Raw genomic sequence first — 56,679 nt, 5'->3', positions numbered from 1 at the left:
GTGATCCGATGTCGAGTGATTTCGTTTTCCAGAACGTGGCCTCAGCGGATTGCACTTTCGGGAAGCAGTCTTCCCGTTAAGGCGCGAAATGCGCGGCGGGTGACCTCATAGGTCATCGCCATAGGGCCGCGCCACGGACGGAAACACGGAAGGCCGCCGGCTTCGAAAGAAGCGGCGGCCTTTTCCGTTTGCGGACTAGACTACTGGGTCAATGCGACCTTTTCGGTGTTGCGGATGATTTCCTGAAAGGCGTCGTCCAATTCGGCTCCGGTGGACACGTCGAAGAAATGCCTCTTGGCGGCGGAGGCGTCCTTCGATGAACAGTCCTTCAGCACCGCCTTTGCCTGGTCCCGCTCGGTTGCCGACATGTCCTGGTTGTTCAGATCGAAGCCGATGGTGAAAATCTCGATGCCGTCATTTTTCATGTTGCCGCACAGCGTTCCGGCGTTGCCGCGCGCAAGGTTGCCCTGGCTGTTGTAGCTGTCCCCAGCACCGGCGAAGGCGGTATTGAATTGGCCATCGGTCATCAGGATCGCGACCTTGGCGATCTTCTTCGGATCGGCGTCCGAGGCGCCTTTGCCGAGACCGGCATTTCTGATCGCAGTGCGCCATTGCGGCGACAGCATATAGTAGGTCCACTGAATGGCGATCGCGCCGGCCGTGTAGCCATCGGCCTGGAAGTCCTCGATCGATTCAAGCAATGCATCGGAATCGGCGGTCAGCGGGATCACTTCCGCATCAGGGCACCTGTTCATGTCCCCGCCGAGATGATCGTCCCGATTGACCAGGGCATAATATTTCTTGCCTTCCTTGTCGGTGCGAACCGTGTCTGGGCCGTCGGCGCTCATATCCGCGTTGCCGTTCTTGTCCTTGCGCTCCGTGGCGCAGTTGTCGGGATGTGGCATCGCCGCGCCGACGATGGAGATGTACTCGCTGAAGGAGGGCAGCAGATTTTTGCCCGTCTTGGCGACGAGAAGCGGACTGCCGGCGACGGGTGGCAGTTCAGAGCTCCCTTGCTTCTCGGCATAGATGTTTTCCGCCAGCTTGCCGGCGTTCACACCTGATGCGTAAGGCACAATCGCGACGCGGATGCGGGGGTTCTTCGGATCCTGGTTCTGCAGCATCGTCCGGACGGCGTTTTTTGCAGCAGCTTTCAGATCGCCGATTTTGTCGACCTTGCCGCGCTTCCTCATCGACCCGGTCACATCGAGCATCATCGCCACTTCGATGGTCTTGTCCGAATAGAGCGCCGTCGTGGAGGCGGCGACGCGTTTCATGTCGCCCGTGCCAAAAATCGGGAAATACAGCCCGACATCGACATGGGCGTCGGCCTGGACCGTCTTGGCAGTCCTGTTGACGATCAGCTTGTCGAGTACGATCTGGTCGGCCTGCAGAATGCCTGCCTGGCTGTTGGCGTCGAGAAAGGCCTGCACCGATTTGTTGGCATCGGCTTCCTTGATGACACCGGTCGTCAGGTCGCGTGCCGTCGACGTGACCGCGGCGTCGACCACGCCCTGAAGGCTCGTTTTCGCATTGTAGAGCTGCGATACGTTGACCGAAAAGCCCACGGCCAGCGCCAAGACCGAGGCGCTAAGGCCGAACAGGACTGCGAAATTTCCACCGCGATCCCTGGCGAACCCGCCAACCGCGTGAACAAGACCCCCGTAATTTCGCATCCTACAGCCTCCACTCGCCTCGGCCTCGTCGCCGCGGAAAGGGCAATGCAGGATTCCCGCCGGATGACGCCCTAGCTGGGCGGAGAGCTGGCTTTCCAGTAGCAAGTCGCTGTTTTTGTTAAACTTTGGAACCAACAAAGGTGAACGGCTGGTAAACGGGAACGCACCATGGCGCTGGCGTTTACCAGCCGCTTACCATGATCTGGCCCGAGGCACCGCGACGCCGTCGACGGCGTCCTGTTGCGGCACAAGCTCACTGTGCCGAAGCGGACCATGTGTCCCGAAAGTTGCGGCCCGGAGAAAACCTCCTGACCACCCTGGAGCAGTTGCAACGGTAGGCCTCGCGACTACGCCAGCATCTGTGCGCAGACGGTCCTGTCGATGCCGTGGTAGGGCGGGTTGAACAGATTGCCTTCCTGTTCGTAGGTCCACACCTTGAACAGGCTGAGCCGGTGGGGGCCGAAACTGTGCAGCAGCGGCACGTCGGTGGCGTCGCGGCCGCGGGCGATGACGATACGGCCGATTCTCGGCGTGTTGTGGCGAGGATCGAACGTGTACCATTTGCCGTCGAGGAACACTTCCAGCCACGCCGAGAAGTCCATCGGCGCCGGATCGGCTGGCACGCCGATATCGCCGAGATAGCCGTTCACGTAGCGTGCCGGAATATTCATGCAGCGGCAAAGCGTGATCGCCAGATGGGCGAAGTCACGGCAAACCCCGACGCGCTCCTCATGCGCCTGCGCCGCGGTGCGGGTCGAGCGCGCATAGCCATAGCCGAACGACAGCCGGTTGTGGACATAATCGACGATCGCCTGCACGCGCGCCCAGCCGGACGGGATGTCGCCGAAGAGCTCCCAGGCCAGGCTGCTCAGATGATCCGTCTCGCAATAGCGGCTGCCCAGGAGATAACCGAGAACTTCGTCGGGCAGGTCCGCCACCGGCACTTCCCTGGCCAGCGTGTTGACCTCGTCCGTCTCGCCGCTGTCCTCGACGACCGCGTCATACAGGATGCGAAAACCACCGGCGGGTGCTGTGAAGCGCCGGCAGGCATTGCCATGCAGGTCATGGTACAGCCTTGTCGGCACCGCGGGCGAGGTCAGCACCCGCGTCTGCCGCTTGATGTCGGCCTGCCTGTCCCGATGGATCTCGAGCACTGAAATCACCGGCGTGGCGGCTACGCATTCGATGGCGATTTCGTAGCCGAGCCGGATCAGCATCGTTGGTCCCCCTTCGATCGTTGTTGTGAGAAGCAGTCCTTCCCAAACGCCCGGAGGATACCGCGGTTCCCTGGGCCGATCGAAAAGCCCACCCCGTGTCTTCCCCTGCCGCGGTCGAGGGGTTAGGTTCGGCAACCCCACCAGCGCTCCCCGAACTCAAGGAAAATCATGTATTCAGGCAGAAACTTCGCGGCCTTCCTCTTCGACATGGACGGCACGCTCATCAATTCCATCGCCTCGGCGGAACGGGTGTGGAGCGATTGGGCACGCCGCCAGGGCCTCGACGTCGCCGCCTTCCTGCCGACGATCCATGGCGTGCGCGCGATCGAGACCATCACCGGCCTGGCGCTGCCGGGCGTCGATCCGGCACACGAGGCTGATCTGCTGCTGAAGGCCGAGGCGGCCGATCTCGATGGCATTCTCCAGATCGCCGGCGCCGTGGCATTTCTCGATTCGCTGCCGCCCGAACGCTGGGCGATCGTAACCTCCGCCCCACGTGAGCTGGCGCTGTTGCGCATGAAGGCCGCCGGCATCCCCGTGCCGGGCGTCATCGTCGCGGCGGAAGATGTCTCCCGCGGCAAGCCGGCGCCCGATTGCTTCCGGCTTGGCGCGGAACGACTCGGCGTCGACGCGCGCGATTGCCTCGTCTTCGAGGATGCTCCAGCTGGCATCGCGGCAGCCGAAGCGGCGGGCGCGGCGGTCATGGTCATCAGCGCCACGCACAAGCACCCCTTGCCAACGCAACATGCCGCGATCGCAGGCTACGACATGGTCGGCATCACGGTCGACGAGCGTGGCTGGATCGCGCTCGAGCCGCAGCGCAACGCTGCGTAGGGAGGCATCTAGAAGTCGCTGGTCAGGCCCTTTACTTCCCAGTCGCCGTAGCGCCCTGGCTCCTTGCCGCCGCGGCCGCCGATCTCCTTCGGCAGCGCGACCTCCTTTTCGCGGTAGTCTTCCCGCCGCGCTGCGGCCTCGGCCAACGCACGGCGTGCGGCCGGCGCTAGCTCTCTTTGCGATGCCGCTTCGGCAGGAGCGGCGCCTGTTTTACTGATTTCGTCGGTCATGCGATAATCTCGGTAGATTGAGTCCAGTCAGCAGATTGAGTCCAGTCAATTGAAACAGGAACTGGCGTTTCCCATCATATAGCCATGAACCCACGACGATCGACCCCTTTTCGCTATCCCCCGGACAGGAGCAGACGATGAACACCATCCGCACCGCCATGCTTCTTGCCGCGATGACCGCGCTGTTCATGGGCGTCGGCTTTTTGATCGGCGGAACCGGCGGCATGATGATCGCGCTGCTGATCGCCGCCGGCACCAACCTGTTCAGCTACTGGAATGCCGACAAGATGGTGCTGTCGATGAACCGTGCCGTCGAGGTCGATGAAAGGAACGCGCCCGAATATTACGCCATCGTCCAGGCAATGGCCAAACAGGCCGGCCTGCCGATGCCGAAGACCTATCTGATCGACAACCCGCAGCCGAACGCCTTTGCCACCGGCCGCAATCCGCAGAATGCGGCGGTGGCTGCCTCCACCGGCCTGTTGCAGGCGCTGACGCCTGAAGAGGTCGCGGCGGTCATGGCGCACGAGCTCGCCCATGTGCAGCATCGCGACACGCTCACCATGACGATCGTCGCCACCTTTGCCGGCGCCATTTCAATGCTCGGCAATTTTGCCTTCTTTTTCAGCGGCAACCGCGACAACAACCCGTTCGGCTTTGTCGGCGTGCTGGTTGCGATGATCGTGGCTCCGTTTGCAGCGATGGTCGTGCAGATGGCGGTCAGCCGGACCCGCGAATACGAGGCCGACCGGCGTGGCGCCGAAATCTGTGGACACCCGCTCTGGCTGGCATCGGCGCTTGACAAGATCGCCCGCGGCGCCGAACGCATCCGCAACCCCGATGCCGAGCGAAATCCCGCGACCGCGCATCTCTTCATCATCAATCCTCTTCACGGCGAGCGCATGGACAGCCTGTTCTCCACCCACCCCGCCACTGAGAACCGCATCGCAGCCTTGCAAGCGATGGCGCGCGACATGGCCGGCAGCCAAACCCAGGCCGCCCAGCGCCAGGCCCCAACGCCACGCCAGGCGGACGAACTACGGCCATCCGGCCCATGGGATCAGGCAGCGCGGCCCGAGCAGTCGGCGGAGCCCGCCCAGCCGAAGTCCAACCCGTGGGGTCGCAATCCGACCGGGCCCAAGGGCCGGTGGTCGTGAGCGTGGCGGACAGAGGACCACGACGCACTGTTTCAAGTGATCAGGAACACAGGGACGGCGGCGACTTCGTTGCCGGCCTCGCCGCCCGCAAGGCGGCGGCGCGCCTGCTTGCCGCCGTCATCGACGCCAGGACGCCGCTTGATGGGCTGACCGATCACGAGAACGGCCACCCGCAATACAAGGCGCTCGACTTGCGCGATCGCGGCCTGGTCCGCGCCATCCTGGTCACCGCGCTACGCTATCGCATGACCATATCAGGGCTGCTGGCGAGGCGCCTGGAAAAACCGCTGCCGCCCAATGCCACCGCTTTGTCGCACATATTGCATGTGGCCGCAGCACAGATCCTGTTCCTCGATATTCCCGACAGCGCCGCCGTCGACATTGCGGTGACCCATGCCAAGTCCGATCCGCGCACGGTGCGCTTCTCCGGCCTCGTCAATGGCGTTCTGCGCACGTTGGCACGGGCCAAGGAAACGGAACTGCCTGCCGCCCTTGCCGCCACCGACGAAGCGCCCAAATGGTTTTCCGACCGGCTGAAGACCACCTACGGCAACGAGAAGGCCAGACAGATCCTCGAAGCGCATCGCGTTGAGGCGCCGGTCGACTTCTCGGTCAAGGCCGATCCCGGACTCTGGGCTGAAAAACTCGGCGGCATCGTCCTGCAGACAGGCACGGTGCGGGTCGAGAATCTTGTCGGTCCTGTCACTGAATTGCCCGGCTTTGCCGAGGGCGCCTGGTGGGTCCAGGACGCCGCGGCCAGCCTGCCCGCCCGGCTGTTCGGCGATGTCACGGGATTGCGGGTTGCCGATCTCTGCGCCGCGCCCGGCGGCAAGACCGCGCAGCTGATCGTTGCCGGCGCGAAGGTCACCGCTGTCGACACGTCAAAAAACCGGCTCGTGCGGCTGACGCAGAATCTCGACCGTCTCGGCCTGTCTGCCGAAATCGTCCAGGCCGACCTGCTCAAATATGAGCCGGAAGAACTCTTCGACGCGATCCTCCTCGACGCGCCCTGCTCGTCGACCGGCACGGTGCGGCGGCACCCCGACGTGCCATGGACCAAGACTTCGGCCGATGTCGAAAAACTGGCCGACCTGCAACGCAGGCTGCTCGCCCGCGCCGTCACGCTGGTGAAGCCCGGCGGCACGATCGTCTTTTCCAACTGTTCGCTCGATCCGCTCGAAGGCGAGGATCTCTATCGCGTCTTTCTGGCCGGCACGCCTGAAATCACCAACGATCCGTTGCAGCAAGGCGAGATCGCCGGCATCGATCCATTCCTGACGCCGCAAGGCACGCTGCGCACCACGCCCGCCGACCTGGAGCTCGGCGCGCCAGAACGCTCGGGCCTCGATGGTTTCTTCGCCGCTCGCATGCGGCGAGCCGGCTAGGGATTGAACTGCCCGGATTACTGACTTTTTTGGGTAGGATCGGGGGCAAAACCAGGTGAACCGGCGTGGGCTCGTGGAATTCGCCTTCGCACGAATCGTGCAATCATGTAGACTCGGCGCCGGGGTAGAGGACGATCAGGAGGGGTTTTGGCACTTGCTGCCAGCAGCACGACGCGTCTATGGACGCTTGTCGCGAAGGAGTTCTGGCGCAAAACGCGCCGGCGCCTGCGCGCCGGGCCTGTCTATCGCTGGCGCTATTCCGGCCGCACGCCGGAACGTGTGCTGATCGCACCGCCGGACCTGCGCCTCGCCGACCCGCAGATCGCACTCGAGATCTATTACGGCCGCTATCCCCTGTCGGGGCACGTGGTCGAGACCGGCGGCAAGTCGCCTTTCCAGATCCACGTGCCCAATCACGGCTGGCAGAAGACGCTGCACGGCTTTCGCTGGCTGCGCCATATGCGCGCCGCCGGCACCGAGCTTGCCGCCGCCAATGCCCGCGCCCTGGTCTCCGACTGGATCACCATGCATGGCAGCCATATCTCCGGCATCGCCTGGGAGCCGGGCACGACGGCCAAGCGCATCATCGCCTGGTTGCAGCACTCCTCGGTCGTATTGCAGGGCGCCGAGTTCCCTTTCTACCGCGCCTTCCTGAAATCGGTTGCCATCCAGATCCGCTACCTCAGGTCGATGGCGCGCGAAATGCCCGACGGCAAGGACAGGCTGCGGGCCCGCATCGCGCTCGCCTTCGCTGCCTTGTCCCTGCCGGCACCGGCATCGGCCCTGCGGGGCGCGACCCGCAATCTTGCCGAGGAACTCGACCGCCAGATCCTCGCCGATGGCGGGCACATTTCGCGCAATCCGATGGTCGTCCTGGAAATCCTCGCCGACCTTCTGCCGCTGCGCCAGACTTATGCCAACCAGGCGGAAACGCCGCCGCAGGCGCTGATCGGCGCCATCGACCGCATGCTGCCGGCGCTGCGCTTCTTTCGCCATCAGGATGGCAGCCTCGCCCGCTTCAACGGCATGGGCGCCACCATCCACGACCGCATCGCCACCATTCTGCGCCACGACGACACCGCTGGCGCGCCGCTGCTGCATGCGCCGCATTCCGGCTATGAGCGCCTGTCGATGGGCGGCACCACGGTCATCGCCGACACCGGCCCGCCGCCGGCGATCGATGTGTCCAACGCCGCACACGCCAGCTGCCTCGCCTTCGAACTGTCGTCCGGCCGCCAGCACTACATCGTCAATGCCGGCATTGACACCTATGGCGCGGCTGAATTCCGGCCGCTGGCGCGCGCCACCGCCGCGCACTCGACCGCCACCATCAACGACACCTCGTCGGCGCGCTTCAGCCATTCGTTGCGCGTCAACGACCTGCTCGGTTCGCCGCTGATCGGCGGCCCGCAGCATGTGCAGTGCAAGCGCACCGACCAGAAGGGCGTTCAGGGCTTCATCGCCCGCCATGACGGCTATGTCCCGCGCTTCGGCTTCCTGCATGAGCGCGAGCTGAAACTGTCGTCGAACGGCAATGTGCTGGCTGGCCGCGACCGCTTCCAGCGCCCCGGCAATACGGCGATCCGCAACAATGGGCGCGACTTCGTCACCGTCCGCTTCCACGTTCATCCCGACGTCAACCTTTTGCAGGACGAGCATGACCGCCTGGTGCTGGCCGCCGATCAGGCCGACACCTGGGTGTTCACAGCAGCCGAAGTGGTGCCGGAGGTCGAGGAATCGATCTATTTCGCCGGCCTTGGCGGCCCGCGCCGCAGCCGCCAGATCGTGCTTGCCTTCAAGGCTTCGGAAATCGCCGAAGTCCACTGGCAGCTGACCCGCACCAGCATCGCCGGCTACCCGGAAAACAACTGATCCTCCTGACAGGGCTTCAAACTCAGGTTAACAAAAGGCCTGACGACAACCAGCTCGGGGCATCGGCAGCTTTTGTGCCGGCAGCTTTCCCACGATAGGAATTTTTTCTTGACTCCGTGCCCTCAGCTATGGTACATTTTTGCCTATGGTGCCGGTTTGCGCCAGTGGCCCGCCGCATAGGCGGGTTTTTTCGTTGGTGCTCCGTCAGCCAACGCGCCTGCGAAGTCTCCGAAGAAACCCGTTAACACGGATTCGTTGCCTTGCCCCACCTGACCGCCGGTTTGATTTCCGGGCGGCATGTGCTACGGGCGCGGGCATCCACCACACCAGTCGTGAAAGGCCGCCAGCCCATGGCCGTCGCCGCCAAGAACATTCCCGCACCAGACCTTGTTCCCGTGCGTCGCGCCCTGCTCTCCGTTTTCGACAAGACGGGCCTCATCGATTTCGCCAAAGCGCTGGCAGCGGCCGGTGTCGAACTGGTCTCGACCGGCGGCACGGCAAAGGCGATCACCGAGGCGGGCCTAGCGGTGCGCGACGTCTCCGAGCTCACCGGTTTCCCCGAGATCATGGACGGCCGCGTCAAGACCTTGCATCCCGGCGTGCATGGCGCGCTGCTTGGCGTGCGCGACGATCCGGAACATTCCGCGGCAATGCGCAAATACGGCATCGAGCCGATCGATCTCGTCGTCTCCAATCTCTATCCGTTCGAGGAGGTCCGCCGCTCCGGCGCCGACTACGCTTCGATCGTCGAAAACATCGACATTGGCGGACCGGCGATGATCCGCGCCTCGGCCAAGAACCACGCCTATGTCGCCATCGTCACCGATCCCGGCGATTACGCTTCGGTGCTGAATGCGCTGGAGATGAACATCGGCTCGCTGTCGCTGGATTTCCGCAAGAAGCTGGCGGCCAAGGCCTTTGCCCGCACCGCCAGCTATGACGCGGCGATCTCCGGCTGGTTCGCCGAGGCGCTCGAGATCGAACATCCGACATGGCGCGCCTTTGGCGGCAGGCTGGTCGAGGTGGTGCGCTATGGCGAGAACCCGCATCAGAGCGCCGGCTTCTACGTCAACGGCGACAAGCGCCCGGGCGTCGCCACGGCGCGCCAGCTGCAGGGCAAGCAGCTATCCTACAACAACATCAACGACACCGACGCCGCTTTCGAATTGGTCGGCGAGTTCGACCCCGACCTTTCCGCCGCCGTCGCCATCATCAAGCACGCCAATCCGTGCGGCGTTGCCGAAGGCGCCTCGCTGAAAGCCGCCTACGCCAAGGCGCTGGCCTGCGACCCGGTCTCGGCCTTCGGCGGCATCATCGCCGTCAACCGCACCCTCGACGCCGAGGCGGCGGAAGAGATCGTCAAGACCTTCACCGAAGTGATCATCGCACCCGGCGCGACCGGCGAGGCCGCGGCAATCGTTGCGGCAAAGAAGAACCTGCGCCTGCTGGTCACCGGCGGCCTGCCGGATCCGCGCACGCCTGGCACAACGGTCAAATCCGTCGCCGGGGGCTTGCTCATCCAGGGCCGGGACAATGCCGTGGTCGACGACCTCGAGCTGAAGGTGGTGACGAAGCGCGCGCCGACAGCGGCCGAAATGGCCGACCTCAAATTCGCTTTCCGCATCGCCAAGCATGTCAAGTCGAACGCCATCGTCTACGTCAAGGACGGCGCTACCGTCGGCATCGGCGCCGGCCAGATGAGCCGGGTCGATTCCTCACGCATCGCCGCCCGCAAGGCGCTCGACGCGGCCGAGGCCGCCGGCCTTGCCGAACCGCTGACCAAGGGCTCGGTCGTCGCCTCCGACGCCTTTTTCCCCTTCGCCGATGGGTTGCTGTCGGCGATTGCCGCAGGCGCCACCGCCGTCATCCAGCCGGGCGGCTCGATGAACGACAAGGACGTCATCGCCGCCGCCGACGAGCACCGCATCGCCATGGTGTTTACGGGCGTGCGGCATTTCAGGCATTGAGCGTTCTTCCTTCTCCCCTTGCAGGAGAAGACCCACGACACGGGGCGTTAACCCCGTCTAGGCGACACTTGAAACACGTTGTGATTCGCCTACCTGACTTAATTAGGCCAGAGTGTTCACGTTCCGTTCTCTGTGACTCAGAAAGCACTCTGACGGAGAATGTGACGAAAACGTGTCGAGACCATATCCGAATCAATGGTGATTCGATCTTGTGGAAAAGAACTAAAGCAGCACTGGAGGGTTATTGATGAAACTAAAGATCAAGCAGATTGGCGAAGGAAACCATCCGGGTGAGGTAGTTGTGTCGCTCGACACAACCACAGGAACTGAACGTTTGGTGGTGCATCATCGTTCGTTAAGTGGCGATAGTTTAGACATTGGCTGGCCGGTTGATCGGGAGGACTCAAACCTCCTAGTTGAATTGCCGCGTGAAACTATCAATGGTTCATGGCGGGTGTGGGTTCCGCAGGGGTTAGTCGTAGAATAACCTAACAAAAATGGGGGGGGGGGCGGGCAATGATACTTACCGACAGAGAGATTCAAATCGCAATCAGCACAGAGGCGATACGAATAGAGCCCGTCCCCGATCTATCATATTACAGCTCAACCAGTCTTGACCTTACGCTCGGTGACCTACTTACCGTTTTTAAAGACCCAAAGATAGGCTTAGGTATTTGCATCGACCCTTCGGAGAAGGGCTATAATCACGAAGAGGTGATGGTCGAAACAACCAGCCCGATCAAGATTGATCCCGAAGCTGGCTACGAATTTAAACCTGGCCAGATGGTCCTAGCTTGGACTCGTGAGGTTGTTGAGCTGAAAATTCATTCTCGGATTGCAGCGAGAGTGGAAGGAAAGAGTTCGCTGGCCAGATTGGGGATCGGCATCCACCTGACAGCCCCGACCATACATGCTGGCTTCGCCGGTCAGATTAGACTTGAGATGGTGAATCACAACAAGCTTCCGGTGCGGTTGCGCATTGGAATGAAGATTTGCCAGTTGATTTTTGAGCAGACGCTTGGCACCCCCACAAAGGGCTACGAAGGCCGGTTTGCCGGCCAAAAGGCTGACGCGAAAAAAGGATAACCCAAGGTACTTTCGAAAACTTGGAAGCGGTCATACCTTGCGCACGGAGGGACCGGGGATGGTAATCAAATGTCGCCGCAATGGCGCTTATTCTGGAGTCGGCTCCGGGTCTGTTGACGGCGTTGTAAGGGGCTATCAGGGCGGCACGGTTGATATCGCCTTTTCGACAGGCGGCCTCTATCGAGGTACGACGTGGCGTGTGGAAATTTCCCAAATGTCATTTGAAGACGTAGCTAAGGCTATGGTCCTCGCAAATCCAGCTTATGCGATACGAGCCTTCGGTGCCGCGCTCGCATCATTCGACAGCGCTACCCAGCCGTAGGGGAATGGCCAATCAAACCTTATCCCACATGGCGGCGATGAACTGACAAGCGTTCTCCATGTTGCCGATCATCGCCTTGGTGTTCTTCGGCGCCTTGTGAATTTCCCCGGTCTGCACGTCTACCGACCAACAAAGATCGAATAAGGGCTGCCGATTGCCCGCAATGGTTCGCACCAACTTGCATCAGTACAAGGGTGGCAACAAAGCGTCCCATCTGGTCCCGCTTCGATTTTGCCTTATCTGTTTCGTCCTCGTCCGGCTTCGTGAGACGAAAAAGCGCAGCGCCAATGCACTCAACGCCTTTCACTGGACAGTGAATGAGAACATCGCAATTTACCGAAACGCCCACACCACCAATAGCCAGCATTGGTTGTTTCGGCGGAGACGGAACGAAATCGAATCCCTTTAGCAAATTCACCATTTTGCCGAAGGATTCCATAACGTCCAACGACTTGGATGCGTCCTCCCGACTCCATGCAGACAATGAGGCATCGGAGGCCTTCTGTTCAAAAGAGCCGAAGGCCGCAGCCAAAATCTGCTTCCCCTTGATAGGGTCACACATAGAAGCGGCAATAGCCGCTCTCACGTCAGAGTATCGAAGGGCTACCGCGCCTCTCTTCTCTTTCGCGCGCTTAATAATTCCCATTCGGCCCGTGTCGCCACTCACCATAAATCGCGCTAATTCATTTGCTGAGATGCGAGGCTCGGCATGATATTTTATATGGGAGCTTGCCATGGACGATGACTTCTTCGTTGCGACTCGAATCGATGAACATAGGAGTCTGTGCATCTCATCTATATCAAAGAAGACGTACCTAGAAGTCGGCGCCGAGTTTTTCCCCAGCGACCGTGGATACTTCATTTGCGAACACGACGATCGACAACCATCTGCTGGATTGTCTGTGCTTGCCAAAGTCGCGTCATTGGAAGCCGCCTACCGACTTGTGGACCTTTGGCAATCGATTACTCAACCTGCTCGTGAGACAGTGACCGGTCACTAAGATTTCTTTGGCTTGTCTTCTTTCGTCGGCGTGGCCTTCACCACCTTCTTCAAGACGCGGTCAAAGGCTTCCTCGAAGGCGGCGGCTTCATCGTGGAAGTAGGGACGGGGCGGACATGACTTATTCTCGGAACGGGGCTCTAACGTTCCCAAAAAATACCCCTGCGGAATAGGTCTGTTAAATATATAATCGCCCGGGAGATGGAAGAACGCTGCAGCTATTCGCTTGGCCGGTCCGCCGGATAGGGCGTCTTGACCAGGATCGCCATGCCGATGCCCAGGAACAGCACGATCACCGCCATGCCGAGCCGCGCCGAGCCGCTGGCCAGGGTGACCGACGCGACCATGAACGGCGCCAGGAAACCGGTCGCCCGCCCGGCCAGCGCATAAATGCCGAAATAGCGGCCGGATTCTGCCGCCGTGACGCTGCGCGCCATATAGGATCGCGACGACGCCTGCACCGGCCCGAAAGCCACGCCGATCAACAGGCCGAAGAAGATGTAGGCCTTTTCCGCTGCCGTGCCGAACAGGCCGCCGCTGTCCGGTCCAGGCATCATCCAGAGGCCGAACAACGTATAGCCCGGCCCAGTCGAGACGATGCCGATCGTGGCGATGCTGAGCAGGACCAGCGAGATCATGACGATGGTTTTTGAGCCAAGCGCCGTGTCGAGACGGGCTGCGACCAGGCAGCCGAAGATGGCGACGACGTTGAGAATGATGCCGAAAATACCGATCTCGGTGATCGACCAGTGGAACATCGCAGCGGCGAAAGTGCCGCCCAACGCCAGCAACGCGTTGACGCCGTCCTGATAGATCATGCGGGCGACCAGGAAGCGGAAGATACCGCTGCGCTTACGCACCTCGCCCAATGTCACTTTCAGCTCCGCCAACCCCTCTCGGACAGCCGGACCGATCGGCAGGCCCTTGATGGCGTCGGGGGTGAAAAAGAACATCGGCAGGATGAACAGGAAGTACCAGCCGGCTGACAAAGGCCCGGTTGCGCGCGCGTCCTCGCCGAGCTTCGGGTCGAGCCCGAACAGCGGGTCGATGCCGATGATCGTCTTGCCGGTCTCCGGCGAACCGGCCAGGCAGGCGACGACGAAGATCAGCGCGATCATGCCGCCGAGATAGCCAAGGCCCCAGGCCATGTTGGAGATCCTGCCGATCTCGCTCTTCGGCACCAGGCGCGGCATCATCGAGTCGTTGAACACCGTCGAAAACTCCGCCGCGACCGACGCCAGGGAGAAGAAGAACACGACCAGGAAAAGGTTCGAACCGGGGGCCGCGAACCAAAGCAGGCAAAGGCAGGTGATCTTGACCGCGGCAAAGAATGCGATCCAAGGCTTGCGCGGTCCGGTCTGGTCGGCGATCGAGCCGAGGATGGGCGACAGCACTGCAATGACAAGGCCGGCCGCGGCAATGCCGTAGCCCCAGGCCGCTTGCCCGGTTTCCGGATCGCTCGCCATCCGCGACACGAAATAAGGCCCGAAGATGAAGGTGGTGACGACGGTGAAGAACGGCTGCGCCGCCCAGTCGAACAACATCCATCCCCAGATGCCGCGCCCGGACGCACGCTGCACTGTCTCTACCGTCATGATGATCCCCCGGCACCGGTTCCGTGTCGGGCGCCATGTCTGCATGTTTCATGCGCTCATGCAATGAACGAAGCTTGGTGCCGTCCCTTGCCCCTGCCCGGGGTTCATTGTTGGAAAACCCAGCAATTGGCTTTCGTCCGCGGCGCGGGCCAAGCCCTTATTTTTTCTCGTGAGGGAAGTCGGACCGAAGGTCCGGCACCGTCCTCCACCCCCTGCTTCGCAGCGATTGCCGCCGTCGCGAATTTCTTGATTATTAAGTTGACTCTTTTTATCCGGTTTGACTAATTGCGCTCGCGTAGGGCCGGAAAGTCACCGGTCGAACGGCTCGATATTGGTCTGACAGGAATAAGAGATGACGATTGGTCGACAGGCATTGTTGCGCACTCAGGCAAGGCGATTGATTGCGAGCAGTGCCTTGATAGCGGCATCTTTTGGAGCGATGGGGGCCGGCCGGGCCCAGGAGGTTTCGCCGGACGATGCAACTCAACTGGAAACGATCGTCGTTACCGGCAAGTCGGACCGCGTTGTCGGGCCCGATCAAACGATCGTCGCCGAGGATACGGCGACCGGCACCAAGACCGATACGCCCATCGTCGACGTTCCCGCCTCGGTTTCAGTTGTAACCCAGAAGGAACTGGAGGCACGCCATGTCGAAAGCCTCCAGCAGGCCGTGGCCTACACATCCAGCGTCCTCACCGACGAGTTCGGCAACGATGACCGATACGACTATATTCGTATCCGCGGTTTCGACCAGACATCGCTCGGTACTTATCGCGATGGCCTCACGGCGCGCATCCCCGCTTGGTTCACGGCCAGCCGTCTCGAGCCTTACGGACTTCAGCGCGTGGAGGTCCTGAAGGGATCGACATCGACGCTTTTTGGTCTCAACGGCCCTGGCGGACTGGTCAATGCCATCACCAAGCGGCCGCTGGACCAGAAGCAGGGGGAGATTTACACGTCCTATGGCGACGGTACCAAGGAGGTTGGCGTTGATTTTGGCGGACCGATCGACCCCGATGGCGTGTGGACCTATCGGCTCACCGGGCTGGCCAAGGATGGCGATCAAGGATGGGACTATTCCAACGACGATCGGCTTTACATCGCGCCCGCGTTGACCATCAAGCCCGAGGAAGGAACGTCGCTCACCATCCTGACTGACTATTACAAGCGAGACGGGACAGGAGCACGCGGCACCCCGGCTGGCGGCAATATCGACGTCGGCACATTCCTGGGCGAGCCGGATTTCAACCGCTTCAACACGGAGCAGGTCGATATCGGCTACCAGTTCGAGCACGAGTTCAACGAGAACCTCACCTTCCGCTCCAATGCCCGCTACACGCATTTGAGCCTCGACTACGCCGAGGTCTACGGCGCGTCGCTTGACCCCACGGCGGATCGCACGGCATTTTCCGTCGATGGCGTGTCCAACCGCTATGCCTTCGACAATCAGTTGCAATACGATACGGGCTGGCACGGGATCGACAGCAAGACGCTTGTCGGCGTCGACTACGCCAATGACAACACCCGCGAAAACATCCTCTTCGGTACCGCCGGTCCCATCGACATCAACAATCCGACCTATTGCGGTCTGTCCTGCATCAATCTCGGCCCCTACGTGAACTGGCGGGTCAAGCAACAGGCGGTCGGTGTCTATGCCCAGGAGCAATTGACGTTTGACGACCGCTGGATCGTCACCCTGGGCGGGCGCTGGGACCGCGTGCATACGACGGCGGACTATCTCGACTCGGGAACGCAGGACGACGACACGGCATCCGCCTTCACCAAGCGCGCCGGCCTGACCTACAAATTCACCCCGAACCTCGCGGTCTACGCCAACTATTCGGAAAGCTTCCAGCCGCTCGTGGCGCCAAGCGCCAACGGATATGCGGTCTCGGGTTCGCTGAAGCCTCAAGAGGGCAAGCAGTATGAGGCAGGCATCAAGTACAAGCCCGACGGCTTCGACGGCCTGTTCACGGCCGCGGTCTTCGACCTTACCCAAACCAATGTTCCAACCTATGTCACGCCTGTTGTCCAGCAGCAGATCGGCAAGGTCGGCGTCCGCGGCATCGAACTCGAGGGCAAGGCTGCCATCGCGGAAAACCTGAACCTGACGCTTGCCTATTCCTACTGGGATGCCGAGATCCTGGAAGACGGCATTGGCGGTAATGCCGGCAATCGGCCGCAGCGTGTTCCTCGCCACCTGGCGTCGGCCTGGGTTGATTATACGCTTCCCGAGGAAGGACGGCGTGGCGACCTGACCATCGGCGGTGGCGTGCGCTATATCGGGCAAACCTACGGGGATGACGCGAACACGACTTCGATTGGCGGCTACGCACTGGTGGATGCGGCGATCAGCTACAAGATGACCAAGGACGTGACGTTGGCCCTGAACGCAACGAACCTGTTCGACCGGAAGTATTTGACAACCAGCTATTACGGAACCGAATTTTACGGCGACCGGCTGAAAATCGTCGGCACGCTCAAACATTCCTGGTGAGCTTTTTGAACGCAGGTTTCGAAGCGGATGGCATTCGAAAAGAGCCACACGCATCCGGTGATGCGTGTGGTGATCGTCGGCGGTTCACATCCCCGTCAGATCGCTCATCAGCCCCGACGCCACCGACAGCCGCGACACGGTGATGTCGCCGCCCTCGGTCAGTGCCTGCAGCCGCTCGCGGATGCGCGCCACCCGCTCGCCGCCGGCGTCCAGCCAGGCAACCACCGGATCGGCCGTCTTGGCGTGGCCGGTGAGTGCCGCCACCGCGATGCCGCGCCGTGCCGCGCCGATCGTGTCGGTGGCGCGCGACAGCGCCAGTTGATCATAGTAGTCCGAAGGCGTGATCGAGCGTGCGGCGTCCTCGACACGCGGGATGCGGAAGGCATCGCTGACGGCGAAGAACGCCTTGGCCGCGGCGACGATATCGGCGCCGGCGGTGCGCGCCGTCAGCGCGATGTCGGGGATAAGTTCCGCCACCTCGCTGAGCGCCAGTTGCCCGGCCAGCCCTTCCGGCGCGCCGCTCTTGAACAGCCCGTGCCGCTTCTCCTCGATGCGCTCGCGCGAGAAAGCCGGCAGCAGTGAAACAAGCTTGGGTTCCAGCGCCTTGCGTGCGTCCTGCAGCGCGGCGATGCGCTGGCCAAGCGGTGCCGTGCCGGCATCGTTCTTCAGATACCAGCCGCTGGTCACGTAGATCAGCCGGCTAACCATCTGATAGAGATCGAGCTGCACCTGGCCGTCGATCTGGTTGTCGAGCGCGTCGATCTCGCGATAGAGCCCCGGCAGCGCAAAACCGTCGCGCACCACGGCGAAAGTGCGCACGACATCGGCGGCGGTGCGCCCCGTGGCTTCCTGCAGCCGGTTGACGAAGGATGGGCCGCCGCGATTGACCAGATCGTTGGCGACGACGCGCGTGATGATCTCGCGGCGCAGCCGGTGGCCATGGATCTCAGTGGCGTATTTCTTCGCCATCCGGTCCGGGAAGTAGCCCATCAGGTCGCGATCGAAATGCGCGTCATCAGGCACGTCGCTGGCGACGATGTCGGAAAACAGCACGATCTTGGCATAGGCGAGCAGCACGCCAAGTTCGGCCCTGGTCAGCGGTTCGCCACGTGCTTCGCGCTCGGCGAGCGCTGACGGCGACGGCAGCGTCTCCACAGCGCGGTCGAGCAGGCCACGCGCCTCCAGCGCCGTCATGAAACGGCTCTGATGCGCGATGTCGGCGAGGCCGCGCTTGCGGGCGATCGAAAGCGCCAGCGTCTGCTGGTAGTTGTTGGACAGCACCAGCGAGCCGACCTCGTCGGTCATCTCGGCCAGCAGCTTGTTGCGTGCCGGGCGCGTCAACGACCCCTTGCGCATGGCGGACGCCAGCGCGATCTTGATGTTGACCTCGACGTCGGAACAGTTGACGCCGCCCGAATTGTCGATGGCGTCGGAATTGCAGCGGCCGCCATTTAGGCCGAACTCGATGCGCGCCCGCTGCGTGACGCCGAGATTGGCGCCCTCGCCGATCACTTTGGCGCGCACGTCGAGCGCGGTGATGCGAATGGCATCGTTGGCGCGATCGCCGACTTCGGCATTGGTTTCGGTCGATGCCCGCAAATACGTGCCGATGCCGCCGAACCACAGGAGATCGACAGGGGCCTTGAGGATGGCGGTCATGATCTCGACCGGCGTGGCAATGGTCTTGGTCAGGCCGATCGCCGCCGCCGCCGCCGCCGGCAAGGTGATCGATTTCTGGTTGCGCGAGACGATGATGCCGCCTTCCGACAGTTTCGTCTTGTCATAGTCCTGCCAGCTCGAACGCGGCAGCGCGAACATGCGCTCGCGCTCGGCCATCGAGGCTGCCATATCGGGATCGGGGTCGATGAAGATGTCGCGATGGTCGAAGGCGGCGATCAGCCGGGTTTTCGGCGACAAAAGCATGCCGTTGCCGAACACGTCGCCCGACATGTCGCCGACCCCGACGACGGTGAAGGACGAGGTCTGGATATCGCGGTTGATCTCGCGGAAATGCCGCTTGACCGCTTCCCAGGCGCCCTTGGCGGTGATGCCCATCTTCTTGTGGTCGTAGCCGGCCGAGCCGCCGCTGGCGAAGGCGTCGTCGAGCCAGAAGCCGTGCTTCTCCGAGATCGCGTTGGCGGTGTCGGAGAAGGTCGCCGTGCCCTTGTCGGCGGCAACGACGAAATACGGATCGTCCGGGTCGCGTCTGATGACGCCGGCCGGCGGGATGACACCGTCGAGGCCGATATTGTCGGTGATCGACAGCAGGCTGGAGACGAAGTTCTTGTAGGCCGAGGTGCCGGCCGCAAAGATGGCGTCGCGGCCGGCGCTCATCGGCAGCTTCTTGGGATAGAAGCCGCCCTTGGCGCCGACCGGCACGATGACGGCATTCTTGACCTGCTGTGCCTTGACCAGGCCAAGCACCTCGGTGCGATAGTCCTGGGCGCGGTCCGACCAGCGCAGACCGCCGCGCGCCACCGGACCGAAGCGCAGATGCAGGCCTTCGACCTCGGAACCGTAGACGAAGATCTCCCGCCACGGTCGCGGCGCCGGCAAGCCCTCGACCGCGTGCGAATCGAGCTTGATCGCCAGCGACTGGCCCTTTTCTTTCGTATCGGCAACGAAATGATTGGTGCGCAGCGAGGCTTCGATCAGATTGAGATAGCGCCGAATGATGGTGTCGTCGTCGATGTTGGGAACGTCTTCCAGCGCATCCTTGATCTTGGCCTTGAGGTGCTTTGCCGCCACCACGCCTTCTGTCTCGGCCGTTGGGCCAAGCCGGGCGATGAACAGCGCATGCAGGCCGCGCGCGATGTCGGGATAGCGGTTGAGCGCAGCGGCGATGAAATCCTGGCTTTGCGGAATGCCCACCTGTTGCAGATAGCGGCCATAGGCGCGCAGGATGGTGATCTCGCCAGACCACAGGCCGGCGGTCTGGGCGAGGCCGTTATAGCCGTCATTGTCGACGTCGCCGCGCCAGACGGAGAGGAATGCGTCCTCGAACAGCGCGCCGCCATCGGTCAGGTCGATCGGCTTGCCGTAGCTGTTCTCCAGTTCCATGTCATGAATGAAGACCAAGCTGGACTGGTCATCGCCGACCTCGAAGGTGCGTTCGCTGATGACGCGGAAGCCGATGTTTTCCAGCACCGGCACCCGGCGCGACAGCGCCACGGGACTGCCGTGGTGATAGATCTTCAGCGCCGCCTGGTGCGGCTTCTGCTCGGCGTGGCGATAATAGTCGATGGCGATCGGATTATCGGCGCTGATTTTGGCAATGCGCCGAGCATCGGCCAGCGCCACCGCCGCGCTAAACGAATCGCGGTAGCTTTCCGGCAGCCGCGCGGCGATCGCCTTCAAAGCCTGGTCGCCGCCACTGGCCTCGGCCGCATCGGAAAGGGCGTCCTCCCAGGTACGCACGATGTCGCGGATCGCCGCCTCAATCGTCGCTTGTTCGACCTTCGGCGTCTTGCCGCCGGAGCGGCCGATGATGAAGTGCACGCGCGCCAGCCCGCCCTCGGGGAAGGCCGGGTAATAGGCCGACAGCCGGCCTTCGAATACGGTTTTCAGATACGAGCCGATCTTCTCGCGCACGACGCTGTCGTAACGGTCGCGCGGCACGAAGACGAGGATCGAGACGAAACGGTCGAACTGGTCGGCGCGTACCAGCGCCCGCACGCGCGGCCGCTCGACCAGGCCAAGAATGGCTGCGGCGTGCTTCCTCAGCACCGGCACCGGCACCTGGAACAATTCGTCGCGCGGATAGCTTTGCAGAACATTGATCAGCGCCTTGCCGGAGTGATCGTGCCGGTCGAAGCCGGACTTGGCGATGATGGTTTCGGCCTTGGACCTGAGATACGGGATCTTCATCACCGAGCGCGTGTAGGCGGTCGAGGTGAACAGGCCGACGATGCGCAATTCGCCCGCGAGTGTGCCCTTGGCGGTGTAGGTCTTGACGCCGATATAGTCGAGATAGATGCGGCGGTGCACGGAAGACTTGGCATTGGCCTTGGTGACGATCAAGGGCTCCGGCCCATGCAGGAAGGCGCGGATCTCCGGCGTCGTCGTCACCGCTTCGGTGCCGCGCCTGAGCACCAGCACGTCGGGGTCGGACAGGATGCCGAGGCCAGGCTTTTCAGCGCGCTCCAGCGTGCCGCTTTCCTCGCCGCCGGTGTATTTGAACTCGCGCATGCCAAGGAAGGTGAAATTGTCGTCGCGCAGCCACTCCAGGAAGGCGAGGGCCTCGGCAACGCTCTTCTTGTCGAGCGGCACGGCCGTATAGCGGAATTCCGAGATCGCCTGATCGAGGCGGGCCAGCATCGGCCTCCAGTCGTGAACGGCGGCATGAACCTGGCCAAGGATCTTGCGCAGCCGCTCGCTCAATCCGCTCGCCTGCTCGGATGTCAGCCGCGGGATGTGGACATGGATGACGCTCAGCCGGTCGTGGCTGCCATCGTCCTTGGCGAAATTGCCGTCGCCGAGGATTTCTTCCACGCCGCCCTTGCCGTGGCGCACCACGATAACCGGATGAGTGACCAGGGTCGGTTCGCCCGATGTCTCGGTGATCTCGCCGAGGATGGAATCGAACAGGAACGGCATGTTGTCGTTGACGACTGTGACAACCGTCATCGGGCGGCCGTCTCGCACAACGCCCGAATCGGCATCGACGGCGACGACGCACTCGCCTTTCCTGTGAGTGGCGACTGCCTGGCCGGCGAGATCGGCGGCACGTTCCAGGTCGGCCACATCGTAGGGAGCAATGTCTTCAGCCGGCGCGCGGGCGAGCAGATAGTCCGCAAGCCTGGCTGGCATTTCCTCCGCTCTAATCGCTGCCGTGGCTTTTTTCTTCGGCTTGCTCGCGGATTTCACGCTGGCCATGACGCAATTCCCTCCCGTCAATGCTTTTACGACTATGGTAGCAGATGACCGCTGTTTGGCGACAAAGGTTTGACGGCTTGCCAAGAATTATCGGAATTTGGCGACAAGATGCCGCGCAACGAGGAGAAATGACCCATGACCGGCAAAATCACCGCGCTTGACCTTGGCCAGGCAGAGCTGAGCGACGCGACAAAAGCCTATTTCGCCAAATGCGAGGAGAAGCTCGGCCTCGTCCCCAACGTGCTCAAGGCCTACGCCTTCGACGACAAGAAGCTGCGCGCTTTCACCGACATGTACAACGATTTGATGCTGGGTGATTCCGGCCTCTCGAAGCTGGAGCGCGAGATGATCGCGGTCGTCGTCTCCTCGATCAATCATTGCTACTATTGCCTGACCGTGCATGGCGCGGCGGTACGTCAGCTGTCCGGCGACCCGGCGCTCGGCGAAATGATGGTGATGAATTTCCGCGCCGCCGATCTTTCGCCCAAGCAGACCGCAATGCTCGAATTCGCCGTCAAGCTGACGGAAGAACCGGCTAAGATCGTCGAGGCCGATCGGGCCACCCTTCGCAAGGCCGGCTTCACCGACCGCGACATCTGGGACATCGCCTCGACATCAGCCTTCTTCAACATGTCGAACCGGGTGGCTGCGGCAATCGATATGCGGCCGAACGACGAATACCACGCCATGGCGCGGTGAGGCGCGGCAGCTGGGCCAGGTCGAGCGTTATATTAGCAGTTTCGCATTCTCGTTGCTTGTTTGCCGGTTTGGTCCGATGATCGGCAGGCGGCATGACCGCATGCCGGTTCGATGCCGCTCACCAAGGGAGGAGAACATGGCGAAGTATCTCTACGTCTATCATGGCTCGGGCAAGATGCCGACCGACGAGGCCGAGCGGAAAGCCGCAATGGACGCCTGGAACGGCTGGTACGGCAAGCTCGGCTCGGCCGTGGTCGACGGCGGCAATCCGGTCGGCATGTCGAAGATGGTGCTGCCCGGCGGCAAGGTCGAGAACAATGGCGGCAGCAATCCGACCGCCGGCTACACGATCGTCGAAGCGAAAGACATCGACGATGCCGTAGCCAAGGCCAAGGATTGCCCGATCCTGATGAACCCGGCCTTCAGCGTCGAGATCGCGCCGATCATTGAAATGATGTGACGGGTTACGACCGCGCCGCGATCGCCGCGGCCGCACCGGCCATCGTCGTGGCGCTGACACGGTTGGCGATCTTCATGGCGCGGTTGCTCTTGAGGAGCTTGCGCGCCTGTGATGCAGCGAGCACCCAGGCGAGGTCGATGGCGACCAGCACCACGGCCATGGTCGCCGTCAGTTCGACCCAGCCGACGATGCTGACCGAAGCGAGGTCGATGATGGTCGGCAGCAGCGCCAGGTAAAACATCATGATCTTGGGATTGCCGAGCGTCACCGCCATGCCGGCAAAGAACAGCTTTGCCGGAGAATCCTCGCGCGGCATCTCGCCCTCTTTCGCGTCGACAGGGGCGGTCCACATCTTCCAGGCGAGATAAGCGAGATAGGCAACGCCGACCCACTTCACCACGACGAAGGCGAAATGGAAGGTCTGCGCCACGACAGCCAGCCCGAACACCGCCAGCGACAGCCAGATGCCCTCGCCGATCCACATGGCGAGCAGGAACGGGAACACGTCGCGAAACCCCTTCGAGATGACGCGCGCGACAAGCGCCGCGATCGATGGCCCGGGCGAGCCGGCGGCAACGAACAAAGCGGCGGCGAAGATGAGCAGCGAGGTGAGGTGCATGGCCAGGGTCTCTGGTTGGGACTCGATCAACCACAAATACTCGACAGTTGCGGCTCTGGCAAAGGCAACCCGATACGGGCCATTGGCGCTGACGTACCAAGGCTTGGGTTCCTCGCCCCCGCAAAGCGGGGAGAGGTGGCCGCGAAGCGGTCGGAGAGGGGGCCCGCGGCGCTGGTGAGTTTGCTCCGAATGCTTGGAACGCCGAGCCTGCCCCCTCTCCGTCTCGGCTTCGCCGAGCCACCTCTCCCCCACTCCCGTGGGGGCGAGGAACCCAAGGCTTGCGAGGTCCCTTGCACCTCCAGCATCTCGCGGCTAGAAAGGCCGCCGCGAAACAATTTCGAGCTTCACTTTGCCTACGTAACCGCCGGTCTCGCCAACTCCCCCGACACAAGGCATGACACCGCGTTCGCGGTGTCTGTTTTCGTTTCCATGTGTTCTTCTGGGCGGCGGTTCGAGACCGGTTTGGCACTGCTGAACCGCGTCGCGCGGCTTTTGCCCGTGACACCCGATTTCCAAAAACCGCAGCCTCTCGCCACGCCGTGCCCGCATGGGCATCTCGACATCGCCGGCCTGATGAACTTCCCGACGGGAAGGGCTTATCGGCATGTCTGGACCACTGCGTATCCATTGGACGATCGCACCCAAAACCCCACCTCGGCCGCTCATCAGCTGCAATCGCTGCGGCACTGTGAAGGCCTATTGCAGCAGCGGGAAATTCCGCGTCAACGCCAATGGCAAACGCATCGACGTGTGGCTGATCTATCGCTGCATCGACTGCGACAACTCCTGGAATTTCGGCATTTTCGAGCGCTGCAACCGCCGCGACATCGACCCGGCGCTGCTGGCGGCACTCGAAAGCAACGATCCTGCACTCGCTCATCGTCATGCCTTCGATGTAATCGCGTTGCGCAACCGGATCGGGCGCGTCGAGGAGTTCCCCGATGTCAGCGTCCACAAGCGCAGGCTCGGCGACACCAGGGAAGCCGCGACAGTGTTGGAAATCCAGCTTGGGCTCGAAATGCCGACATCGCTGCGACTCGACCGGCTGCTCGCCAGCGAACTTGGCATCTCGCGATCACGGCTTCAGGCGCTGGAGGAGAAGCGGCTGCTCATCGTTGACCCGGATGGAGCAAAGGCCCTGCGCAAGCCGGCCCGCGCGGGAATCGCGATCCGCATCGATCTGGCCGGCGAGACCGATCGGCAGGCCATCATCTCGGCTGCTGGTGGATGAACGAAAAAGGGGCGGAACACTGGTTGCTCCGCCCCTCTCGGTTGTTGGAAAATAGAGAGCTTACGCCGCGCCGACCACCTTGGACGACTTTTCGAACCGCTTGCGCTCGTTCGGATCGAGATAGAGCTTGCGCAGCCGAATGGTCTTCGGCGTCACTTCGACCAGTTCGTCGTCCTGAATCCAAGCCAGGGCGCGTTCCAGCGTCATGCGGATCGGCGGGGTCAGCTTGACCGCCTCGTCCTTGCCGGCGGCACGGATGTTGGTCAGCTTCTTGCCCTTGAGCACGTTCACTTCAAGATCATTGTCGCGGCTATGGATGCCGATGATCATGCCCTGATACACCTTGACGCCCGGATCGATGACCATCGGGCCGCGATCTTCCAGGTTCCACATGGCGTAGGCGACCGATTCGCCCTGTTCGTTGGAAATCAGCACGCCATTGGTGCGGCCCGGCAGCTCGCCCTTGTAGGGCTCATAGGCATGGAAAAGCCGGTTCATCACGGCGGTGCCGCGCGTGTCGGTCAACAGCTCCGACTGGTAGCCGATCAGGCCACGGGTCGGCGCGTGGAAGACGATGCGCTGGCGGTTGCCGCCGGATGGGCGCAGTTCGACCATCTCGGCCTTGCGCTCGGACATCTTCTGCACGACGACGCCGGCATGCTCCTCATCGACGTCGATGACGACTTCTTCGACCGGCTCCAGCAATTCGCCGTTCTCGCCCTTCTGCATGACGACGCGCGGACGCGACACGGCGATTTCAAAGCCTTCGCGGCGCATCGTCTCGATCAGCACGGCCAGCTGCAATTCGCCGCGGCCGGAGACGAAGAACGAATCCTTGTCAGGCGATTCCTCGATCTTCAGCGCGACATTGCCTTCGGCTTCGCGCAGCAGGCGGTCGCGGATGACGCGGCTGGTCACCTTGTCGCCTTCGGTGCCGGCCAGCGGACTGTCGTTGACCAGGAACGACATGGTCACGGTCGGCGGATCGATCGGCTGCGCATGCAGCGGTTCGCTCACGCTCAGGTCGCAGAACGTGTCGGCGACGGTGCCCTTCGACAGGCCGGCAATGGCGACGATGTCGCCCGCCTGCGCTTCTTCGATCGGCTGGCGCTCAAGGCCGCGGAAGGCCAGGATCTTGGAAATACGGCCGGTTTCGATCTGGGTACCGTCATGGTGCAGCACCTTGACCGGCTGGTTGGCCTTCAGCGTGCCGCTCTCGATGCGGCCGGTGATGATGCGGCCGAGGAACGGATTGGCTTCCAGGATGGTACCGATCATGCGGAACGGGCCGGGATGAACGGTCGGCTCCGGCACATGCTTGATGACAAGGTCGAACAGCGGCGCCAGCTGCTGGTCTTTCGGTCCTTCCGGATTTTCCGAAACCCAGCCATCGCGGCCTGAACCGTACAGAATCGGGAAGTCGAGCTGCTCGTCGGTGGCGTCGAGCGCGGCGAAAAGGTCGAACACCTCGTTGACCACCTCGACATGACGGGCGTCCGGACGGTCGATCTTGTTGATGACGACGATCGGCTTCAGGCCGACCTTGAGCGCCTTGCCGACGACGAACTTGGTCTGCGGCATCGGCCCTTCGGCGGCATCGACCAGCACGATGGCTGAGTCCACCATCGACAGGATGCGTTCGACCTCGCCGCCAAAATCGGCGTGGCCGGGGGTGTCGACGATGTTGATGCGGGTATCCTTCCAGTCGACCGAAGTCGCCTTGGCCAGGATGGTGATGCCGCGTTCCTTTTCGAGGTCGTTGGAATCCATGGCGCGCTCGGCGACGCGCTGATTATCTCGGAAGGAGCCGGACTGCTTCAAAAGCTGGTCGACCAGGGTGGTCTTTCCATGGTCGACGTGCGCGATGATCGCGATATTACGGATTTTCATGTTCTGGTCTCGGAAGCGTTGCAGGCAGCAGGCCAAAGGCGCTGCCTCTTTCGGTTGCGCGGCTCATACAGGGTTTTTCGCAGTTGCGAAAGAGGAGGCGCGTCACCAAATACTCATCAAATCTTAAGCATCTGCGTGTGAGATGATTTTGTTAACCAAGGCGGGAACCCTTCGGGGCCCAGACAGTTCGAACGTCATGACCGATAAACTCAACCGATTTTGGCCGCTCATCGCCTCAGTTGCCTTCGCCGTCCTGCTGGCGGCCAACGCCGCGCAGTCGGCCGCGACGATGAAGGAATCACGGCCTACCTTGCCGTCAGAGGCCCAGTCGGCCGAGCAGATTTTCGCCGACGCGCCCGACGGCGTCGACCCGATGGTGACCGGCCCGGTCAGCGCCGCCTTCAAGCAGCGGCAGGACGCCGCCAACTGCGACAGCGCCGTCTGGCCGAATATCCCCATGGTCTGCTACCCGGACTGAGACACCGCGCGCTCTAGACGTGCGCGACACCTTTCCATCAGCGCGCGCTTATGCCGACCGCACCGGGTCGAGCGTCACCTTGTAGAGTTCATTGTCGTCGCGATCCATCAGCCGCACCGTCATCTGCTCGCTGGCGCCTGAAATATCGACCAGCCCGAAGAATTGCAGCCCGGCCGAGGGCGGCAGATTCTGTCCCTGTTCGGCGGTCGGCGCCTTGATGAACTTCAGCTCCGGACCGAACGTCATGTCGAAATCGTTCGGCCCGAACGTGCCGGCATGGATCGGACCCGAGACGAATTCCCAGAACGGATTGAACTCCTGGAACTGCGCCTTGTCCGGGTTGTAGTAGTGCGCGGCCGTGTAATGCACGTCGGCGGTCAGCCAGACGGTGTTGCTGATGCCGGCATTCTTTATGAAGCGCAGCAGGTCGGCGATCTCGAGCTCGCGCCCTTTTGGCAAGCCATTGTCGCCATTGCTGACCGCTTCGGCGCCAACCTTCTTGGTGCCGTCGTCCCAGACGACGAGGCCGAGCGGCATGTCGGCGGCGATGATTTTCCAGGTCGCCTTCGAATTCGCCAGTTCGCGCTTCAGCCATCTCGTCTGCTGTTCGCCCAGCATGCGCGATTGCGGCGTCATCTCATCCTGCATGTCCGGACCATTGGGGCCGCGATAGGAGCGCATGTCGAGGAAGAACACGTCGAGCAACGGCCCGTAAGCGATCTTGCGATAGACGCGGCCGGGCTCGGAAGGTTCGTAGCGGATCGTCGTCATCTCGTGGAAAGCCCGCGCCGCGCGGGCCGCCAGCACGTGGATGGATTTTTCCGTGTAGCGGTTGTCGGCGCTGAGATCCTTGGAATCCGACCAGTTGTTCAGCACTTCATGGTCGTCCCACTGGTAGAAAGTCGGGCAGATGGCGCTCAGGCCGAGCACGTTCCCGTCCATCATGTTGTATTTCCACTGGTCCCGGTATTCATCCAGCGTCTCGGCGACCTTGCGCTTGCCGTCGATCAACACGACGTTCTTCCACTTGCCGCCGCCGGGCAGGTCGACCTCGTCCTTCATGGCGCCGTCGGCATAGATGGTGTCGCCCGAATGCAGGAAGAAGTCGGGCGTGTGCTTGCCGATCGTGGCGTAGGTCTTCATGCCGGTCTCATCGATGCCCCAGCCCTGGCCGGCGGTGTCGCCGGACCAGGCAAAGCGGATGTCGCGCTTCGAGGCTGGCGCCGTCCTGAAACGGCCGGTGATCGGCTCCGAAACGGCGTTGATGTCGGCGAGGTCGGCTGCCGTCATTCGATAGAAGATGTCCTGGTCGGAAGCGAGGTCGGTGAGCAGCCGCTTGACCGTATAATCGCTGGCCGGCGACGTATCGAGAGGCGCCAGGCGCGTCGCATTGGCAAAATTCTCCGTCGACGACACTTCGAACATGACGCGCGAAGGGCGATCGGTGCGCGTCCACACCATGCCGCTGGTTGCGTCGACATCGCCGGACTGGACGCCATGGGTGAAGGCCGGCCGCTGATTGGCGCGCGAATAGTAGGGCAGCGCCAGACCCGAAACGCCGGCCAGGCCAACGGCGCCGGCGGAAGTGACGAAAGCGCGGCGGGTCATCGAAAGCTTGTTCACGGCTGTCTCCTGGATGGCTTGAACGGTGCCACCAAAATCCAGCGTCAATGTTTCAGGGACATCTCGAAATGATGAAGTTTTTCTGACGATCAACAGGCGGGTGATCTCCCCCCTCGAGGGGGAGATGTCGCCGAAGGCGACAGAGGGGGTCGCCGCGCATGGAGCGCCAGCCTCCATCTGCACCAGGAGGCCGAGCCCGGTCGGACCGCCCCCTCTGGCCGCTTCGCGGCCATCTCCCCCTCGAGGGGGAGATTTGCTCCGTCGCCGAGCTTCAAGCCGCCTGCGGCTCTGGCTCGAAAGCTGGCTTGCTGGTGTTGATCAGCAGCGAGATACAGGCGGCGGCGATTGCCGTCATGCCGGCGATCAGGAACGCCAGTTCGTAATTGCCCTGCAACTCGCGCATGGTGCCGCCGAAGGCGGCGGCTGTCGCCGCACCGATCTGGTGTCCGGCGACGATCCAGCCGAACACGATCGGCCCGCTGCGGTCGCCGAACGCCTCATTGGCGAGCCGCAGCGTCGGCGGCACGGTGGCGATCCAGTCGAGGCCGTAGAGCACGGCGAAGATGATCAGGCTGGTCGCCGAGAAGCCGGAATAGGGCAGGTAGATCAGCGACAGGCCGCGAATGCCGTAATAGACGCCGAGCAGCTTGCGCGGGTCGTAGCGGTCGGTGAGCCAGCCGGACAGTGTCGTGCCGATCAGGTCGAAGATACCCATCATCGACAGCAGGCCGGCGGCCTGCACCTCGCCGATGCCCATGTCGCCACAGAACGCGATCAGATGCGTGCCGACCAGCCCGTTGGTGGTGAAGCCGCAGACGAAGAAGGTGGCGAACAGATACCAGAAGACGCGGGTGCCGGCGGCGCGGCGCAGGGTGTTCAGCGTGTGCGCCAGAAAATTGCCCTGTGACGCAGGCGGAGTGGGCGGCACGTCGTCAGCCTCGGCGCCGTAGCGCACCATGCCGATCGATGCCGGCCGCTCCGGCACCAGCAGCCAGACCAGCGGTATCAGGGCAGCGGTCGCGATCGCGACCGCGATGACAACCGGCTGCCAGCCGCCCGACTGCGCCAGAGCGGCGATCAGCGGCAGGAACACCAGCATGCCCGAGGCGCTGGAAGCCGACATCAATCCCATGACAAGGCCGCGATTGGTCTTGAACCAGCGGTTGACGATGGTCGCGCCGAGCACGCTGGCGACAGCGCCGGAACCAATGCCCGAGAACACGCCCCAAGTGATGAACAAATGCCACGGCTTGGTCATCAGCAAGCTGAGCGCCGTGGAGCCCGACATCACCACCAGCGAGGCCAGCAATGTGCGGCGCAGCCCGATGCGCTCCATCAGGGCCGCGGCAAATGGCCCCGTCAGGCCGTAAAGCAGGATGCCGACACCTGCGGCCAGCGAGATGATGTCGCGCCGCCAGCCGAAACTGGTCTCCAGCGGCAGCATCATGACAGAGGGAGCGGACCGCAGACCGGCCGCGACCAGCAGGCTAAGGAAGATGACGCCGACCACGACGAAAGCGTAGCGCTGGCCAAATGGGCGGGATTGAGCTATCATGTTACTGACCGGTACGTTGCAGGTGGAGTATGTATACGTACCGATCGGTAACATTGTCAATCGAGCCACACGATGCCAACGGACAAAAATATTGATCTGACCATCAGCGACGGTCATGCGTCGGCGCCGCCGAAAGCAGCCAAGAAGATCCTCGATGTGGCGTATGACCTGTTCTACCGGCGCGGTATCAGGGCGATAGGCGTCGACGAGATCGTCAAACGTGCCGGCGTCACCAAGCCCAGCCTCTATCGCAGCTTTCCGTCCAAGGATGAACTGGCCGCCTCCTATCTCAGGCAGTACGATCTTGAATATTGGGGGCGTTTCGACGAGGCGGTCGCCGCTCATCCCGGCGACCCGCGCGCACAGATCAAGGCTTTCCTGACCCGCATCGGCAAACGCACGCAAGTGGCGGATTATCGCGGCTGCGGCATGACCAACGCGGCGGTCGAATATCCCGACCACAGCCATCCGGCCCGCGTGGTCAGCGAGGCCAACAAGCAGGAACTGCGCCGCCGGCTGCGCGCCATGGCGGCCGCGATGGGCGCGCAAGACCCTGACACGCTCGGCGACGGCCTGCTGCTGCTGATCGAGGGCGCCTATATCAGCGGCCAGCTGTTCGGGCTCGGCGGTCCGGCGCAAGCGGTCGCCCGCAACGCCGACCTGCTGATTGAAGCGAGCTTGAAGAAATAGCGTTTGACGCTACGCTGCGGCGGCTTGCAACGGAGATTGACCGCCATGCGTGCCATTCTGATCCCGCTTGTTCTGGTCGGTCTCGGTCAGGTGGCGCAAGCCGACGGCATGTCCAGCGCCTACACCGATCTGGATTCGAAAACGGACTGCGTGACCTACGCGCAGGCAGAAGAAGGCGACGGCGACTGGGCCGAACTCGCCTGTTCGGGCTATCGCGGCTATCCCGTACTGATCGCCTATGACGACGCGCGTGAATCGCTGTTCTACGGCTTTCCGCCCGGCGGCGACATGACGACGGTCTGGGAAAGCTTTTCCGGCTTCAATTCGTCCGGAGCCAAGATCGAATGGCGCATCGAAACCAAGGGCGACACGGCAGTGCCCTATGCCGCCATCCATCGCCGCTCGATCAGCAATCCCGAGGACGAGAAAAAGCCGACCGAGGTGCTGCTCGTCGCCAAGGTCGGCCAGATGGACGCCCGCGACGGCTGCACCGTCGGCCTGGTGCTGGCCACGGGCAATCCCACCGCCAACGATCAGGCGCGCAAGCTTGCCGACGACAAGGCGCGGACCTTCGCCTGTGGCAAGGACAGGCGCACTGTCATCGGCAACGTGCCGGCTTTCGGCCGGGTGGATAACTAGATCAGTTGCTTAGCACGGAACTTCTGCCACATGCAGGTCGCACACGTTGGGATTGGCCGAAACGCCTTTGACTTCGTCATCCACGGGCAGCAAGGAGCGTAGCGACGCAGCGCAGACCCGAGGATCCATGCCGCGACACCAACAACACCACAACGGTGCAGAATTCTGCTTAGCCGCGCACTTCACCGAGCGTCACGGCATGGATACCAGGGTCTCCGCGACGCCGCTTCGCGGCTGCTCCGCCCTGGTATGACGAAGTCGAGGGGCCTCGCGAAGCCTAGGCCCTGCGGGGTTGATGCTCCGCAGAGCCTGAGCCCAGCTACTTGCTCGCCTTGGCCCGCTCGATCGCCTCGACGATCATCTTCTTGGCATATTTGGAATCGTGCCAGCCTTCGATCTTGACCCATTTGCCGGGCTCGAGATCCTTGTAGTGCTCGAAGAAGTGCTGCACCTGCTGGCGCGTGATGTCGGGCAGCTGGGTGTATTCGGTAACGTTCTCGTAGCGCAGCGTCAGTTTCGGCGACGGCACGGCGATGATCTTCTCATCCTGGCCGGCATTGTCTTCCATGATCAGCACGCCGATAGGCCTGACGTTGATGACGCAGCCCGGCACCAGGGCGCGCGTGTTGCAGACCAGCACGTCGATCGGATCGCCGTCGCCCGACAGCGTGTGCGGCACGAAGCCGTAATTGCCGGGGTAGCGCATCGAGGTGTGCAGGAAGCGGTCGACGAACAGCGTGCCGGCTTCCTTGTCCATCTCATACTTGATCGGCTCGCCGCCGATCGGCACCTCGATGATGACGTTGACGTCCTCAGGCGGATTCTTTCCGCTGGCTATGGCTTCGATGCGCATGGCTTAAATCCCTCTCTCGATGGACGATCGATAGCGGGCGGCGCGTCATGGTGCAATGCGGCGAATGGTGCTGGCTGAAATCGGGAGACGCAATGGCCGAAAGGCCGGGCTGTCATTCCCAGACGAAAGCGACCTTCTTGAGCGCCTTCTGCTCGAAGATCTCGACGCCTTCGGCTACATCGCGGCCGCCGGCGCCGGCATAGAAGGCAAGCGCGTTCTGGTTGTCTTCCAGCGCCCACACGACCATGCCTTTCAGCCCATGGTCGGCCAGGCGCGCCCTGGCTGCCGAAAACAGGCGGCTGCCAAGCCCGATGCCCTGATATTCCGGCCGCAGGTACAATTCGTAGATTTCGCCTTGCTGGCGCAGTTCGCGGGCGCGGTTCTTGCCGATCGTCGCATAGCCGGCGATCTTGCCGCCGATCTCGACGACCAGGACGGTGGCGGCGCGGCGAATCGCATTCGCCCACCAGTCGGCGCCTCGACGGTTGATCATCGATGTCAGGGTGCGGTGCGGAATGATGCCGGAATAGGCGCCGCGCCAGGCCTCCAGATGCACCTCGGCGATGGCACTGGCATCGCGCGGGTCGGCTTTCCGGATGTCGATCGTCAGCGTATTCATGATTTGTTAACCATAAACCCGCATCGCCCGATTGCAAGAGTCCCGGCGGCCCGCCGGCTGCTTTCTCACAGGCGGTCACCACCTAAGACAGGGCCCTCGAAGCTTCACTGGAAGGACTCAGATTTCGACCAAATGGTCGTCGAGTTCGTTGCTGTCGCCCACTGTGACCGGGAAATGCTCGGCCAGTACCGCACCCACCTGCTCGATCGCCTTGACGAAGCCGTCGGCAAGCCGGTCGTCGCCGGCATGCGCGGTCAAGTCGCGCACGACACCGTCCCAGACATGCTGGCCGACCTTGGCGTCGATGCCCGAATCGGCGACCACTTCGGCATAGCGCTCGGCGATCGAGACGAAGACCAGCACGCCGGTGCGCGCCGTGGTGCGGTGGACGTTGCGGGCAAGGAACTGCTTGACCGCGTTGGCGTGCGCCGCCTGGTAGCGCAGCCGCCTCGGCACCAGATGGATGCGCAGGCCGGGCAGCGCCCACAACAAGGCCAGCACGCAGGCAAGCGCCAGGAGCTGGGCGAGTACGAAATGCGGCAGCCGGATCGACAGCCACCAGGCCTCCAGACCGTAGCCGACCGCCAGGCTGACGATCAGCATGCACACGGTCGCCATGAAGGCGGCCGGGAAGAAATAGCCGTCGCTGGCATGGGCCACGACGCAGTAGATCTCGCCGTCGGTTTTCTCCTCGGCGCCGCGGATCGCGGTTGCGATGCGCTCATGATCCTGCGGGCTGATTGGTCGTGTTGCCATGATATGTCTCACCAGCTTCCTGAAGAACCGCCACCACCCGATGAGCCGCCGCCACCGGAAAACCCGCCACCGCCGCTTGATCCCGAAGACCAACCACCACCGGAGCTCCCCGACGACCAGCCGCCCGAAGACGAACCCGTTGTCCAGCCGCTGCTGCCCGAGTACCCGCTCGGCCCACGGCCGTAACGAAACGTCATGCCCAGCCATCTGTACACGCCCGGCGACAGCTTCGTGCCGAACATCGGCGGCAGGAACGCCATCGCCAACCCGCCGAAAAACATCGTCGCCCACAGGATCAGGAACACGGCAACGATCGGATCGATGGACGTGCCGTCATCGGCGGGATTGCGCTTGCCTCGCGCTTCCAGTTCTTCGGGATTGCCCTCCAGGACCATGACCATGTCATCGACGGCTTTGCTGATACCGCCGGAGAAGTCCCCGGCGCGGAAGGCCGGCGCCATGTCGTTTTCGATGATCAACTTGGTGTGCAGGTCGGTCAGCGTACCTTCCAGCCCATAACCGACCTCGATGCGCATCTTGCGGTCGTTCGGGGCAACCAGCAGGAGCACGCCATTGTTCTCGCCCGCCTGGCCAAGTTTCCAGAAGCGGAACAGGCGGTTGGCGTAGGGCTCGATCTCCTCGCCATCAAGGTTGGGGATCGTCGCGACGACGATCTGATCGGAACCTTTTGTCTCGAAGTCGGCGAGTTTTTGGGTCAGCGCCGCCCTGGTCGCGGCATCGATGATGCCGGCATTGTCGACGACACGGCCGGTCAGCGCCGGCAGGTCGGCCGCGTAGGCCATGACGCAGGAGAACAGCACGACCGCGGCAATCAGGACGGCCGAGGCGAGGCGGTCGTGTTTCGACAGGCTGATGCTGGGTATCGTCATGCCATCACCAGCTTCCCGACGAGCCGCCGCCGCCGGACGAACCGCCGCCGCCGGAAAAGCCTCCACCGCTGCTTGACCCCGAAGACCAGCCGCCGCTGGAACTTCCCGACGACCAGCCACCACGGGAGGATCGCCGGCTTGGCTCGAAGGTCATGCCGAGCCAGCGGTAGCGGCCAGGACCGAGCTTCTGGCCGAAGATCGGCGGCAAGATGGAGACAGCAAGACTGCCGACCATAATGGTTATCCATATGCCGATGAACACGGTGAAGAACAGGTCGTCGGACTCGAAAGGCGCCTCCTGGTTGCGCTCGCCGCGCGCCTCCAGCTCCTCCGGATTTCCTTCCAGCACCATGATCATGTCGTCTACGGCTTTGCTGATACCGCCGGAGAAATCGCCGGCACGGAAGGCCGGCACCATGTCGCTTTCGATGATGAGCTTGGTATGCAGGTCGGTCAGCGTACCTTCCAGCCCATAACCGACCTCGATGCGCATCTTGCGGTCGTTCAGGGCGACCAGCAGGAGCACGCCGTTGTTTTCCTTCGCCTGGCCGAGTTTCCAGAAGCGGAACAGCCGGTTGGCGTAGGGCTCGATCTCCTCGCCGTCGAGGCTGGGGATCGTCGCGACGACGATCTGGTCGGAGCCTTTTGTCTCGAAGTCGGCGAGCTTCCGCGTCAGCGCCGCCTTGGTCGCGGCATCGAGGATGCCGGCATTGTCGACGACACGGCCGGTCAGGACGGGGAGATCGGCGGCGATGGCGAGTGGCAGGAAGAGGAAGCTGAGAATGACAGCCAAGAATGTCAGGCTGGCGTTTCTTGGCACCCCCCTCTGTCCTGCCGGACATCTCCCCCGCAAGGGGGGAGATTGGCTGTCTTCACTGACGGCTCTTTTCCTGTGATGTTGAAAATTGGCCAATCCGCCAAAGCAGCCGATCTCCCCCCTTGCGGGGGAGATGTCCGGCAGGACAGAGGGGGGTGTGAAGGAACACAAGGTCGACAATGACCAAGCTCACCATGCGTCCTTCACCCGCCCTGCTTCGTGCCGAAATCGACCTTCGGCGGCTGCATCTTGTCTTCGGCGACGGTGAAATTGGCAAAGGGCTCGTTGCCGCGGAACCAGAAGGTCGCCCACAGCACCGAGGGAAAGGTCCTCAGCGTCAGATTGTAGTCCCTGACCGCCTGGATGTAGTCGCGCCGCGACACCGCGATGCGGTTCTCGGTGCCTTCGAGCTGGGCTTGCAGCGCCAGGAAATTCTGATTGGCCTTGAGGTCGGGATAGGCCTCCGAGACCGCGATCAGCCGCGACAGCGCGCTGGTCAGCCCCGCCTGGGCATCCTGAAACTTCTTGAGGGCTTCGGGATCCTTCAGCGTTTCCGGTGTTACCGTGATCTGCGTTGCCTTGGCGCGTGCCTCGACCACCGCGTCGAGCGTATCCTTTTCGTGCGAGGCATAACCCTTCACCGTCTCGACCAGGTTGGGGATGAGGTCGGCGCGGCGCTGATACTGGTTCAGCACCTCGCTCCATGCCGCCCTGGCGTTTTCTTCCGCTGTGGGGATGGTGTTGTAGCCGCAGCCGGCAAGCAGCGGCAGCACGATCGCCATCATCAGGAAGGCGGGCAGCGTGCGGAACGTGGACGGCGAGGCAAGGCGCTGGGCAAACATGATGGGGTCCCTCGGTAGAAGTTGCACGCGAAGCATTACCACAATCAGCGCGCAAGAAAACCGCCCGGGCCGGCAGCCCTCGCCTGGCATGCCCAATGCCGCTGCAAGGCTCTGTGATTGGCCGTACGAACGCGATAAGGTCCTGCAAAACGGGACATCATCATGGCGGAGCACCAGGACAGCGAGAAGGAATCGCGCCGTATCCTCGAGCGCATCGCGCACGAGACGGATCCGGCCGGCGACTCGTTTGCGGGGCGGGCCGCGAAAGGCATGCACGATCACGCTACCGCGGCCGATGCCGATCGCGCCGATCCGATCGAAGTCTGGGGCACCCGCTTTGGCCGCACGCTGGGCCTGCTGCTGGCGCTGGGCCTGATGGTCTGGCTCGTGCTTTACGTCATCCGGGGCAGTTAGGAATCAAACGACAATGAGCGCCGAACAAACCGACGCGCCGCGTGCGGTCATCGTCATTTCCAGCCATGTCGCGCGCGGCTCGGTCGGCAACCGTGCCGCCGTCTTTGCGCTGGAGACCCTGGGTTTCCCGGTCTGGGCGGTGCCGACCGTCATCCTGCCCTGGCATCCCGGCCATGGCCGGGCAACGCGCATCGTGCCGCCGCTCGACCAATTCAAGGCGCTGATGGCCGATCTCGAGCGGGCGCCATGGCTGGGTGAAGTCGGCGCCGTGTTGTCCGGCTATCTCGGCGAGGCCGGCCAGGCTGAGGCCGTCGCCTCGCTGGTCGCCGCGGTCAAGGCAAGGACGCCCGGCGCCGTCTATATCTGCGATCCCGTGATGGGTGATTCGGGCGGCCTCTATGTGCCCGAGCCAACCGCCATAGCCATGCGCGACCGGCTGATGCCGATCGCCGACATAGCCACCCCCAACCGCTACGAACTGGAATGGATGGCCGGCGCCGCGTTGCCCGACCTGAAATCGGCGATCGCGGCAGCGCTCCACGCCGGACCATTGACCATGCTGGTCACCTCTGCGCCGTCCATGATGACGGGCGGCACCGGCAATCTCCTGCTCGATAGCAGCCAGGCGCTGCTCGCCGAACATCGCCTGATCGACAAGCCGCCGAATGGCCTGGGCGATCTGACGGCGGCCGTCTATCTGGCACGTATCCTGTCCGGCCAGCCGCCGATCAAGGCGCTGCAATCGACGACGGCGGCGGTCTACGAGATCCTGGCGCGCACCGCCAAGCGCGGCGGCGACGAACTGCAGCTCGAAACCGATGCGCAGAGCCTGTCGCATCCGATGGCGATGGTCCAGCTTCGCCACCTCACGCATCCGGGGCGGGGCCGCCGGGCGTGACGTCGACTGAGGCCGTGCTTGTCGGCGTCGACGGCTGCAAGGCCGGCTGGATCGCCGTCCGGCGCGCTTCTGGCATGGCACCGTCGGTCGGTGTCTTTGCAACCTTCACCGCCCTGCTCGCATCGCTTCCCACAGATACTGTCATCGCTGTCGACATGCCGATCGGCCTGCCCGAGTTTTCGGGCAAGGGCGGTCGCGGCCCCGAAGCGCTGGTGCGGCCGCTGCTCGGGGCACGCCAATCCAGCGTCTTCTCGATCCCCTCCCGCGCCGCGCTCTATGCCGACACCAACGGCTTCACCACCATCGAAGCCTGGTATGCCGCGCACATCAGGGCAAGCGAGGTGGCCATGACCACATCCGACCCGCCGCGTGGCGTCTCGATCCAGGCCTTCGGCATTTTTGCCAAGATTCGCGAGATCGACGCCCTGCTGATCGCGCGACCCGATTTGCGCGGCCGCGTCTACGAATCACATCCGGAAGTCGCTTTCTGCCGCTTGAACGGCGATCAGGCCATGCAACTGCCGAAGAAGATCAAGGGCAGCATCAATCCGGCCGGCATGACGGAACGCAAGGCTCTGCTTTGCCGGCATGGCTATGAGACGGGCTTTCTCGACCAGCCGCCACCGCGCGGCGCAGCCGCCGATGATTTCCTCGACGCGGCCGCAATGATGCTGATCGCCGGTCGCATCGCCAGCGGTGAGGCACGGCCGCTGCCCGACCCGCCGGGCCGCGACAGCTTTGGCATTCCTGTCGCCATCTGGGCGTAACGCTGTTGGCCAAGGTTGCGCTCGATGCATGGCATTTCTAGCCAGCCCTCATAATTCTGCATTGCTCGCGACCGGCTTTTGCCGCTAGAGCCTCTCTAGACCGCAACGAGCTGCCGCATCCAACCCGGAAAGGCTCCAGACGCCGCCCATGTCCCATCTCCCTGAACATCTTCTCGCCGGCTACCGCAATTTCATGAATGGCCGCTATCTCACAGAGAGCGGGCGCTATCGCGATCTCGCTCGGGAAGGCCAGGCGCCGGAGACGATGATCGTCGCCTGCTGCGATTCTCGTTCGGCGCCCGAGGCGATCTTCGACGCCGGGCCCGGCGAACTCTTCGTGCTGCGCAATGTCGGCAATCTGGTGCCGCCCTATGCTCCCGACGGCGAGTTCCATTCGACCTCGGCGGCGCTTGAATTCGCCGTGCAGAGCCTCAAGGTCAAGAACATCGTCGTCATGGGCCATGGCCGCTGCGGCGGCATCCGTGCAGCGCTCGACACCAATTCAGCGCCGCTTTCGCCGGGCGACTTCATCGGCAAGTGGATGAGCCTGATCGCGCCGGCGGCCGAAACCGTCTCCTCCAGCACCTTCATGACCGCGTCGGAGCGCCAGACCGCGCTGGAGCGCATCTCGATCCGCTATTCCATCGCCAATCTCCGGACCTTTCCCTGCGTCTCGATTCTCGAGGGCAAGGGGCGACTGTCGCTGCATGGGGCCTGGTTCGATATCTCGACCGGCGAACTCTGGACGATGAACAAGGAGACCGGCGATTTCGAACGGCCGGAGCTGGGATGAACACAGCGGCGCGCAAGGTGGTGAACATCCGGTCGATCGTTTTGACGGCGGCCGCGCTGCTGGTAGCGATTGCCGCCCGCGCCGATGATCGTGCCCTCATCAGCCGCTGGTATTCGGCGCTGCTGGTCGCCGACCGCACCGAACTGTCCGACCTGCTCGCCGACGATGTCCACATCAAGCTGGACGACCTCGGCATCGTGCAAAGCAAGCAGGAATTCATCGCTTCGATCGACGAGTGGAAAGGTGCGGTTGCCGGTGCGGCAATCCGGCACAGGGTCGAGAAAAGCGAAGGCGGCGTCACCACGGTGGTCGCCTGCTACGATTTCCCCAACAACGACATGCTGATGCACGAAACCTTCGCGGTAAGCGACAACCGCATCACCGCCAGTTCGCAAGCCACGATCGCCGAGAACTGCGACGGCTTCTGAGGCCGATATCGGCCAAATCCGCATATTGCGGGCCCGCCAGCCGCGCCCTACATCGGGTACCATCCACCTGCCTGCCCTCACCAGCGAAAGACTGTCCATGCCTTCCACGAAAGCCGTCGACCTCGCCGCCCATCCGCTGACCGCGTGGCAAGGGCCGCTCGGCCTGCCCGATTTCACGCGCATTGGTGACGGCGACTTCTCCCCGGTCTTCGACGCGGCGCTGAAGGCGCACGAGGCCGAGATCGAGGCGATCGCCGGCTGCAAGGATGCGCCGACCATCGAGAACACGCTTGCCGCGCTGGAACTCGGCGGCGAAGCGCTCGACCGCGTCTCGTCGATCTTCTGGTGCCGCGCCGGCGCCTACACCAACGAGACGATCCAGGCGCTGGAGCGCGACATCTCGCCGAAAATGTCCAGGCATTTCTCGGCGATTTCGATGAATGAGCGGCTGTTTGCCCGCATCGACGATCTCTACCAGCGCCGCGAGAGCCTGAAGCTCGACGCAGAGACCCTGCGGGTGCTGGAAAAGACCTGGAAGGGCTTCGTCCGTTCCGGCGCCAAGCTCGACGCCGACGGCAAGAAACGGCTGGCACGCATCAGCGAGGAATTGTCCTCGCTCGGCACGACTTTCGGCCAGAACGTGCTGGCCGACGAGCGCGACTGGGCGCTGTTTCTCGATGAAGCCGACCTTATCGGTCTGCCGGATTTCGTGAAAAGCTCCATGGCCGAGGCCGCCGAAATGCGTGGCAAGAAGGGCCGCTATGCCGTCACCCTGTCGCGCTCGATCTACGAGCCGTTCTCGACCTTCTCCGAACGCCGCGACCTGCGCGAGATCGCCTTCCGCGCCTTCACCATGCGTGGCCAGAACGGCGGCGCCACCGACAACACGAACGTGGTGCGCGAGATGCTGAAGCTGCGCGCCGAAAAGGCAAAGCTGCTCGGCTACGGCTCCTTCGCCGCGCTGAAGCTCGACGACACCATGGCCAAGACTCCGAAGGCGGTGCACGCGCTGCTCGACCCGGTCTGGGAGAAAGCGCTGGAGAAAGCCGCCGCCGATCAAACCGAGCTGCAGCGGCTGGCCACCGCAGCCGGCAGCAATGAAAAATTCGCCGCATGGGACTGGCGCTTCTACCAGGAGAAACTGCGCGCGGAAAAATTCGCCTTCGATGAGGCCGAGCTGAAACCCTATCTGCAGCTCGACCGGATCATCGATGCCTGCTTCGACGTCGCGACAAGGTTGTTCGGCATCACCTTCGAGGAGAAGAAGGGCATCGCGGCCTGGCATCCCGACGCCCGCGTCTTCGTGGTGAAGAATGCCGACGGCAGCGAGCGCGGCCTGTTCCTGGCCGACTATTTCGCCCGGCCGTCAAAGCGCTCGGGCGCCTGGATGAGCGCGTTGCAATCCGGCTACAGGCTCGGTCGCGGTGCGAGCCCGGTCATCTACAACATCATGAACTTCGCCAAGCCGCCGGTGGGCGAGCCGGCGCTGCTGTCGGTGGACGAGGCAAAAACGCTGTTCCACGAATTCGGTCATGCTCTGCACGGCATGCTGACCGACGTCACCTGGCCCTCGGTTTCGGGCACCTCGGTCAGCCGCGATTTCGTCGAACTGCCCTCGCAGCTCTACGAACATTGGCTGACCGTGCCGGCGGTGCTGGAAAGACACGCGCTGCATGTGAAGACCGGCAAGCCGATGCCCAAGGCGCTGCTCGACAAGATGCTGGCCGCGCGCACGTTTGGCGCCGGCTTTGCAACAGTAGAATTCACCGCCTCCGCCTTGATGGACATGGCCTATCACGCGCGGGCGGACGCGCCTGAAGCGCCGCTTCGTTTCGAAACCGAAACGCTCGAAAAGCTTGGTATGCCGGACACCATAGCCATGCGCCACCGGACCCCGCATTTCGGCCACGTCTTCTCCGGCGAAGGCTATTCGGCCGGCTATTATTCCTACATGTGGTCGGAAGTGCTCGATGCCGACGCTTTCGCCGCCTTCGAGGAGACCGGCGACCCCTTCAACCCGGCGCTCGCCGAGAGGCTGCGCAAGAACATCTACGCCGCCGGTGGTTCGAAGGATCCGGAGGAGCTTTACACGGCGTTTCGCGGCAAGATGCCGTCGCCGGAAGCGATGATGGTCAAGCGCGGGCTGGTATAGCACCGAATAATCTCCCCCCTCGAGGGGGAGATGGCCGCGAAGCGGCCAGAGGGGGTCGGTCCGACCGGGCTCGACCTCCCGCGGCAGAAGAAGGTTGGCGCTTCACGAGAGACGACCCCCTCTGTCGCCTTCGGCGACATCTCCCCCTCAAGGGGGGAGATTACCAGCATCCTTCCAAGGGTCAGCCACCCTTGGCCACACCGGCCGCGTCAGCTTCTTGTAATCGGTCACCGCCGGATTGCTGGGATATGAACTTGGCGCCGAGACATAGATGATCTCGGCGGCGATCGGCTCGAAGCCGGCGTAGAAATGGTTGGTCGACTTGATCAGCAGCACGTCCTTGGCCAGCGGATCGACGCCGATGTTGGAAAAGATATCCGGCTCGAAGGTCTGCGTGCGATTGGTGTTGAGGATGATGTCTACCTCGGTGCCTTCGAGGCGGACCAGCGCCGTCGGCCCGAGCGTCACCCGGCTTGGCCCGAAACTCTGCCAACCCTCCGGAACCGCCTTCAGCACGCGCACGCGCGCATCGATCGGCTCGCCGGCCTGCGGCCCGGCCTTGCCGCCGAAGCGCAGGTTGATGACCGCGCCCTCGCCGGCCGCCAGGCAGAAGGTGACGGCGATCGGATCCCAGATCGTCGCCACGGCGAATTTGTCCAGGCTACGCGCCAGCATCTGGCGCAGCACGAAGGTGCCGTCGCCGGGCACACCGCCGCCGGGATTGTCCCAGATATCGGCGATGACCACCGGCTTGCCCGGATTCTCGGCGCGCACGGCCAGCGCCCGATCGATGCCGTCGGCGGCGCTCAGCATCGTCATCGCCGTCTTCTCGCGCAGCGCGTAGAGCTCCCGCCCCAACCGTTCCGCCAGCGCGTCGCCCTTGGCCTTGTCATTGTCGGTGACGACCAGGATGCGCGTGCCCATCTCGGGCACATCGGCGGCCATGAAGCCATGGATGACGGAGACCGACAGCACGCCGTCCTTGCCGTGCAGCGCCTTGATCCGGTCGACGAAAGAGCGCATCGGCTCGCGGCTGGTCGGCAGGACCTGGATCATGCGGCAATCGAAGGTCGAGATGACCGGCTTGATCTCGCCCCTCGCCGCCGCAAGCCCAAGCTCGACGACGTGTTCGCCGCGCTCATAGAAATCGGTGTGCGGAAATTCGAGGAAGTAGGCGAGGATGTCGGAGGCCGCCACGCGCTTCGGTGTCAGATGGCTGTGCGGATCGAGTTCCACGGCGATCACCACCTCCGGCCCGACCATTGCGCGAACCCGTTCGAGCAGGTCGCCTTCGCAGTCGTCATAGCCTTGCGCCACCATGGCGCCATGCAGGCCGAGGATGACGGCATCGACCGGCAACGCTGCCTTGAGCTGGCCAAGGATCTCGTCGCGCAGCACCTCATAGGTCTGCCGCTGCACCAGCCCGCCCGGCTCCGCCCAGGTGGCGGTGCCCTCGATGACATCGAGGCCTTCGGCTACAGCGCGCCGGCGCAGGACAACCATCGGCGAGGAGCACAGCGTCGGTGTTTCCGGATGTTTGCCGGGCCCGGCATAGAAGGCCATCTCGAACGAGGCCCTATCGGTCGGCACCGGCGAGAAGGTGTTGGTTTCCGTCGCCAGCGAGGCGGTGAAAATACGCATGAAAGCTCCGTCCGTGAATAGGCGCTATTTGACCGCCCCGAGTGCCAGCCCGCGAACGAGGTAGCGCTGCAGCCAGATGAACAGGATGGCCACCGGCAAGGTCGCCAGCAGCGTCGCGGCCATGACGTGATGCCATTCGATGGTGTAGCGGCCGGCGACCAGCGAGAACACCTGGATCGGCAGCGTGTAGCTTTCCTGGCTGCGCAGCATGGTGAGCGCCACGACGAATTCGTTCCAGGCGTTGATGAAGGTGAAGATCGCGGTCACCGCGATCGCCGGCAGGCACAGCGGCAGGAACACCTTGCGCAAGGTCAGCCAGCGACCGGCGCCTTCCATCCAAGCGGCTTCCTCGAGATCGCGCGGGATGGTGTCGAAATAGCTCTGCAGCATCCACACCGTGAAGGCGACGTTGAAGGCCATGTAGATGAAGCCGAGCGCCGTCGTGCTTTCGACCAGGCCCCAGGCGGCCATCAGCCGGAACAGGCCGAGCACCAGCACTATCGGCGAGATCATCTGCGAAATCAGCAGGAACTGACGCAAGGCGCCGTAGCCGGCAAAGCGGAAGCGCGACATTGCGTAGGCCGCCGGAACCGAGATCAGGATGGCGCCGACGGTGGCGATCACAGACACGTAGAGCGAATTGAGCAACGCCTGGCCAAAGCCGGTCGCCACCCACATGTCGGAGAAATTCGACCAGCGGAATTCGCTCGGCCACCAGGTCGGCGACAGCACTTCCGGCCTCGGCTTGACCGCGGTCAGGAACATCACGGCGAAGGGAAAGAGCGTCACCACGATCAGCGGCGCCAGCAGCAGCCACGCGATGACGGAACGCTTGAGCTTGCTCGTCATGCGCGTTGCTCCCGCATCGCCAGCCGCACATAGATCATGGTGAAGACCAGCAAAATGGCGAACATCACCAGCGACACCGCCGATGCCTCGCCGAGCTTGCCGATGCGGAAGGCCAGCTTGTAGAGATGGGTGACCAGGATATCGGTCGAATTGGCCGGCCCGCCTTGCGTCATCACCCAGATGATCGGGAAGGAATTGAAGACATAGATGGTGTTGAGCACGATGGCGATGTTGATGAACGGTTTCAGGAGCGGAAAGGTGATTTCGCGGAACTGCTGCAGCGGCGTCGCCCCTTCGAGCGCCGCCGCCTCGTAGAGATCGTCCGGAATCGACGACAGCCCGCCGAGAAAGATCGTCGTCGTGAACGGCACCGTCACCAGGATGCCTATCAGCACCTGCATCGGGAAAGCGGTCTCGGCACTCGCCAGCCACTGGATGTTGTGGTCGATGAGACCGAGGCCGATCAGCGCGGAATTCAGCATGCCGCTTTCGCCGCTCAGCGCCCAGCGCCAGACCACCGCGGTCATGGTCAGCGACACCGCCCAGGGCAGCATGATGATGACGCGGGCGATGCCGCGGCCATAGAAATCGGTGTTGAGGATCATCGCCACCGGGATCGACAAGAGAAGCGCACCGCCGACCACCATCACCGTCCATTGGCCGGTGCGCCAGAGCGCGGCCGTGAAATCGGGATCGGCAGCGAGTGCCGCGAAATTGGCGAAGTCGTTGAAGTCGCGAAGCTGGCCGAAGCGGCTGACCTCATGCGTCGAGATCTGGATCAGGTCCCAGACCGGCCAGAAGATGACCACCGCCGCCAGAAACAGGCTGGGCAAGGTCAGGAGATAGGGCAAGAAACGATTTTGCATCTGCTGGCCTGCAACCTCGGTGCGCTGGATCAGAAGGTCTGCTTATGCGAATTTCGGATCCGCCGCACCGGGCCGGGAACCAAGGGGTGGCGCGCCCCGCCTGAGTGGAGCGCGCCACGGGCGCAGGGAGATACGCCCTATTTCTTCAGCACGGTGTTGGCCTTGGCGGCTGCGTCCTTCAAGCCCGCCTCGGGGTCGCCGCCGAGATAGATCTTCTGCATGGCGTCCGACGTGATCTGGGCGACTTCTTCCCAGCCCGGAATGACCGGCGCGAAGCGGGCGTCGGGCAGGAGTGCGGTGAACGCTGCCAGATCGGCATTGTTGACGTAGTAGTCCATCTTGGCCTCTTCCTTGTTCACCGGCAGGAAGCCCTCGCCTTGCGTGAACTTGGCGCGCTGCTCCGTGGTGAACAGGAAATCGAGCAGCTTCCAGGCTTCGTCCTTGTTCTTGGAGTTCTTAAACATGATGATGGAATCGGTCACGCCATAAGTGCCGCGCGCGCCGGTCGGTCCGGCGGGAATGGCCGCCACGCCGTATTTCAGGTTCGGCGCCTCGTCCTTGATCTGGTTGGACAGGAACGGTGCGGTGATCATCATTCCGACCTTGCCCTGCTTGAACAGGTTCTGCACGTCCTCGCGGTTGTTGGAGGTGACGCCGGGTTCGGTCAGGCCTTCGTCGATCATCGACTTGTAGAGCTTGGCGGCTTCAAGCGCACCTGGCGTGCTCAGGCCCGAAGTGCCGTCCTTGTTGAGGATCTCGGTACCCTGCGACCACATCGCATAATAGTAATAGACGTCGGTCTCGATCTCCTTGCCCTGCAGGCCGAAGCCGAACGTGCCGGCCCCCAACGCCTTGATCTTGCGCGCATCGTCCTGCAGCTCGGTCCAGGTTGCCGGCGGCTTGGCGATGTCGGCTTTCTCGAACAGCTCCTTGTTGTAGTACATGGCGCGCGCCGAGGCCGCGATCGGCAGGCCGTAGGTCTTGCCGTCCATGATCGAGGGCGACAGGAAGGTATCGATGAAGCGGTCCTTGAAGTCGGGTTTGATGTAGCCGTCGAGCGGCTCGGCGACATCCTGCTGGACGAAGTCGATCAGCCAGCGCGTGCCGATGATCGACAGATCGGCATTGGTGCCGGCGGTGATGTCGGTGGTCAGCTTCTGCAGCAGCACATCCCACGGCACCACTTCGAACTTGACGGTGATGCCGGGGTTCGCCGCCTCGAATTCCTTCTTGACGTCGGCGAAATAGGGAGCAGTCTTGGCGCTGTACTCGGCCACGGTGACCCGCACCTCGCCCGCATCCGCCTGCGCCGCAATTGCCAGCGTGCTCATTCCGGCCATCAGGCCGACAGTCCATTTTGCAAGGCTCATTTGATCTCTCCCATTTTGATTTTGCGCCTGCGCGCCTCTTCGTTGCCGGAGCAGAAGATTATGTGACTTTCCTACATTATCGATGATTTGAAGGCTTGCAAGCGGATTATTTTGTTGCTTAATTACATTTACGGGCCTAGGCCTTGCACGATCTGTCAGAACTCCCGGAGGATGACGCACGGTGGTTTCGCAATCCGAGTTCGAAGGCAGGGCCAAGTTCGAAGGCAGGACCGAGTTCGAGGGCAAGACTGTCGTGGTGACGGGTGCTGGCGGCGGCCTCGGCACGGCGATCGTGGCGCTGATGGCGCAAAGGGGCGCCAGGGTCATAGGCTGCGACCAGTCGAGCGAGGCGTTGAAGAGCCCGCATTTTGCCTCCCGCCACGTCTTCGATCTTCTCGACAAGGCGTCGATAACCACGGCGATCGCTGCGATCCTCGACCGCGATGGCGTGCCCGACATTCTCATCAACAATGCCGGCTGGACACGCGCAGAGACGATTTCGGCGCTCGATCCCAACAGAATAGAGCAGGAACTCGACCTCAACCTGACCGGCGTGATGAACTTCGCCGACCCGCTGGTCAAGGCGATGGCCGGCCGCGGCTCCGGCAGTGTCGTCTTCATCTCGTCGGTCAATGCCATCGCGCATTTCGGCAATCCCGCCTATGCCGCGGCCAAGGCCGGCATCAACGCTTACGCCAAGGCGATCGCCGTCGAACTCGGCCGCAGCGGCCTGCGCGCCAATGTCGTCTGCCCCGGATCGATCCGCACCGCCGCCTGGGACCACCGCCTTGCCAAGGATCCCGAAATCCTCGGCAAGCTGCAGCGGCTCTATCCGCTCGGCCGCATCGTCAACGCTTCGGAAGTCGCGGAAGCCGTCGCTTTCCTTGCGTCCGATCGCGCATCGGGAATAACAGGCGTGGTGATGCCCGTGGACGCGGGGCTGACCGCCGGTTGCCTGCCATTCATCGACGACATTCTGGGAGCGTGACCATGACCGACGTCGAATTTCGCGACCTGTCGAAATCCTTCGGGCAGCACAAGATCCTCGAGAACATCAGCCTCGATATCAAGAGCGGCGAGTTCGTCGTCCTGGTCGGCCCGTCCGGCTGCGGCAAGTCGACCTTGCTGCGCATGCTGGCCGGCCTGGAGACGATCACCTCCGGCGACCTGTTGATCGGCGGCGTGCGCGCCAACGCGCTGCCGCCGCAGCAGCGCAACATCGCCATGGTGTTCCAGTCCTATGCACTGTTTCCGCATCTGAAGGCATCTGACAATATCGGCTTTGGCCCGAAGATACGCGGTGAGACGCGCACGGTGGTCGACGAGAAGGTCAAGAAGGCGTCCGGCGTCCTTAATCTCTTCTCCTATCTCGACCGCTATCCCCGCCAGCTGTCGGGCGGCCAGCGCCAGCGCGTCGCCATGGGCCGCGCCATCGTACGCGAACCGTCTGTGTTCCTGTTCGACGAGCCGCTGTCCAACCTCGACGCACAATTGCGCGTGCAGATGCGCGTCGAGATCAAGGCGCTGCACCAGCGGCTGAAATCGACGATCGTCTACGTCACCCACGACCAGATCGAGGCCATGACGATGGCCGACCGCATCGTCGTGATGGACCGCGGCAGGATCCAGCAGGTGGGGGCGCCGCTGGAGCTCTATGACAGGCCGGCCAACAAGTTCGTGGCTAGTTTCCTCGGCTCCCCGTCGATGAGCTTTGTGTCCGGTTCGCTCAAGGCGGCAGCTCAGAAAACCTGGTTCGAATCGGCCGGTGGCGGGCGGCTTGCGCTTGCCGGCAAACAGGTGCCGGCGGACAGCGCGGTGGAGGCTGGCATCCGGCCCGAGCATTTTGTCATCGGCGAGGCTGTCGACGCGATGGCGATCAGGGTGGATGTCGTCGAGCCCACCGGCTCCGAAACCCATGTCTACGGCGCTATCGGTGCTGATACGGTACGTGCCGTGTTCCGTGACAGGGTGCCGGTCAGGCCGGGAGACCTGCTCCCGGTCTCGGTCGATCCCGGCAACATCCATCTGTTCGACAAGGCGACGGGGCTGCCTCTATGAAAATAGCAGCATGAAGACGCCGGCCGACATCATCACGCGCCTGCAGCTGATGTCGCAGGACGGAACGAAGTCGGATCGCAAGCTGGCCGGCTTCGTCTTGGCAGACCTCGATTTCGTCTCCAAGGCAGCGATCTCGGAAATTGCCGCCCGCGTCGGCGTCAGTGAGCCAACGGTGACGCGGTTCTGCCGCAACCTCGGCTGCGAGGGCCTGCGCGACTTCAAATTCTATCTGGCGCAAGCCATCGCCATCGGCGGCCAGTATCTGTCGCCGGAGCCGTTGAGCCGCGATGCCCGCGAACAGCGCATCGCTTCCGCCATCACCGAAGCGGCGATATCGGCCATCCAGCGCGCCAGCGAGAACCTCGACATGACGACGCTGGTCGCCGTCGCCGCGCGCATCGCTGTTTCCGGTAATGTGCTGTGCATCGGCTCCGGTGGCATTTCGTCCATGATGGCGACCGAAATGCAGAACCGGCTGTTCAGGCTTGGCGTGTCGGTGCTGGCGCAGATCGACGGACAGTTGCAACGCATGTACGCCGCCGTTGCCACCCCTGACACCACGCTGATCGCCTTCTCGGTCTCCGGCTATGCGCGATCGGTCATCGATGCGGTGCAGGTCGCCCAGCAATATGGCGCCACCACGATCGCCATCACCCCGCCGGACTCCGCACTCGCCAAGGTCGCCGACACGGTCATCCATTTCCAGTCACTCGAAGACGGCAACATCTACAAGCCGACATCGTCGCGCTATGCGCTGCTGTCGATCGTCGACATGATCGTCACCTCGGTCGCCGAGACGCGCGGACCACGGGTTTTGGAAAATCTGCGCCGCATCAAGCAGAGCGTGAACACGTTGAAAGTCGATGATCCGCGTTTGCCATTGGGCGATTGAACCCCTACGGCCAAGGACATCAGGACTGGCGGCCGAGCGCCTCGATGCTTTTCGCCAACGTCGCCGGATCGCCTTCAATGCGCGCGGTCTTCAGCCGCGCGGTGCCGCCGGCGACAACCGAGACAGCGGACCCGGGCACGCCCAGAGCCTTGGCCAGCAGCTTTTCGAGCGCATGATTGGCGGCGCCGTTTTCCGGCACGGCGCGGACGCGCGCTTTCAGATGGCTTCGCCCGTCCGCCGTGGTCTCGAAGCCTTCGAGCCTGTCCAGCGCAGCGTTTGGCGTCAGCCGGACAAACAGGTCGGCGCCGTTTTCGCGCAGGCGAAACGGCGTGCTCATAAGGTCATCCTGCTCACAGGATCAGAGGCGCCACCGTGGTGAGCAGAAACTGCCGCAGGAAGAACAGGATCAGAAGCAGGATGATCGGCGAGATGTCGATGCCGCCAAGGTCCGGCATGAAGCGGCGGATAGGCCGCAACGCCGGCTCGGTCAGCCGGTAGAGCATGTTGCCGATGCTGCCGACGAACTGGTTCTTCGAATTGACGACGTTGAAGGCGTAGAGCCAGGAAAAGATCGCCGAGGCGATGATGATCCACCAGTAGAGGTCAAGCGCCATGACGATTGTTTGAATGAGGGCGAGCATGCCGGTCTCCAATTGTTGCCGACATGTAGCCATTGCACGCGAAGCCGGCAAGGGCCGCCTTTCTGTGGGGCGCCAATGCCGGCTCGGTCGGACCTGTAGGGCTGCATGTCGCGACACCCCAACGAAGGCACGACTACACAAAACCGGCAAGGGCCGCTTTCCGCCGGCGCCAGCTCGACGCTTGACGGCACTGGATTTCGGCAAACCTCCGCCTTGACAGGAAACCGCGGCGCCCGATAAATGCGCCCATCCGCTGGACGGGGCTGTAGCTCAGCTGGGAGAGCGCGTCGTTCGCAATGACGAGGTCAGGAGTTCGATCCTCCTCAGCTCCACCAGCGGAATAATTCTCCACGCTGCGCGCCAGATGCCCATCTCTGCGCCACATGCAGTCCGCGACGCCCGTCCCGGCTTGCCCCCGCGGTTGGCATTTGCTGTGCCAGCGCACCTTAAAAGGCCGCGCTACATCGCCTATTTCGCAATATCCGGCAAAACTTTTGTCAATTGGACTTATGGCGGAAGCGCTCGCTGATTGTTTCCGTTTTTTTTGGAAACCACCCCACTAAATTGACGTTACCAAATCAGTTTTTCTGTGCGTTGTGACCAGGGCGTTTCGGCGGGGGCGACCGGAGGCGCTATATCGATTTCGAGTCGAAATGAAAAATCCGCCTGCGGAAGCAAAGACGTGTCAATTCGCGAGAATCTCGCTGTAAACCTTAGACGGCTATGCAAGGAACATGCCTCCGTAAGTGCGGTGTGCCGTGAGCTGCACATCAACCGCACGCAGTTCGAACGCTACCTGCAAGGGCAGACCGTTCCCAACAAGGCCACCGCCAAGCTGATATGCGATTACTTTCGGATCGACGAGGCCGAACTGTACCAGGATCCCGGCGCACCCGAGCCGGCGATGCGTGGCTTGCCGCCGGTGTCCGAGAGCCTGTTCAACCAGATGATCCGCCCTCCCAGTCCTTCGATCGCGGGCGGCACCTATTTCACCTATTTCTCGATCCCGGGCCGCCTAGACCTCCTGATGCGCTCGGTGACCTTCGTGCGGCGCGAAGCCGAACTGGTCACCTTCCGAAGGGTCACCGGATGGTCGGAGCGCCGGGGATCGACCTGGGCACGAGCGCGCGGCAATCACTATGGCGTGGCGATCTCGCGGCTGAACTGGATTTATTTCAGCGGCATCAATCGCCGCCAGACCGGGGAGCCGTCGCTGATCTCCGTGCAATGGGCTCCCATCTCCGAACCGGTGCTGATGGGCAAGGCCATGCTACTGACGGAGGCCGGCCCGGCATTCGTGTCCGTCATCATGCGGCGCGACATCGCCAACATCCACCGAAGGGATGCCATCAGCATGGCGCATGTCATCAATCTCGACGATCCGGGCGTCGATCAACTGGTTGTCAGCCTCACCCGGGACGGGTTGGGCTAACCCCCCCGGATCGCCGTGTCTTACGCCAAATAAGAATAAGCGTACGCCGATAAAGCGTATGCCAACGATTGTCTACTCTGTATCTGAATAAAATCGATATTTTACACTTTAATGCCAGGAAAGATAATCCACGGGTCCGCCTTAGGCTCGTGGTTTTACTATAATTTTAACAAACCATTAACTCTTCCGACCTTACCTTTCTTCACGCGGATCCCGTTCTGGGGGTCTTTCAACGGATCCCAAATTGGGGTCAGGAAAGGGATGAAAATGGCCAAGAAAATGACCAATGCTCCGAAGCTGACGATTGCCGCCGGCACGCAGGCCGTCTTCTTTTCGCAGGGCATGCACTACAACAAGCGCTGAAGCCGTTCTGCGCCGACGAGCGTCTTGCTTGTCGGCGCCTCGGCTCCGCAGATGGCAACCAGCTTCATGAAAATGCGCTCTTCTAAAACGCTTGTTTTCTACCCCGGACCGAACAAGGTCACGGCCTGCAACTTCCTGACCAGAAGCGTGTTTGAATGCAGCCCCGAGATGGTCGGCCTTCTCGCATCGTGGGACAAATGGGCATCGACGGCGGACATTGCCCGCGCCCATGGATGGTCGAAGTCCGAGTTGAAGGCTGTCGTTCCCCAGTTGCTCGATTTCTCCGCGCTGGTCACAGCCGGATCGCCTCTCGCCGAGCAGGAGGAACAGTTTTCAGGACAATGGAGTTGGGGGCTTCCGACGGCGCTGATGCATTTCTGCGTCCAGGACAGCGAATACATGACCATCGAGCAAGCGGAAGAGCGGCAGATAGAACGCGCCGGCCATACGCCGCAGCCGAACCTCATGCTCAAGAATTCCGCGGGCGCCATCCAGCTGCCGAATGCACTGGAAGACAATGAACTTCTCAGCTTGATGGCGCGGCGCCGCACCAACCGCACGGCGGCTCAGCCCACCATCACGGCCAAACAGCTTTCCGATTGCCTGTTCGCAGGGCTCGGCATCATCGGCGAGACCGCCAATTGCGTTGGCACCCTGCCGCTCGGCATGACCCCTTCAGGCGGCGCGCGAAATCCCTATGAGGCCTATGTGGTCGCGCTCGGCGTCGATGGCCTCGAACCCGGTGTCTATCACTATTCCGCCGCGGATCACGACCTTGGCAGGATTTCTGCAAACCATCTGCCGAAGATCTCCGAACTGGTCGGCGGACAGGAGTGGGCCGACGCCATGCCGTGCCTTGTCCTGCTCTGCGCCAAGCTCGATCGCACGATGTGGAAATATGAGGACGCCAACGCCTATCGTGTCGTGCTGATCGAGGCCGGCCATATCGGCCAGAACATCATGCTGGCGGCGACCAACCATGGCCTGTCGGCATGTCCGACAGCCGCGCTCAGTCATTCCGCGATCAAGCGGCTGCTTGGTCTCGACAGTTTCACCGACGCACCGATCTATGCCTTGACCCTCTCGACCCCGGAAAGAGATCCCTCGACGGCGGGCCAATCCATCAATTAGTCGACCAACTATGTGCATCGCGGCCAGTAACGCGTTCCCTAGGTATAACCAGAGACAGGAGCAGCACGTGCCAAATCAATCCTTACGCCAGTCGGAAATCGATAGTCTTCAATATATTTCCTCGATGACCAATGAGCTCGTGCAAATGGCCGAAGCCAGCCGTTTTCCGATGATCTCCTATCTGCTCGGCATGGCCTATGCAGAGGCCTTCGACGTTCTTCGCGGCGCACGGCCGGCCAGGCATGCGCAGCTCAGCGGCAACCCGCTGCACCCCAAGGCGCAGGCAAAAGACACTCGGGCCGTCCAGCCACGGAGAGCGTAGCGACATGCAATCGTCAGCCGCATGCGCGGTGGCCGGCTCGACCTCCCCAAACCGGTGGGAGACACTGTGCGCGTTGCAAAGCCTGCTGCCCTTGCTGAAGAAGGCCGCGACGGACCTGCGCCGCGCCGACATGGTCTACTGGTTCGAGCAGGCCGATGCCGAGGTCGCCAACATCATCAGGGGCCATCCCTCCGATCCAACCGCCATCCCGGCCCTGATTGCATCCTGCCCGCAGGACCGGCGGTCGGTCGCTCAAGCTTGATGCATGTCGCCCGCCCAAACGCGACGCGTTCATTGGCGCCGCTGAAAATGCTCTGATCACCAGTTTTTCAATTTCGGACCGGAACCTATTGCGCGTCTGGAATGCCAAGGGGGACCTGCACATGAACATGATAGCCAACATCAGAAGCGTCGATGCCAGGGAAAGCATTTTCAGCCGGCTCGACGTCTTGATCGCCAGGCGGCCGCCGTCGCCTGACGCCGCGCGGGTCGAGGCCCGCCAACTCGTCTCGATGGCGATTGCCGACAGCTGCCAGGCCGACAGTCTCTGGGGTACAGTGGACGCTTTCCACGCCCATTTCGACTTCATGATGCAGACCGTCGAGATCAACGGCGCCGATGACCCGGGCCTCGGGCCCTTGCGCACGAAATGCCGATTCTATCTCGAACAGGTCGAGGCCCTGAGCCTGTCACTGGCCTATTGACAGGCCGGCCCGATCAAGTTCGGCTCTAGAGCAATTCTAGGAAAAGTGTGAAGCGGTTTTCCCGGGAAAAGCGCGTAGCGCTTTCCCTAGAGAATTGCGTCAAAACAAAGAGTTAGAGCAGCTCGCCGTTTCCGTGAAACGGTGAATGCTCTAGTTGCGCAGGCTGAACACGAACGGCGCTGTACGGCTCAGACGCGAACCAAGTTCCGGTGGCGGTGCCGGCACCGTGGCGCCTTGCAGCACGGCGAGCGCCGCACGGTCCAGATCCGCATCCCCCGAGGAACGAGAGAGCCTGGCGGACAGGACCCGGCCGGACGAGTCGACCGTGAAGGCGACATACGGCCTGCCTTCGACGCGTCGGGCCTTGGCAGAACTGGGATAGCGCGTGTGCCGCTTGATCCAGGCACCCAGACGGGAGTCCCATTTGCTGGAGTCGCCGGAGCGAGACGTCGATTCGGCCGACTTCGGCGCGGCGGTCCTGGCCGCGGGCCGTGCGTCGGCGCTGGTGGCGGTTGCCGTCTTCGGCGGGGCTGCCTTCTCCTTCTTAGGCCGCGGCTTGGGCTTCTCGAGAGGCTTTTTCGCCTTGGCCGCGACCGGTTTCTTGTCTTTGACAGCTTCGACCGGTTTCGGCTGCGGCAAGGGAATGACGACGTCGGGCGTGACAGCCTCGGCAACATCGGGGACGACCTCATCCGGCGGCGGCTGATCGACCTCTTCAACCGTTTCGGTCTGGGTGGGTTCTGTCTCGTCTGGCGCGACCGCTTCCGGCGGCTCGACAACCGGCTCCGCCTTTTCGACCGGTTCTTCAGGTGTCGGCTCGGTCGTCGGTGTCGGTTCGGTCTGATCTGGCGTCACCGCATCCAGCGCGGCGACCTGTTCTTCCACGGCCGGCATCACCACCATCGGTGCCATCTCGATCATCTGCGCGGGGGGGGGACCGCCATCCGCTTCGGTGACCATTGTGAGGTTCTGCACTGCATAGGCGACCGCGACATGGGCTCCAAGGACCAGCGCGGCAGCACCGGCCCACAAGCCAAGGTCGCGCCAACCGAAGCGCGACAACTGGACCGAGGGCACAGCGACCGCCTGCGTCATGGCGTCGGCGCACCCGTGGCTGCGGGCGCCGGAGAATTGGACGCGGGAGCCGTCTCCAGGCCGACCAGCGCGATCTTCAGATAGCCGGCACCGCGCAATAGGTTCATCGCCTCCATCAGGTCGCCATAGGCGACCGCCTTGTCGGCGCGCAGGAAGATGCGCGTCTGCTTGTCGCCCTTGGTCTTGGCGTCCAGCGTCGTGGCGAAAGCCGGGCGCGGCACGCTGTCATTGCCGATCGCCAGCGTCAGATCGTCCTTCAGCGTCAGGAACAGCGGTGTCTCGGGCCTCGGTGCGGGCGTTGCCGTCGAACCAGGCAGATCGACATTGACATCCACCGTGGCCAGCGGTGCCGCGACCATGAAGATGATCAAGAGCACCAGGATGACATCGATGAACGGGGTGACGTTGATCTCGTGGCTTTCCTCGAGATCATCATCCATGGCCTGTCGGATTCTGCTTCCCATGGCGCCTACTCCGCCGCCAGTGGCGTTGCCGGCGCAACGGTGCGGAAGTCCAGGTCGCGGCTGACCAGCCGTTCGACCCCTGCGGCGGCATCGGCGAGGATCTGCCGATAGCCGGCTATCGAGCGGGCAAAGACGTTGTAGATGACAACGGCCGGTATGGCCGCGACCAGGCCCATCGCGGTGGCCAGCAGCGCCTCGGCGATACCCGGCGCGACCACGGCGAGATTGGTGGTCTGCGCCTGCGAGATGCCAATGAAGGCGTTCATGATGCCCCAGACCGTACCGAACAGGCCGACGAAGGGCGCTGTCGAGCCGATCGTCGCCAGCACGCCAGTGCCGCGCGACATGCGCCGCGCCGCCGCCGCCTCGATGCGCGACAGGCGCGACGTGACCCGTTCCTTGAGGCCGTCGCCCGAGACATGATCGAGCGCGCCGGCCGAGAGTGCGGTCTCCTCCTCGGCCGCCCGCACCAGCAGCGCGCCGGGGCCGCCGCTGCGGTCGAGGGTACGGCTGGCCTGCTTCAGCGTGGCGGCCCCGCCGATCGCCCGCACGGCGCGACGGATGCGCAGCTTCCCGCCGAAAAGCTCCAGCGACTTGGCCAACCATATCGTCCAGGTGACGAGGGAGGCAAAGGCCAGCCCGATCATCACTGCCTTGACGACGATATCGGCCGCCATGAACATGCCCCATGGCGACAGGTCATGCGGCAAGGTCATCTCCATCGCCGTCGAAGGTCCGGTCTCGGCCGGCGCGGCCGTATTCGGCTGCGTGCCTGGCTGCGAAGGCGCCATTGTGGCCGGCGGAGCGACTGCCGGTGCGGCGGGTGCGGGTGCAATCGGCGCTGGGGCTGCGGGTACGGCGGGGGTTTCGACCGCCGGCGCGGCACCGGCGGGTTGCTCCTGGGCCATCGCGCTGCCGGCCGACAGGATGACGGATGCGACCAACGCCGCCAACAAACCAGTTCTCGACAACAGCTTCTTCCTTGTTCTCACAGCGGCCTGCCGCCTTTTATTTCCCGCCGCCGC

At 62.9% G+C, this 56,679-nt stretch carries 53 protein-coding genes and 1 tRNA gene; 29 read left to right on the top strand and 25 right to left on the bottom strand.

Going from position 1 to position 56,679, the window contains the following annotated elements; all coding sequences use genetic code 11:
- Positions 1-200: 200 nt before the first annotated feature.
- Together NKI21_RS05000 and NKI21_RS04995 are read right to left on the bottom strand one after the other, a co-directional pair.
- A complete protein-coding gene (locus NKI21_RS05000) occupies positions 201-1,676 on the bottom strand; it encodes a TadE/TadG family type IV pilus assembly protein (RefSeq protein ID WP_352441021.1) in 1,476 nt (491 codons plus the stop codon).
- A 347-nt stretch (positions 1,677-2,023) separates the two neighbouring features.
- On the bottom strand, positions 2,024-2,893 hold the full coding sequence (locus NKI21_RS04995) for a transglutaminase-like domain-containing protein (protein ID WP_352441023.1): 870 nt from the start codon (positions 2,891-2,893) through the stop codon (positions 2,024-2,026).
- Between the two features lie 168 nt (positions 2,894-3,061).
- Between NKI21_RS04995 and NKI21_RS04990 the strand changes: the two genes are divergently transcribed.
- The gene (locus tag NKI21_RS04990; protein ID WP_023811737.1) at positions 3,062-3,727 is read left to right on the top strand and encodes an HAD-IA family hydrolase; all 666 of its coding nucleotides are present in this window, start codon (positions 3,062-3,064) and stop codon (positions 3,725-3,727) included.
- 8 nt (positions 3,728-3,735) lie between these two features.
- Here NKI21_RS04990 and NKI21_RS04985 read toward each other — a convergent pair whose 3' ends face one another.
- Positions 3,736-3,957: a DUF1674 domain-containing protein gene (locus NKI21_RS04985; protein WP_023811736.1), complete on the bottom strand. Its 222-nt coding sequence runs from the start codon at positions 3,955-3,957 to the stop codon at positions 3,736-3,738.
- A 137-nt stretch (positions 3,958-4,094) separates the two neighbouring features.
- Between NKI21_RS04985 and htpX the strand changes: the two genes are divergently transcribed.
- The 6 genes from htpX to dcd all read left to right on the top strand — a co-directional run bounded on the left by htpX (position 4,095) and on the right by dcd (position 11,424).
- On the top strand, positions 4,095-5,114 hold the full coding sequence (gene htpX / locus NKI21_RS04980; protein ID WP_352441024.1) for a zinc metalloprotease HtpX: 1,020 nt from the start codon (positions 4,095-4,097) through the stop codon (positions 5,112-5,114).
- Positions 5,111-6,499: an RsmB/NOP family class I SAM-dependent RNA methyltransferase gene (locus tag NKI21_RS04975; protein WP_352441025.1), complete on the top strand. Its 1,389-nt coding sequence runs from the start codon at positions 5,111-5,113 to the stop codon at positions 6,497-6,499. Before htpX ends, NKI21_RS04975 begins: the two co-directional genes overlap by 4 nt.
- A 147-nt stretch (positions 6,500-6,646) precedes the next feature.
- A complete protein-coding gene (locus NKI21_RS04970) occupies positions 6,647-8,371 on the top strand; it encodes a heparinase II/III family protein (protein WP_352441026.1) in 1,725 nt (574 codons plus the stop codon).
- Between the two features lie 350 nt (positions 8,372-8,721).
- On the top strand, positions 8,722-10,338 hold the full coding sequence (purH, locus tag NKI21_RS04965) for a bifunctional phosphoribosylaminoimidazolecarboxamide formyltransferase/IMP cyclohydrolase (RefSeq protein ID WP_352441027.1): 1,617 nt from the start codon (positions 8,722-8,724) through the stop codon (positions 10,336-10,338).
- Positions 10,339-10,585: 247 nt separating this feature from the next.
- Positions 10,586-10,825, top strand: coding sequence for a hypothetical protein (locus NKI21_RS04960; protein ID WP_352441028.1), 240 nt, complete (start codon positions 10,586-10,588; stop codon positions 10,823-10,825).
- 29 nt (positions 10,826-10,854) lie between these two features.
- Positions 10,855-11,424, top strand: a complete 570-nt coding sequence (gene dcd / locus NKI21_RS04955) for a dCTP deaminase (RefSeq protein ID WP_352441030.1) — start codon at positions 10,855-10,857, stop codon at positions 11,422-11,424.
- Between the two features lie 341 nt (positions 11,425-11,765).
- Here dcd and NKI21_RS04950 read toward each other — a convergent pair whose 3' ends face one another.
- Together NKI21_RS04950 and NKI21_RS04945 are read right to left on the bottom strand one after the other, a co-directional pair.
- Positions 11,766-12,482, bottom strand: coding sequence for a hypothetical protein (locus NKI21_RS04950; protein WP_352864762.1), 717 nt, complete (start codon positions 12,480-12,482; stop codon positions 11,766-11,768).
- 482 nt (positions 12,483-12,964) lie between these two features.
- Positions 12,965-14,341, bottom strand: a complete 1,377-nt coding sequence (locus NKI21_RS04945; RefSeq protein WP_352441032.1) for an MFS transporter — start codon at positions 14,339-14,341, stop codon at positions 12,965-12,967.
- 352 nt (positions 14,342-14,693) lie between these two features.
- On the opposite strand from NKI21_RS04945, the gene NKI21_RS04940 reads away from it, so the two are divergent.
- On the top strand, positions 14,694-16,838 hold the full coding sequence (locus NKI21_RS04940) for a TonB-dependent siderophore receptor (RefSeq protein ID WP_352441033.1): 2,145 nt from the start codon (positions 14,694-14,696) through the stop codon (positions 16,836-16,838).
- A gap of 84 nt (positions 16,839-16,922) precedes the next feature.
- On the opposite strand, the gene NKI21_RS04935 is transcribed toward NKI21_RS04940, so the two are convergent.
- The gene (locus NKI21_RS04935) at positions 16,923-21,713 is read right to left on the bottom strand and encodes an NAD-glutamate dehydrogenase (protein WP_352441034.1); all 4,791 of its coding nucleotides are present in this window, start codon (positions 21,711-21,713) and stop codon (positions 16,923-16,925) included.
- A 135-nt stretch (positions 21,714-21,848) separates the two neighbouring features.
- Between NKI21_RS04935 and NKI21_RS04930 the strand changes: the two genes are divergently transcribed.
- Entirely contained in the window at positions 21,849-22,412 is a 564-nt protein-coding gene (locus NKI21_RS04930) for a peroxidase-related enzyme (RefSeq protein WP_352864757.1), read from the top strand.
- Between the two features lie 136 nt (positions 22,413-22,548).
- Positions 22,549-22,872 carry a YciI family protein gene (locus NKI21_RS04925; RefSeq protein WP_352660036.1) on the top strand — a complete coding sequence of 108 codons (324 nt, stop codon included), beginning with the start codon at positions 22,549-22,551 and terminating at the stop codon, positions 22,870-22,872.
- A gap of 4 nt (positions 22,873-22,876) precedes the next feature.
- Here NKI21_RS04925 and NKI21_RS04920 read toward each other — a convergent pair whose 3' ends face one another.
- Complete coding sequence (locus tag NKI21_RS04920) at positions 22,877-23,491, bottom strand: LysE family translocator (protein ID WP_352864752.1); 615 nt, start codon at positions 23,489-23,491, stop codon at positions 22,877-22,879.
- Positions 23,492-24,095: 604 nt separating this feature from the next.
- Between NKI21_RS04920 and NKI21_RS04915 the strand changes: the two genes are divergently transcribed.
- Entirely contained in the window at positions 24,096-24,722 is a 627-nt protein-coding gene (locus NKI21_RS04915; protein WP_352864749.1) for a DUF1062 domain-containing protein, read from the top strand.
- Positions 24,723-24,782: 60 nt separating this feature from the next.
- On the opposite strand, the gene typA is transcribed toward NKI21_RS04915, so the two are convergent.
- Positions 24,783-26,612, bottom strand: a complete 1,830-nt coding sequence (gene typA, locus NKI21_RS04910; protein ID WP_352442148.1) for a translational GTPase TypA — start codon at positions 26,610-26,612, stop codon at positions 24,783-24,785.
- A gap of 196 nt (positions 26,613-26,808) precedes the next feature.
- On the opposite strand from typA, the gene NKI21_RS04905 reads away from it, so the two are divergent.
- Positions 26,809-27,090: a hypothetical protein gene (locus NKI21_RS04905; RefSeq protein WP_352442147.1), complete on the top strand. Its 282-nt coding sequence runs from the start codon at positions 26,809-26,811 to the stop codon at positions 27,088-27,090.
- 48 nt (positions 27,091-27,138) lie between these two features.
- Here the strand turns inward: NKI21_RS04905 and NKI21_RS04900 are convergent, their stop codons facing one another.
- Both NKI21_RS04900 and NKI21_RS04895 read right to left on the bottom strand, forming a co-directional pair.
- The gene (locus NKI21_RS04900) at positions 27,139-28,698 is read right to left on the bottom strand and encodes an alkaline phosphatase D family protein (RefSeq protein WP_502896750.1); all 1,560 of its coding nucleotides are present in this window, start codon (positions 28,696-28,698) and stop codon (positions 27,139-27,141) included.
- Positions 28,699-28,984: 286 nt separating this feature from the next.
- Positions 28,985-30,268, bottom strand: a complete 1,284-nt coding sequence (locus NKI21_RS04895; RefSeq protein WP_031213431.1) for an MFS transporter — start codon at positions 30,266-30,268, stop codon at positions 28,985-28,987.
- Between the two features lie 72 nt (positions 30,269-30,340).
- On the opposite strand from NKI21_RS04895, the gene NKI21_RS04890 reads away from it, so the two are divergent.
- Together NKI21_RS04890 and NKI21_RS04885 are read left to right on the top strand one after the other, a co-directional pair.
- Positions 30,341-30,958 carry a TetR/AcrR family transcriptional regulator gene (locus NKI21_RS04890; protein WP_352864746.1) on the top strand — a complete coding sequence of 206 codons (618 nt, stop codon included), beginning with the start codon at positions 30,341-30,343 and terminating at the stop codon, positions 30,956-30,958.
- Between the two features lie 45 nt (positions 30,959-31,003).
- Positions 31,004-31,597, top strand: a complete 594-nt coding sequence (locus NKI21_RS04885; protein WP_352864743.1) for a hypothetical protein — start codon at positions 31,004-31,006, stop codon at positions 31,595-31,597.
- Between the two features lie 319 nt (positions 31,598-31,916).
- Here NKI21_RS04885 and ppa read toward each other — a convergent pair whose 3' ends face one another.
- The 6 genes from ppa to NKI21_RS04855 form a co-directional block, all read right to left on the bottom strand.
- The gene (ppa, locus tag NKI21_RS04880; protein WP_127294141.1) at positions 31,917-32,450 is read right to left on the bottom strand and encodes an inorganic diphosphatase; all 534 of its coding nucleotides are present in this window, start codon (positions 32,448-32,450) and stop codon (positions 31,917-31,919) included.
- A gap of 112 nt (positions 32,451-32,562) precedes the next feature.
- Complete coding sequence (locus NKI21_RS04875; protein WP_352442145.1) at positions 32,563-33,069, bottom strand: GNAT family N-acetyltransferase; 507 nt, start codon at positions 33,067-33,069, stop codon at positions 32,563-32,565.
- A gap of 117 nt (positions 33,070-33,186) precedes the next feature.
- Complete coding sequence (locus NKI21_RS04870) at positions 33,187-33,825, bottom strand: TPM domain-containing protein (protein WP_352555499.1); 639 nt, start codon at positions 33,823-33,825, stop codon at positions 33,187-33,189.
- A gap of 8 nt (positions 33,826-33,833) precedes the next feature.
- Positions 33,834-34,715 (bottom strand): TPM domain-containing protein, encoded by an 882-nt coding sequence (locus tag NKI21_RS04865; protein ID WP_352772738.1) that lies wholly within the window; start codon positions 34,713-34,715, stop codon positions 33,834-33,836.
- A gap of 4 nt (positions 34,716-34,719) precedes the next feature.
- Positions 34,720-35,535, bottom strand: coding sequence for a TPM domain-containing protein (locus NKI21_RS04860; RefSeq protein ID WP_352864738.1), 816 nt, complete (start codon positions 35,533-35,535; stop codon positions 34,720-34,722).
- Between the two features lie 200 nt (positions 35,536-35,735).
- Entirely contained in the window at positions 35,736-36,374 is a 639-nt protein-coding gene (locus NKI21_RS04855; protein ID WP_023811716.1) for a LemA family protein, read from the bottom strand.
- A gap of 162 nt (positions 36,375-36,536) precedes the next feature.
- On the opposite strand from NKI21_RS04855, the gene NKI21_RS04850 reads away from it, so the two are divergent.
- The 6 genes from NKI21_RS04850 to NKI21_RS04825 all read left to right on the top strand — a co-directional run bounded on the left by NKI21_RS04850 (position 36,537) and on the right by NKI21_RS04825 (position 41,826).
- A complete protein-coding gene (locus tag NKI21_RS04850) occupies positions 36,537-36,788 on the top strand; it encodes a hypothetical protein (RefSeq protein ID WP_352797650.1) in 252 nt (83 codons plus the stop codon).
- A 13-nt stretch (positions 36,789-36,801) separates the two neighbouring features.
- Positions 36,802-37,686, top strand: coding sequence for a pyridoxal kinase PdxY (pdxY, locus tag NKI21_RS04845; protein ID WP_352797653.1), 885 nt, complete (start codon positions 36,802-36,804; stop codon positions 37,684-37,686).
- Positions 37,683-38,453: a DUF429 domain-containing protein gene (locus NKI21_RS04840; RefSeq protein ID WP_352864735.1), complete on the top strand. Its 771-nt coding sequence runs from the start codon at positions 37,683-37,685 to the stop codon at positions 38,451-38,453. Before pdxY ends, NKI21_RS04840 begins: the two co-directional genes overlap by 4 nt.
- Positions 38,454-38,601: 148 nt before the next feature.
- Positions 38,602-39,246, top strand: a complete 645-nt coding sequence (locus NKI21_RS04835) for a carbonic anhydrase (protein WP_023811712.1) — start codon at positions 38,602-38,604, stop codon at positions 39,244-39,246.
- A complete protein-coding gene (locus tag NKI21_RS04830) occupies positions 39,243-39,674 on the top strand; it encodes a nuclear transport factor 2 family protein (protein ID WP_128304090.1) in 432 nt (143 codons plus the stop codon). The genes NKI21_RS04835 and NKI21_RS04830 overlap by 4 nt, the downstream gene beginning before the upstream one ends.
- Before the next feature lie 97 nt (positions 39,675-39,771).
- A complete protein-coding gene (locus NKI21_RS04825) occupies positions 39,772-41,826 on the top strand; it encodes a M3 family metallopeptidase (protein WP_352864730.1) in 2,055 nt (684 codons plus the stop codon).
- Between the two features lie 147 nt (positions 41,827-41,973).
- On the opposite strand, the gene NKI21_RS04820 is transcribed toward NKI21_RS04825, so the two are convergent.
- From NKI21_RS04820 to NKI21_RS04805, 4 genes are all read right to left on the bottom strand, one after another.
- Positions 41,974-43,467 carry a M81 family metallopeptidase gene (locus NKI21_RS04820; protein ID WP_352442138.1) on the bottom strand — a complete coding sequence of 498 codons (1,494 nt, stop codon included), beginning with the start codon at positions 43,465-43,467 and terminating at the stop codon, positions 41,974-41,976.
- A gap of 24 nt (positions 43,468-43,491) precedes the next feature.
- Positions 43,492-44,316, bottom strand: coding sequence for a carbohydrate ABC transporter permease (locus NKI21_RS04815; protein WP_352442137.1), 825 nt, complete (start codon positions 44,314-44,316; stop codon positions 43,492-43,494).
- Positions 44,313-45,182, bottom strand: a complete 870-nt coding sequence (locus NKI21_RS04810) for a carbohydrate ABC transporter permease (RefSeq protein ID WP_352442136.1) — start codon at positions 45,180-45,182, stop codon at positions 44,313-44,315. Before NKI21_RS04810 ends, NKI21_RS04815 begins: the two co-directional genes overlap by 4 nt.
- Positions 45,183-45,319: 137 nt before the next feature.
- The gene (locus NKI21_RS04805; RefSeq protein WP_352442135.1) at positions 45,320-46,552 is read right to left on the bottom strand and encodes an ABC transporter substrate-binding protein; all 1,233 of its coding nucleotides are present in this window, start codon (positions 46,550-46,552) and stop codon (positions 45,320-45,322) included.
- Between the two features lie 181 nt (positions 46,553-46,733).
- Between NKI21_RS04805 and NKI21_RS04800 the strand changes: the two genes are divergently transcribed.
- The 3 genes from NKI21_RS04800 to NKI21_RS04790 are packed head-to-tail and all read left to right on the top strand — an operon-like array spanning position 46,734 to position 49,502.
- Entirely contained in the window at positions 46,734-47,540 is an 807-nt protein-coding gene (locus NKI21_RS04800) for an SDR family oxidoreductase (RefSeq protein WP_352442134.1), read from the top strand.
- A 2-nt stretch (positions 47,541-47,542) separates the two neighbouring features.
- Complete coding sequence (locus NKI21_RS04795; protein WP_352442133.1) at positions 47,543-48,610, top strand: ABC transporter ATP-binding protein; 1,068 nt, start codon at positions 47,543-47,545, stop codon at positions 48,608-48,610.
- Positions 48,611-48,620: 10 nt separating this feature from the next.
- On the top strand, positions 48,621-49,502 hold the full coding sequence (locus tag NKI21_RS04790) for a MurR/RpiR family transcriptional regulator (protein ID WP_013528979.1): 882 nt from the start codon (positions 48,621-48,623) through the stop codon (positions 49,500-49,502).
- A 19-nt stretch (positions 49,503-49,521) separates the two neighbouring features.
- On the opposite strand, the gene NKI21_RS04785 is transcribed toward NKI21_RS04790, so the two are convergent.
- Both NKI21_RS04785 and NKI21_RS04780 read right to left on the bottom strand, forming a co-directional pair.
- Positions 49,522-49,839: a DUF167 family protein gene (locus tag NKI21_RS04785; protein WP_352442132.1), complete on the bottom strand. Its 318-nt coding sequence runs from the start codon at positions 49,837-49,839 to the stop codon at positions 49,522-49,524.
- A 13-nt stretch (positions 49,840-49,852) separates the two neighbouring features.
- A complete protein-coding gene (locus tag NKI21_RS04780; protein WP_023811703.1) occupies positions 49,853-50,143 on the bottom strand; it encodes a YggT family protein in 291 nt (96 codons plus the stop codon).
- A 259-nt stretch (positions 50,144-50,402) separates the two neighbouring features.
- On the opposite strand from NKI21_RS04780, the gene NKI21_RS04775 reads away from it, so the two are divergent.
- The 6 genes from NKI21_RS04775 to NKI21_RS04750 all read left to right on the top strand — a co-directional run bounded on the left by NKI21_RS04775 (position 50,403) and on the right by NKI21_RS04750 (position 54,095).
- Positions 50,403-50,478 (top strand) — tRNA-Ala (locus tag NKI21_RS04775).
- A 347-nt stretch (positions 50,479-50,825) separates the two neighbouring features.
- Entirely contained in the window at positions 50,826-51,575 is a 750-nt protein-coding gene (locus NKI21_RS04770; RefSeq protein ID WP_128304096.1) for a helix-turn-helix domain-containing protein, read from the top strand.
- 414 nt (positions 51,576-51,989) lie between these two features.
- Complete coding sequence (locus tag NKI21_RS04765; RefSeq protein ID WP_352864723.1) at positions 51,990-53,069, top strand: SagB/ThcOx family dehydrogenase; 1,080 nt, start codon at positions 51,990-51,992, stop codon at positions 53,067-53,069.
- Positions 53,070-53,136: 67 nt separating this feature from the next.
- Positions 53,137-53,391, top strand: coding sequence for a hypothetical protein (locus NKI21_RS04760; protein ID WP_023811699.1), 255 nt, complete (start codon positions 53,137-53,139; stop codon positions 53,389-53,391).
- A 4-nt stretch (positions 53,392-53,395) separates the two neighbouring features.
- Positions 53,396-53,653, top strand: a complete 258-nt coding sequence (locus tag NKI21_RS04755; protein WP_352864720.1) for a hypothetical protein — start codon at positions 53,396-53,398, stop codon at positions 53,651-53,653.
- Positions 53,654-53,774: 121 nt separating this feature from the next.
- Positions 53,775-54,095, top strand: coding sequence for a hypothetical protein (locus tag NKI21_RS04750; protein ID WP_031213427.1), 321 nt, complete (start codon positions 53,775-53,777; stop codon positions 54,093-54,095).
- Between the two features lie 150 nt (positions 54,096-54,245).
- On the opposite strand, the gene NKI21_RS04745 is transcribed toward NKI21_RS04750, so the two are convergent.
- From NKI21_RS04745 to exbB, 3 genes are read right to left on the bottom strand one after another with little or no spacing between them, the layout of a single operon-like run.
- On the bottom strand, positions 54,246-55,190 hold the full coding sequence (locus tag NKI21_RS04745) for an energy transducer TonB family protein (protein WP_352736506.1): 945 nt from the start codon (positions 55,188-55,190) through the stop codon (positions 54,246-54,248).
- Positions 55,187-55,654, bottom strand: a complete 468-nt coding sequence (exbD, locus tag NKI21_RS04740) for a TonB system transport protein ExbD (RefSeq protein WP_352442129.1) — start codon at positions 55,652-55,654, stop codon at positions 55,187-55,189. Before exbD ends, NKI21_RS04745 begins: the two co-directional genes overlap by 4 nt.
- Positions 55,655-55,659: 5 nt before the next feature.
- Complete coding sequence (gene exbB, locus NKI21_RS04735) at positions 55,660-56,625, bottom strand: tonB-system energizer ExbB (protein ID WP_352864715.1); 966 nt, start codon at positions 56,623-56,625, stop codon at positions 55,660-55,662.
- Between the last annotated feature and the right edge of the window lie 54 nt (positions 56,626-56,679).

The organism is Mesorhizobium sp. M0715, assembly GCF_040320355.1.
Lineage (GTDB): Bacteria > Pseudomonadota > Alphaproteobacteria > Rhizobiales > Rhizobiaceae > Mesorhizobium.
Note: the sequence above shows the minus strand (reverse complement) of the source record. Positions and strands in the feature narration are given on the sequence as shown.

What these genes read in the sequence shown, in the direction of transcription:
- NKI21_RS05000 (WP_352441021.1), bottom strand. Translation starts at nt 1,676, where the DNA reads ATGCGAAATTACGGGGGTCTTGTTCACGCGGTTGGCGGGTTCGCCAGG.
- NKI21_RS04995 (WP_352441023.1), bottom strand. Translation starts at nt 2,893, where the DNA reads ATGCTGATCCGGCTCGGCTACGAAATCGCCATCGAATGCGTAGCCGCC.
- NKI21_RS04990 (WP_023811737.1), top strand. Translation starts at nt 3,062, where the DNA reads ATGTATTCAGGCAGAAACTTCGCGGCCTTCCTCTTCGACATGGACGGC.
- NKI21_RS04985 (WP_023811736.1), bottom strand. Translation starts at nt 3,957, where the DNA reads ATGACCGACGAAATCAGTAAAACAGGCGCCGCTCCTGCCGAAGCGGCA.
- htpX (WP_352441024.1), top strand. Translation starts at nt 4,095, where the DNA reads ATGAACACCATCCGCACCGCCATGCTTCTTGCCGCGATGACCGCGCTG.
- purH (WP_352441027.1), top strand. Translation starts at nt 8,722, where the DNA reads ATGGCCGTCGCCGCCAAGAACATTCCCGCACCAGACCTTGTTCCCGTG.
- NKI21_RS04960 (WP_352441028.1), top strand. Translation starts at nt 10,586, where the DNA reads ATGAAACTAAAGATCAAGCAGATTGGCGAAGGAAACCATCCGGGTGAG.
- dcd (WP_352441030.1), top strand. Translation starts at nt 10,855, where the DNA reads ATGATACTTACCGACAGAGAGATTCAAATCGCAATCAGCACAGAGGCG.
- NKI21_RS04950 (WP_352864762.1), bottom strand. Translation starts at nt 12,482, where the DNA reads ATGGCAAGCTCCCATATAAAATATCATGCCGAGCCTCGCATCTCAGCA.
- NKI21_RS04945 (WP_352441032.1), bottom strand. Translation starts at nt 14,341, where the DNA reads ATGACGGTAGAGACAGTGCAGCGTGCGTCCGGGCGCGGCATCTGGGGA.
- NKI21_RS04940 (WP_352441033.1), top strand. Translation starts at nt 14,694, where the DNA reads ATGACGATTGGTCGACAGGCATTGTTGCGCACTCAGGCAAGGCGATTG.
- NKI21_RS04935 (WP_352441034.1), bottom strand. Translation starts at nt 21,713, where the DNA reads ATGGCCAGCGTGAAATCCGCGAGCAAGCCGAAGAAAAAAGCCACGGCA.
- NKI21_RS04930 (WP_352864757.1), top strand. Translation starts at nt 21,849, where the DNA reads ATGACCGGCAAAATCACCGCGCTTGACCTTGGCCAGGCAGAGCTGAGC.
- NKI21_RS04925 (WP_352660036.1), top strand. Translation starts at nt 22,549, where the DNA reads ATGGCGAAGTATCTCTACGTCTATCATGGCTCGGGCAAGATGCCGACC.
- NKI21_RS04920 (WP_352864752.1), bottom strand. Translation starts at nt 23,491, where the DNA reads ATGCACCTCACCTCGCTGCTCATCTTCGCCGCCGCTTTGTTCGTTGCC.
- NKI21_RS04915 (WP_352864749.1), top strand. Translation starts at nt 24,096, where the DNA reads ATGTCTGGACCACTGCGTATCCATTGGACGATCGCACCCAAAACCCCA.
- typA (WP_352442148.1), bottom strand. Translation starts at nt 26,612, where the DNA reads ATGAAAATCCGTAATATCGCGATCATCGCGCACGTCGACCATGGAAAG.
- NKI21_RS04905 (WP_352442147.1), top strand. Translation starts at nt 26,809, where the DNA reads ATGACCGATAAACTCAACCGATTTTGGCCGCTCATCGCCTCAGTTGCC.
- NKI21_RS04900 (WP_502896750.1), bottom strand. Translation starts at nt 28,698, where the DNA reads ATGACCCGCCGCGCTTTCGTCACTTCCGCCGGCGCCGTTGGCCTGGCC.
- NKI21_RS04895 (WP_031213431.1), bottom strand. Translation starts at nt 30,268, where the DNA reads ATGATAGCTCAATCCCGCCCATTTGGCCAGCGCTACGCTTTCGTCGTG.
- NKI21_RS04890 (WP_352864746.1), top strand. Translation starts at nt 30,341, where the DNA reads ATGCCAACGGACAAAAATATTGATCTGACCATCAGCGACGGTCATGCG.
- NKI21_RS04885 (WP_352864743.1), top strand. Translation starts at nt 31,004, where the DNA reads ATGCGTGCCATTCTGATCCCGCTTGTTCTGGTCGGTCTCGGTCAGGTG.
- ppa (WP_127294141.1), bottom strand. Translation starts at nt 32,450, where the DNA reads ATGCGCATCGAAGCCATAGCCAGCGGAAAGAATCCGCCTGAGGACGTC.
- NKI21_RS04875 (WP_352442145.1), bottom strand. Translation starts at nt 33,069, where the DNA reads ATGAATACGCTGACGATCGACATCCGGAAAGCCGACCCGCGCGATGCC.
- NKI21_RS04870 (WP_352555499.1), bottom strand. Translation starts at nt 33,825, where the DNA reads ATGGCAACACGACCAATCAGCCCGCAGGATCATGAGCGCATCGCAACC.
- NKI21_RS04865 (WP_352772738.1), bottom strand. Translation starts at nt 34,715, where the DNA reads ATGACGATACCCAGCATCAGCCTGTCGAAACACGACCGCCTCGCCTCG.
- NKI21_RS04855 (WP_023811716.1), bottom strand. Translation starts at nt 36,374, where the DNA reads ATGTTTGCCCAGCGCCTTGCCTCGCCGTCCACGTTCCGCACGCTGCCC.
- NKI21_RS04850 (WP_352797650.1), top strand. Translation starts at nt 36,537, where the DNA reads ATGGCGGAGCACCAGGACAGCGAGAAGGAATCGCGCCGTATCCTCGAG.
- pdxY (WP_352797653.1), top strand. Translation starts at nt 36,802, where the DNA reads ATGAGCGCCGAACAAACCGACGCGCCGCGTGCGGTCATCGTCATTTCC.
- NKI21_RS04835 (WP_023811712.1), top strand. Translation starts at nt 38,602, where the DNA reads ATGTCCCATCTCCCTGAACATCTTCTCGCCGGCTACCGCAATTTCATG.
- NKI21_RS04830 (WP_128304090.1), top strand. Translation starts at nt 39,243, where the DNA reads ATGAACACAGCGGCGCGCAAGGTGGTGAACATCCGGTCGATCGTTTTG.
- NKI21_RS04825 (WP_352864730.1), top strand. Translation starts at nt 39,772, where the DNA reads ATGCCTTCCACGAAAGCCGTCGACCTCGCCGCCCATCCGCTGACCGCG.
- NKI21_RS04820 (WP_352442138.1), bottom strand. Translation starts at nt 43,467, where the DNA reads ATGCGTATTTTCACCGCCTCGCTGGCGACGGAAACCAACACCTTCTCG.
- NKI21_RS04815 (WP_352442137.1), bottom strand. Translation starts at nt 44,316, where the DNA reads ATGACGAGCAAGCTCAAGCGTTCCGTCATCGCGTGGCTGCTGCTGGCG.
- NKI21_RS04810 (WP_352442136.1), bottom strand. Translation starts at nt 45,182, where the DNA reads ATGCAAAATCGTTTCTTGCCCTATCTCCTGACCTTGCCCAGCCTGTTT.
- NKI21_RS04805 (WP_352442135.1), bottom strand. Translation starts at nt 46,552, where the DNA reads ATGAGCCTTGCAAAATGGACTGTCGGCCTGATGGCCGGAATGAGCACG.
- NKI21_RS04795 (WP_352442133.1), top strand. Translation starts at nt 47,543, where the DNA reads ATGACCGACGTCGAATTTCGCGACCTGTCGAAATCCTTCGGGCAGCAC.
- NKI21_RS04790 (WP_013528979.1), top strand. Translation starts at nt 48,621, where the DNA reads ATGAAGACGCCGGCCGACATCATCACGCGCCTGCAGCTGATGTCGCAG.
- NKI21_RS04785 (WP_352442132.1), bottom strand. Translation starts at nt 49,839, where the DNA reads ATGAGCACGCCGTTTCGCCTGCGCGAAAACGGCGCCGACCTGTTTGTC.
- NKI21_RS04780 (WP_023811703.1), bottom strand. Translation starts at nt 50,143, where the DNA reads ATGCTCGCCCTCATTCAAACAATCGTCATGGCGCTTGACCTCTACTGG.
- NKI21_RS04765 (WP_352864723.1), top strand. Translation starts at nt 51,990, where the DNA reads ATGGCAACCAGCTTCATGAAAATGCGCTCTTCTAAAACGCTTGTTTTC.
- NKI21_RS04755 (WP_352864720.1), top strand. Translation starts at nt 53,396, where the DNA reads ATGCAATCGTCAGCCGCATGCGCGGTGGCCGGCTCGACCTCCCCAAAC.
- NKI21_RS04750 (WP_031213427.1), top strand. Translation starts at nt 53,775, where the DNA reads ATGAACATGATAGCCAACATCAGAAGCGTCGATGCCAGGGAAAGCATT.
- NKI21_RS04745 (WP_352736506.1), bottom strand. Translation starts at nt 55,190, where the DNA reads ATGACGCAGGCGGTCGCTGTGCCCTCGGTCCAGTTGTCGCGCTTCGGT.
- exbD (WP_352442129.1), bottom strand. Translation starts at nt 55,654, where the DNA reads ATGGGAAGCAGAATCCGACAGGCCATGGATGATGATCTCGAGGAAAGC.